Origin of the sequence: Variovorax sp. RCC_210 (genome assembly GCF_041355175.1) — a bacterium.
In the GTDB taxonomy this organism is placed as follows: domain Bacteria; phylum Pseudomonadota; class Gammaproteobacteria; order Burkholderiales; family Burkholderiaceae_C; genus Variovorax.
Map to the genome: position 1 here is coordinate 1 of NZ_JBFUPJ010000012.1, position 55197 is coordinate 55197.

At 70.3% G+C, this 55197-nt stretch carries 54 protein-coding genes and 1 pseudogene (1 of these 55 only partly in view); 26 read left to right on the top strand and 29 right to left on the bottom strand.

Annotated elements, in window-relative coordinates:
- The 9 genes from AB6807_RS27295 to lplT all read left to right on the top strand — a co-directional run.
- A partial coding sequence (locus tag AB6807_RS27295; protein WP_371086992.1) for a SpoIIE family protein phosphatase occupies window positions 1-831 on the top strand: 831 nt, incomplete at its 5' end.
- A gap of 3 nt (window positions 832-834) precedes the next feature.
- Window positions 835-1704 (top strand): sensor histidine kinase, encoded by an 870-nt coding sequence (locus AB6807_RS27300; RefSeq protein ID WP_371086993.1) that lies wholly within the window; start codon window positions 835-837, stop codon window positions 1702-1704.
- Window positions 1701-3782, top strand: a complete 2082-nt coding sequence (locus tag AB6807_RS27305; protein WP_371086994.1) for a response regulator — start codon at window positions 1701-1703, stop codon at window positions 3780-3782. Before AB6807_RS27300 ends, AB6807_RS27305 begins: the two co-directional genes overlap by 4 nt.
- A 173-nt stretch (window positions 3783-3955) precedes the next feature.
- Window positions 3956-6415 carry a catalase gene (locus tag AB6807_RS27310; RefSeq protein ID WP_371086995.1) on the top strand — a complete coding sequence of 820 codons (2460 nt, stop codon included), beginning with the start codon at window positions 3956-3958 and terminating at the stop codon, window positions 6413-6415.
- A gap of 143 nt (window positions 6416-6558) precedes the next feature.
- The gene (locus AB6807_RS27315) at window positions 6559-7524 is read left to right on the top strand and encodes an iron-containing redox enzyme family protein (protein WP_371086996.1); all 966 of its coding nucleotides are present in this window, start codon (window positions 6559-6561) and stop codon (window positions 7522-7524) included.
- A complete protein-coding gene (locus tag AB6807_RS27320) occupies window positions 7518-8471 on the top strand; it encodes a methyltransferase (protein ID WP_371086997.1) in 954 nt (317 codons plus the stop codon). Before AB6807_RS27315 ends, AB6807_RS27320 begins: the two co-directional genes overlap by 7 nt.
- Window positions 8471-9610, top strand: coding sequence for a hypothetical protein (locus tag AB6807_RS27325; protein ID WP_371086998.1), 1140 nt, complete (start codon window positions 8471-8473; stop codon window positions 9608-9610). Before AB6807_RS27320 ends, AB6807_RS27325 begins: the two co-directional genes overlap by 1 nt.
- A 15-nt stretch (window positions 9611-9625) precedes the next feature.
- Window positions 9626-10426 (top strand): GNAT family N-acetyltransferase, encoded by an 801-nt coding sequence (locus AB6807_RS27330; RefSeq protein ID WP_371086999.1) that lies wholly within the window; start codon window positions 9626-9628, stop codon window positions 10424-10426.
- A complete protein-coding gene (lplT, locus tag AB6807_RS27335; protein WP_371087000.1) occupies window positions 10423-11682 on the top strand; it encodes a lysophospholipid transporter LplT in 1260 nt (419 codons plus the stop codon). Before AB6807_RS27330 ends, lplT begins: the two co-directional genes overlap by 4 nt.
- Window positions 11683-11734: 52 nt before the next feature.
- Here lplT and AB6807_RS27340 read toward each other — a convergent pair whose 3' ends face one another.
- Complete coding sequence (locus AB6807_RS27340; RefSeq protein ID WP_371087001.1) at window positions 11735-13123, bottom strand: tryptophanase; 1389 nt, start codon at window positions 13121-13123, stop codon at window positions 11735-11737.
- Window positions 13124-13327: 204 nt separating this feature from the next.
- Here AB6807_RS27340 and AB6807_RS27345 point away from each other — a divergent pair, with 204 nt between their 5' ends.
- The gene (locus AB6807_RS27345; protein WP_116914092.1) at window positions 13328-13801 is read left to right on the top strand and encodes an Lrp/AsnC family transcriptional regulator; all 474 of its coding nucleotides are present in this window, start codon (window positions 13328-13330) and stop codon (window positions 13799-13801) included.
- A gap of 54 nt (window positions 13802-13855) precedes the next feature.
- Here the strand turns inward: AB6807_RS27345 and AB6807_RS27350 are convergent, their stop codons facing one another.
- Window positions 13856-15952, bottom strand: coding sequence for a TonB-dependent receptor (locus tag AB6807_RS27350; protein WP_371087002.1), 2097 nt, complete (start codon window positions 15950-15952; stop codon window positions 13856-13858).
- 86 nt (window positions 15953-16038) lie between these two features.
- Here AB6807_RS27350 and AB6807_RS27355 point away from each other — a divergent pair, with 86 nt between their 5' ends.
- Entirely contained in the window at window positions 16039-16410 is a 372-nt protein-coding gene (locus tag AB6807_RS27355; RefSeq protein WP_371087003.1) for a hypothetical protein, read from the top strand.
- A gap of 10 nt (window positions 16411-16420) precedes the next feature.
- Here the strand turns inward: AB6807_RS27355 and AB6807_RS27360 are convergent, their stop codons facing one another.
- Genes AB6807_RS27360 through AB6807_RS27370 form a run of 3 tightly spaced genes read right to left on the bottom strand, consistent with a single transcriptional unit; the run spans window position 16421 to window position 18623 of the window.
- Window positions 16421-17422, bottom strand: coding sequence for a trans-acting enoyl reductase family protein (locus tag AB6807_RS27360; RefSeq protein ID WP_371087004.1), 1002 nt, complete (start codon window positions 17420-17422; stop codon window positions 16421-16423).
- A complete protein-coding gene (locus AB6807_RS27365; RefSeq protein WP_371087005.1) occupies window positions 17419-17853 on the bottom strand; it encodes a VOC family protein in 435 nt (144 codons plus the stop codon). The genes AB6807_RS27360 and AB6807_RS27365 overlap by 4 nt, the downstream gene beginning before the upstream one ends.
- A gap of 17 nt (window positions 17854-17870) precedes the next feature.
- Window positions 17871-18623: an SDR family NAD(P)-dependent oxidoreductase gene (locus AB6807_RS27370; RefSeq protein ID WP_371087006.1), complete on the bottom strand. Its 753-nt coding sequence runs from the start codon at window positions 18621-18623 to the stop codon at window positions 17871-17873.
- Window positions 18624-18781: 158 nt separating this feature from the next.
- Here AB6807_RS27370 and AB6807_RS27375 point away from each other — a divergent pair, with 158 nt between their 5' ends.
- Entirely contained in the window at window positions 18782-19735 is a 954-nt protein-coding gene (locus tag AB6807_RS27375) for an AraC family transcriptional regulator (RefSeq protein WP_286513820.1), read from the top strand.
- Window positions 19736-19757: 22 nt separating this feature from the next.
- Here the strand turns inward: AB6807_RS27375 and AB6807_RS27380 are convergent, their stop codons facing one another.
- A complete protein-coding gene (locus AB6807_RS27380; protein ID WP_371087007.1) occupies window positions 19758-20651 on the bottom strand; it encodes an AraC family transcriptional regulator N-terminal domain-containing protein in 894 nt (297 codons plus the stop codon).
- 209 nt (window positions 20652-20860) lie between these two features.
- Between AB6807_RS27380 and AB6807_RS27385 the strand changes: the two genes are divergently transcribed.
- The gene (locus tag AB6807_RS27385; RefSeq protein ID WP_371087008.1) at window positions 20861-21373 is read left to right on the top strand and encodes an SDR family NAD(P)-dependent oxidoreductase; all 513 of its coding nucleotides are present in this window, start codon (window positions 20861-20863) and stop codon (window positions 21371-21373) included.
- A gap of 22 nt (window positions 21374-21395) precedes the next feature.
- On the top strand, window positions 21396-23057 hold the full coding sequence (locus tag AB6807_RS27390; RefSeq protein WP_371087009.1) for a GMC family oxidoreductase: 1662 nt from the start codon (window positions 21396-21398) through the stop codon (window positions 23055-23057).
- Window positions 23058-23081: 24 nt separating this feature from the next.
- Here the strand turns inward: AB6807_RS27390 and AB6807_RS27395 are convergent, their stop codons facing one another.
- The 8 genes from AB6807_RS27395 to AB6807_RS27430 all read right to left on the bottom strand — a co-directional run bounded on the left by AB6807_RS27395 (window position 23082) and on the right by AB6807_RS27430 (window position 30039).
- Window positions 23082-24107 (bottom strand): LacI family DNA-binding transcriptional regulator, encoded by a 1026-nt coding sequence (locus AB6807_RS27395; protein WP_371087010.1) that lies wholly within the window; start codon window positions 24105-24107, stop codon window positions 23082-23084.
- 157 nt (window positions 24108-24264) lie between these two features.
- On the bottom strand, window positions 24265-25245 hold the full coding sequence (locus AB6807_RS27400; protein WP_371087011.1) for a 2-hydroxyacid dehydrogenase: 981 nt from the start codon (window positions 25243-25245) through the stop codon (window positions 24265-24267).
- 5 nt (window positions 25246-25250) lie between these two features.
- On the bottom strand, window positions 25251-26204 hold the full coding sequence (locus AB6807_RS27405; RefSeq protein ID WP_371087012.1) for a sugar kinase: 954 nt from the start codon (window positions 26202-26204) through the stop codon (window positions 25251-25253).
- Between the two features lie 24 nt (window positions 26205-26228).
- Window positions 26229-26978, bottom strand: coding sequence for a sugar phosphate isomerase/epimerase family protein (locus tag AB6807_RS27410; RefSeq protein ID WP_371087013.1), 750 nt, complete (start codon window positions 26976-26978; stop codon window positions 26229-26231).
- Window positions 26978-27733 carry an amino acid ABC transporter ATP-binding protein gene (locus AB6807_RS27415; protein WP_371087014.1) on the bottom strand — a complete coding sequence of 252 codons (756 nt, stop codon included), beginning with the start codon at window positions 27731-27733 and terminating at the stop codon, window positions 26978-26980. The genes AB6807_RS27410 and AB6807_RS27415 overlap by 1 nt, the downstream gene beginning before the upstream one ends.
- A gap of 50 nt (window positions 27734-27783) precedes the next feature.
- The gene (locus tag AB6807_RS27420) at window positions 27784-28590 is read right to left on the bottom strand and encodes a transporter substrate-binding domain-containing protein (RefSeq protein ID WP_371087015.1); all 807 of its coding nucleotides are present in this window, start codon (window positions 28588-28590) and stop codon (window positions 27784-27786) included.
- Window positions 28591-28679: 89 nt separating this feature from the next.
- A complete protein-coding gene (locus tag AB6807_RS27425) occupies window positions 28680-29333 on the bottom strand; it encodes an amino acid ABC transporter permease (RefSeq protein WP_371087016.1) in 654 nt (217 codons plus the stop codon).
- Window positions 29334-29367: 34 nt separating this feature from the next.
- Window positions 29368-30039, bottom strand: coding sequence for an amino acid ABC transporter permease (locus tag AB6807_RS27430; protein WP_116909900.1), 672 nt, complete (start codon window positions 30037-30039; stop codon window positions 29368-29370).
- Between the two features lie 179 nt (window positions 30040-30218).
- On the opposite strand from AB6807_RS27430, the gene AB6807_RS27435 reads away from it, so the two are divergent.
- The 5 genes from AB6807_RS27435 (at window position 30219) to AB6807_RS27455 (ending at window position 36876) form a co-directional block, all read left to right on the top strand.
- On the top strand, window positions 30219-31970 hold the full coding sequence (locus AB6807_RS27435; protein WP_371087017.1) for a hypothetical protein: 1752 nt from the start codon (window positions 30219-30221) through the stop codon (window positions 31968-31970).
- A gap of 159 nt (window positions 31971-32129) precedes the next feature.
- The gene (locus AB6807_RS27440) at window positions 32130-32636 is read left to right on the top strand and encodes an RNA polymerase sigma factor (RefSeq protein ID WP_286514327.1); all 507 of its coding nucleotides are present in this window, start codon (window positions 32130-32132) and stop codon (window positions 32634-32636) included.
- A complete protein-coding gene (locus tag AB6807_RS27445; protein ID WP_371087018.1) occupies window positions 32629-33870 on the top strand; it encodes a FecR domain-containing protein in 1242 nt (413 codons plus the stop codon). Before AB6807_RS27440 ends, AB6807_RS27445 begins: the two co-directional genes overlap by 8 nt.
- A 121-nt stretch (window positions 33871-33991) precedes the next feature.
- On the top strand, window positions 33992-36382 hold the full coding sequence (gene fhuE / locus AB6807_RS27450; protein WP_371087019.1) for a ferric-rhodotorulic acid/ferric-coprogen receptor FhuE: 2391 nt from the start codon (window positions 33992-33994) through the stop codon (window positions 36380-36382).
- 146 nt (window positions 36383-36528) lie between these two features.
- Complete coding sequence (locus tag AB6807_RS27455; RefSeq protein ID WP_371087020.1) at window positions 36529-36876, top strand: hypothetical protein; 348 nt, start codon at window positions 36529-36531, stop codon at window positions 36874-36876.
- Window positions 36877-36916: 40 nt separating this feature from the next.
- Here the strand turns inward: AB6807_RS27455 and AB6807_RS27460 are convergent, their stop codons facing one another.
- The 6 genes from AB6807_RS27460 to AB6807_RS27485 all read right to left on the bottom strand — a co-directional run bounded on the left by AB6807_RS27460 (window position 36917) and on the right by AB6807_RS27485 (window position 41250).
- Window positions 36917-37147 carry a hypothetical protein gene (locus AB6807_RS27460; RefSeq protein ID WP_371087021.1) on the bottom strand — a complete coding sequence of 77 codons (231 nt, stop codon included), beginning with the start codon at window positions 37145-37147 and terminating at the stop codon, window positions 36917-36919.
- A gap of 152 nt (window positions 37148-37299) precedes the next feature.
- Window positions 37300-38013: a Crp/Fnr family transcriptional regulator gene (locus tag AB6807_RS27465; protein WP_371087022.1), complete on the bottom strand. Its 714-nt coding sequence runs from the start codon at window positions 38011-38013 to the stop codon at window positions 37300-37302.
- Window positions 38014-38088: 75 nt separating this feature from the next.
- Window positions 38089-38481, bottom strand: a complete 393-nt coding sequence (locus AB6807_RS27470) for a response regulator transcription factor (RefSeq protein WP_371087023.1) — start codon at window positions 38479-38481, stop codon at window positions 38089-38091.
- 160 nt (window positions 38482-38641) lie between these two features.
- Complete coding sequence (locus tag AB6807_RS27475; protein ID WP_371087024.1) at window positions 38642-39424, bottom strand: Crp/Fnr family transcriptional regulator; 783 nt, start codon at window positions 39422-39424, stop codon at window positions 38642-38644.
- A gap of 69 nt (window positions 39425-39493) precedes the next feature.
- Window positions 39494-39766, bottom strand: a complete 273-nt coding sequence (locus AB6807_RS27480) for a hypothetical protein (protein ID WP_371087025.1) — start codon at window positions 39764-39766, stop codon at window positions 39494-39496.
- Window positions 39767-39813: 47 nt separating this feature from the next.
- Window positions 39814-41250: an EAL domain-containing protein gene (locus AB6807_RS27485; RefSeq protein ID WP_371087026.1), complete on the bottom strand. Its 1437-nt coding sequence runs from the start codon at window positions 41248-41250 to the stop codon at window positions 39814-39816.
- A 303-nt stretch (window positions 41251-41553) separates the two neighbouring features.
- On the opposite strand from AB6807_RS27485, the gene AB6807_RS27490 reads away from it, so the two are divergent.
- Window positions 41554-43164, top strand: coding sequence for an MFS transporter (locus AB6807_RS27490; protein WP_286514300.1), 1611 nt, complete (start codon window positions 41554-41556; stop codon window positions 43162-43164).
- A gap of 25 nt (window positions 43165-43189) precedes the next feature.
- On the opposite strand, the gene AB6807_RS27495 is transcribed toward AB6807_RS27490, so the two are convergent.
- Genes AB6807_RS27495 through AB6807_RS27515 form a run of 5 tightly spaced genes read right to left on the bottom strand, consistent with a single transcriptional unit; the run spans window position 43190 to window position 46635 of the window.
- The gene (locus AB6807_RS27495) at window positions 43190-43891 is read right to left on the bottom strand and encodes a nitroreductase (RefSeq protein ID WP_371087027.1); all 702 of its coding nucleotides are present in this window, start codon (window positions 43889-43891) and stop codon (window positions 43190-43192) included.
- Window positions 43888-45216: an NUDIX domain-containing protein gene (locus AB6807_RS27500; RefSeq protein ID WP_371087028.1), complete on the bottom strand. Its 1329-nt coding sequence runs from the start codon at window positions 45214-45216 to the stop codon at window positions 43888-43890. Before AB6807_RS27500 ends, AB6807_RS27495 begins: the two co-directional genes overlap by 4 nt.
- Window positions 45217-45243: 27 nt before the next feature.
- On the bottom strand, window positions 45244-45588 hold the full coding sequence (locus tag AB6807_RS27505; protein ID WP_371087179.1) for a HipA domain-containing protein: 345 nt from the start codon (window positions 45586-45588) through the stop codon (window positions 45244-45246).
- 6 nt (window positions 45589-45594) lie between these two features.
- Window positions 45595-46011 carry a nuclear transport factor 2 family protein gene (locus tag AB6807_RS27510; RefSeq protein WP_371087029.1) on the bottom strand — a complete coding sequence of 139 codons (417 nt, stop codon included), beginning with the start codon at window positions 46009-46011 and terminating at the stop codon, window positions 45595-45597.
- Between the two features lie 18 nt (window positions 46012-46029).
- Window positions 46030-46635, bottom strand: a complete 606-nt coding sequence (locus AB6807_RS27515) for a VOC family protein (RefSeq protein ID WP_371087030.1) — start codon at window positions 46633-46635, stop codon at window positions 46030-46032.
- 120 nt (window positions 46636-46755) lie between these two features.
- Here AB6807_RS27515 and AB6807_RS27520 point away from each other — a divergent pair, with 120 nt between their 5' ends.
- Window positions 46756-47466: a GntR family transcriptional regulator gene (locus AB6807_RS27520; RefSeq protein ID WP_371087031.1), complete on the top strand. Its 711-nt coding sequence runs from the start codon at window positions 46756-46758 to the stop codon at window positions 47464-47466.
- Window positions 47467-47488: 22 nt separating this feature from the next.
- Here the strand turns inward: AB6807_RS27520 and AB6807_RS27525 are convergent, their stop codons facing one another.
- Window positions 47489-48460 carry a LysR family transcriptional regulator gene (locus AB6807_RS27525; RefSeq protein WP_371087032.1) on the bottom strand — a complete coding sequence of 324 codons (972 nt, stop codon included), beginning with the start codon at window positions 48458-48460 and terminating at the stop codon, window positions 47489-47491.
- A gap of 142 nt (window positions 48461-48602) precedes the next feature.
- Here AB6807_RS27525 and paoA point away from each other — a divergent pair, with 142 nt between their 5' ends.
- The 4 genes from paoA to AB6807_RS27545 all read left to right on the top strand — a co-directional run bounded on the left by paoA (window position 48603) and on the right by AB6807_RS27545 (window position 52929).
- The gene (gene paoA / locus AB6807_RS27530) at window positions 48603-49295 is read left to right on the top strand and encodes an aldehyde dehydrogenase iron-sulfur subunit PaoA (RefSeq protein ID WP_371087033.1); all 693 of its coding nucleotides are present in this window, start codon (window positions 48603-48605) and stop codon (window positions 49293-49295) included.
- The gene (locus tag AB6807_RS27535; RefSeq protein WP_371087034.1) at window positions 49292-50287 is read left to right on the top strand and encodes a xanthine dehydrogenase family protein subunit M; all 996 of its coding nucleotides are present in this window, start codon (window positions 49292-49294) and stop codon (window positions 50285-50287) included. The genes paoA and AB6807_RS27535 overlap by 4 nt, the downstream gene beginning before the upstream one ends.
- A gap of 3 nt (window positions 50288-50290) precedes the next feature.
- Complete coding sequence (gene paoC, locus AB6807_RS27540) at window positions 50291-52495, top strand: aldehyde oxidoreductase molybdenum-binding subunit PaoC (RefSeq protein ID WP_371087035.1); 2205 nt, start codon at window positions 50291-50293, stop codon at window positions 52493-52495.
- Between the two features lie 173 nt (window positions 52496-52668).
- Window positions 52669-52929, top strand: a complete 261-nt coding sequence (locus tag AB6807_RS27545) for a DUF1488 family protein (RefSeq protein ID WP_371087036.1) — start codon at window positions 52669-52671, stop codon at window positions 52927-52929.
- Window positions 52930-52956: 27 nt separating this feature from the next.
- Here AB6807_RS27545 and AB6807_RS27550 read toward each other — a convergent pair whose 3' ends face one another.
- The 3 genes and pseudogenes from AB6807_RS27550 to AB6807_RS27560 all read right to left on the bottom strand — a co-directional run.
- Window positions 52957-53646 carry a Crp/Fnr family transcriptional regulator gene (locus tag AB6807_RS27550; RefSeq protein WP_371087037.1) on the bottom strand — a complete coding sequence of 230 codons (690 nt, stop codon included), beginning with the start codon at window positions 53644-53646 and terminating at the stop codon, window positions 52957-52959.
- A gap of 203 nt (window positions 53647-53849) precedes the next feature.
- Window positions 53850-54659, bottom strand: a complete 810-nt coding sequence (locus AB6807_RS27555; RefSeq protein WP_371087180.1) for an SDR family oxidoreductase — start codon at window positions 54657-54659, stop codon at window positions 53850-53852.
- Window positions 54660-54677: 18 nt separating this feature from the next.
- A pseudogene (locus AB6807_RS27560) lies at window positions 54678-55004 on the bottom strand (nuclear transport factor 2 family protein); the annotation flags it as partial.
- 90 nt (window positions 55005-55094) lie between these two features.
- On the opposite strand from AB6807_RS27560, the gene AB6807_RS27565 reads away from it, so the two are divergent.
- Window positions 55095-55197, top strand: partial view of a winged helix-turn-helix transcriptional regulator gene (locus tag AB6807_RS27565; RefSeq protein WP_371087038.1) — the 5' portion only. 287 nt of this gene lie beyond the right edge of the window; 103 of the gene's 390 nt are visible here — the first part of the coding sequence; it begins with the start codon at window positions 55095-55097; its stop codon lies off the right edge, out of view.

The following is a 55197-nucleotide window of genomic DNA, read 5'->3' on the forward strand; positions in this document are numbered from 1 at the left end:
GAAGGCCCCGGCATCCCCGACATCGCACTGGCGATGCGCGACGGCCATTCGTCGGGCAGCACGCCGGGCACCGGCCTGGGCGCGGTGCGCCGGCTGGCGAACGACTTCGACATTCACTCCGCGGTGCCCGAGGGCACCGTGAGCGTGGCGCGGGTGCGGCCCACGCCGGCGGCGGAGACCGTCGACGCGGCGCCGTCGTCGCTGTCGTCACCGTCGGCCCCGCTGCACATCGGCGCCATCTGCCTGCCCGCGCCGCACGAGACGGTCAGCGGCGACGGCTGGGCCGCCGCCATGCATGGCGGACCCGACCCGCATGGCGAGCACGGCGAGCAGCTGCTCACCGTGCTGATGGCCGACGGCCTGGGCCACGGCCCCGAGGCGGCCAAGGCCTCGCAGGCCGCCACGGCCGCTTTTGCCGCGGCGCCCGACGCCGACCTGCGCGACACCGTGCAAAGCGTGCACCGCGCGCTGCAGACCACGCGCGGCGCCGCCGTGTGCGCGCTGCGCGTGGACACGGCGGCCGCCAGCGTCAGCTACAGCGGCGCCGGCAACATCGTGGGCCGGGTGCTTTCGGGGGTGTTCGACAAGTCGCTGGTCACCCAGCACGGCACCGCCGGCATGCACATCCGCAAGCCCGAGACCACCTCGCTCGCGCTCCCGCCGCATGCGCTCGTGGTGCTGCACAGCGACGGCATCGAGACCCGCTGGAGCGTCGACGCCATCCGGCCGCTGCTGCAGAAGGATCCCACGCTGGTGGCGGCCGTTCTTTTGCGCGACCATACCCGGCACCGCGACGACGCCACCGTCGTCGTGATCCGCCAAAAGGAATAACCGATGAACAGCACCGTCGTTGACGACCGTGAAGATGCGCTGGCCCAGAGCCGGCGCGAGGTCGACGAGCTGCGCGCGGAGCTCGAGGAGACCAACCGCGGCGTGGTGGCGCTGTACGCCGAGCTCGACGCCCAGGCCGAACAGCTGAAGAAGGCCACCGAGCTCAAGAGCCGCTTCCTGGCCTACATGAGCCACGAGTTCCGCACGCCCATCAGCGCCATCCGCAGCATTGCCCGCCTGCTGAGCGACCGCGTGGACGGCCCGCTCACGCCCGAGCAGGAAAAGCAGGTCGGCTTCGTCGACACCACCGCCACCGAGCTGGCCGAGATGGTCGACGACCTGCTCGACCTGGCCAAGATCGAGGCGGGCCGGGTCGACATCTCGCCGGCCTGGTTCGAGATGGTCGACCTGTTTTCCGCGCTGCGCGGCATGTTCCGCCCGGTGCTGCACAACCCCGACACCGCGCTGATCTTCGAGGAGCCCGAGGGGCTGCCCCGGCTGTACACCGACGACCGCAAGCTCTCGCAGATCTTGCGCAACTTCATCTCCAACGCGCTCAAGTTCACGCCGCACGGCGAGGTGCGGGTGACCGCGGCGCGCGTGGGCGAGGACACGGTGAAGTTCTCGGTGTCCGACACCGGCATCGGCATCGCGCCCGAGCACCACGCGGCCGTGTTCGACGATTTCTCGCAGGTCGACTCGCCGGTGCAGAAGCGCCTGCGCGGCACCGGCCTGGGCCTGTCATTGAGCCGGCAGCTGGCGGTGCTGCTGGGCGGGCACGTGGAGGTGGCGAGCGAGCTGGGCAAGGGCTCGGTGTTCTCGGTGACGCTGCCGTTGCAGATGCAGGGCCAGGGGCAGGCCGGAGGGCGATGACCATGTCGCTCGAACCCCTCATCAACACCTCGATCGACCGCTCTCGCCACACCGTGCTGGTGGTGGACGACAACCCCACCACGCGCTACGCCACCACGCGCGTGATTCGCGCCGCGGGCTTCGAGACGCGCGAGGCCGGCACCGGCGGCGAGGCGCTGGTGCTCGCGTCGCAGCACATCTCGGCCGTGGTGCTCGACGTGCACCTGCCGGACTTAAGCGGCTTCGAGGTGTGCCGCGAGCTGCGCATCAAGCCTTCGACCGCCACGCTGCCCGTGGTGCACCTGTCGGCCACCTTCGTGCGCAACGAGGACAAGGTGGCCGGCCTGAACGCCGGCGCCGACGCCTACCTGGTGCACCCGGTGGAGCCGCCGGTGCTCATCGCCACGCTGCAGGCGCTGATTCGCGCGCGCATGGCCGAGGAAAAGCAGCGCAACAGCGAAGCGCGCTTTCGCGCCATCTACGACCAGGCGCCCACCGGCATGGCGCTGATCGACGCCGAGGGCCGTTTCGCCGACGTGAACCCCGCCATGGTCGCCATGCTGGGCCAGTCGCGCGACGCGCTCATCGGCCAGCCGGTGAGCGCCTTCGCGCCCGAGGAGTGGATGGCCTTCGTGAAGGCGCACACGGCGGGCGACCTGGGCACCGGCACGTCTGCTTCGGGCGTGGCGGGAACGGCTGGTACACCGGTCACGCTCGGCCACGCCGTCCCCCCGAGCGCGCCCTGGAAGGGCGAGTTCCCGCTGCTGCGCCAGGACGGCTCGTGGATCCGGCTCGAATGGACCATGTCCGCGCAGATCGAGCCGGGCCTGCGCGTGGGCATCGCGCTGGACGTGTCCGAGCGCTTCGAGCTCGAGGGGCGCCGCCGCGAAGTGCTCGAGCGCGAGCAGGCCGCGCGCGCCGCCGCCGAGCGCCTGAGCCGCACCAAGGACGACTTTGTCGCCGTGCTCTCGCACGAACTGCGCAACCCGCTCAACGCCATCGGCGGCTGGGTGCATGTGCTGAAGGTGGGCAACCGCACGCCCGAGCAGATGGAAAAGGGCCTGAGCGCCATCGACCGCAGCGTGAAGGCGCAGACGCGGCTCATCGCCGACATCCTGGACGTGTCGCGCATCAGCTCCGGCAAGCTGCGCCTGCACCAGGAATGGATAGAGCCGCGCGGGCTGGTCAGCTCGGCCATCGAGGCGCTGGCCGCGCCGGCCACCGCCAAGCAGCTGACCATCGTGTTCGACCAGGCACCGGCCGACCCGCCGGGCTGGCTGGACGCCACGCGCTTCCAGCAGATCGTGTGGAACCTGCTGTCGAACGCCATCAAGTTTTCCGACGTGGGCGGGCGCATCGTCATCGAGCTGCAGCGCGAGGGCGACCTGCTGCACCTGTCGGTGCGCGACTTCGGCCGCGGCATCAGCCCCGACTTTCTGCAGCACCTGTTCGACCGCTTCTCGCAGAGCGATTCGCCGGACAACCGCTTCCACGGCGGCCTGGGGCTGGGGCTGTCGATTGTGAAGAACCTGGCCGAGCTGCACGGCGGCAGCGTGTCGGCGCACAGCGAGGGCGAAGGCCAGGGCGCCGTGCTGCAGGTGGTGCTGAGCGTGGTGCCCTCGGGCGACGCGCCCATCCTGCTGCTCGACACGCCCAGCCTCGACACCCGGCCGACCGGCTCCCCGGCGCCCACCGACCGCGTGCTCGCCGGCCTGGACGTGCTGGTGGTGGAAGACAACGCCGATGCGAGCGAGATCATGACCGTGGTGCTGGCCGACGCCGGCGCCACCGTGCGCCTGGGCGTGGACTTCGACAGCGCGCTGCAGCTGTTCGAGCAGAAGTGGCCCGACGTGCTCATCAGCGACATCGGCCTGCCGGGCCGCGACGGCTACGACCTGATCCGCGAGGTGCGCCAGCGCGAGCGCGCCCTGGGCAAGCCGCGGCTGTTCTCGGTGGCGCACACCGCCTTCACCCGGCCGCAGGACCATGCCAAGGCGACCGAGGCGGGCTTCGACGCCCACCTGGGCAAGCCGCTGCAGCCGCATGCGCTGCTGGCGCTGATCTGCGGGCGGCCGGCGGGGCCGCTGCAGCAGGCTTAAGAAAGCCTATCGGCCTTTCAGCTTCTCTCGCTTCGCCCCACGCCCCGGCGAAGCAACGGCCCACCCGCTTCGGGTTTCGGCCTTCGCGCGGCCCGGTCCTACAGCCGGGGCCCTTGCGTGCTCCCACTGTTCGCATCCCTTCTACGCGATACACCCGACCGGAGCACCCCCCCATGGCCACACGCACGGACAAGACCAAGATCAAGCCCCAGCCCAGGGACAAGGACAAGACCCCCCAGCCATCCGACATCGCCACCCAGGCCGCTGCCCGCAACACCGACAGCGCGCCCGCCCACCCCGGCCCCGCCGTGCCGGGCGACGGCCCCTCGCAACGCGCCGCCGACACGCAGGCCCTTGCAGCCGCCATGCCGGCCAACACCAACAAGCCGCTGGAGCACGGCATGGACAACGCGCTGTCGCCGCCGCAAGGGCTCGGCGTCACGCCCGCGTCGCGCCTGCCCGGGGGCAGCTCGCTCAGCGAAAGCAGCAGCTCCGACAAGGTCGGCGGCGTCGCGGCCGAGGGCGTGAACGCGACCATCGGCCCGCTGGACCGCGTGCGCGTGGACGCCACCGGCCAGGTGCTCACCACCAACCAGGGCGTGCCCATTGCCGACAACCAGAACTCGCTGAAGGCCGGCCTGCGCGGGCCGGTGCTGCTGGAGGACTTCATCCTGCGCGAGAAGATCACGCACTTCGACCACGAGCGCATTCCCGAGCGCATCGTGCATGCACGCGGCTCGGGCGCGCACGGCTTCTTCGAGTGCTACGAGCCGCTCACGCAGCACACCATGGCCGCGCCGTTCCAGGAGGCCGGCAAGGTGACGCCGGTGTTCGTGCGCTTTTCGACCGTGGCCGGCGAGCGCGGCTCCAAGGACACCGCGCGCGACGTGCGCGGCTTTGCCGTGAAGTTCTATACCGACCAGGGCAACTGGGACCTCGTGGGCAACAACATGCCGGTGTTCTTCATCCAGGACGCCATCAAGTTCCCCGACCTCGTGCACGCGGTGAAGCCCGAGCCCCACCACCAGATGCCGCAGGCCGCCTCGGCGCACGACACCTTCTGGGACTTCGTGGGGCTGATGCCCGAGTCGACCCACATGCTGATGTGGCAGATGAGCGACCGCGCCATTCCGCGCAGCTACCGGATGATGCAGGGCTTCGGCGTGCACACCTTCCGGCTGGTGAACGACGCGGGCGAGTCGGTGTTCGTCAAGTTCCACTGGCAGCCCAGGCTGGGTACGCACTCGCTGGTGTGGGACGAGGCGGTGAAGATCTCGGGCGCCGACCCCGACTTTCACCGCCGCGACCTGTGGGAGGCCATCGACGCGGGCGAGTACCCCGAGTGGGAGCTGGGCCTGCAGATCTTCACCGAGGAGCAGGCCGCGGGCTTCAGCTTCGACGTGCTCGACGCCACCAAGCTGGTGCCCGAGGAACTGGTGCCGGTGCAGCTGGTGGGCCGCATGGTGCTCAACCGCAACCCCGACAACTTCTTCGCCGAAACCGAGCAGGTGGCCTTCTGCACCGCGCATGTGGTGCCGGGCATCGACTTCACCAACGACCCGCTGCTGGCCGGGCGCATCCACTCGTACGTCGACACGCAGATCTCGCGCCTCGGCGGCCCGAACTTTCACGAGCTGCCGATCAATGCGCCGCTGGCGCAGGTGCACAACAACCAGCGCGACGGCATGCACCGCCAGGCCGTGCACCGCGGCCGCGTGGCCTACGAGCCCAACTCGCTGGCCGGGGGCTGCCCGTTCCAGGCCGGCGCGGCGCAGGGCTTCCAGAGCGTGGCGCGGCGCATCGACGTACAGGCGTCCAGCGACAAGGTGCGCGGCAAGCCCGAGAAGTTTGCCGACCACTACACGCAGGCTGCGTTGTTCTTCGAGAGCCAGACGCCCGCCGAGCAGGCGCACATCGCGGCCGCGTTCCGCTTCGAGCTGTCGAAGGTGACGGTGCCGGCGGTGCGCGAGCGCATCGTGGCGAGCCTGGTCAACGCATCGCCTGACCTGGCCGCGAAGGTGGCCGCCGGGCTGGGCATGAAGAGCGTGCCCGCGGCGCTGCCGCGCGCGCTGCAGACGCCAGCGGCGCCCGAGGTGTCGGCCTCGCCCGCGCTGTCGCTCATGGCACGGCCCGGCGATGGCGGCATCCGCTCGCGCAAGATCGCGCTGCTGGTGGCCGACGGCGTGGACGGCGCCGCCGTTGCCACGCTGCAGGCGGCGCTGTTCGCCGCGGGCGCGGTGCCGCGCCTGGTGGCGGCCCGGCTCGGCCCCGTGACCACTGCCGGCGGCGACACGCTGGAGCCCGACGCCACGATGGAGAACAGCCCGGGCTTCCTGTTCGACGCGCTGGTGCTGCCCGACGGCGCCGCCGCGGCCGAAGCGCTGGCGGCGGACGGCCACACGATGGAGTTCATCAAGGACCAGTACCGCCATTGCAAGACCATCCTGGCGCTGGGCGCGTCGCAGGCGCTGCTGGGCGACGCCGGCATTCCGCTGCAGCTGCCCGACGGCTCGCAGGACCCCGGCCTGCTGCTGTCGGACGCCTCGCAGGCGCAGGCGGTGGCGGCGGAGTTCATCGCCGCGGTCGGCCTGCACCGGCACCCGTCTCGCGACAGCGATCCGCCGCGGGTGTGAGGGGCGGCCACCCGCGGGGTCGAGGCGCGGAGAACAGGCCGGGGAACGGGCGGGGGAAGGATTTGTAGCCGCTGTCTGACGGACAGCGGCGGCGCAAAAGCGCACGCTGCCCCTTTTCATCCCACGGACGAGGAGGACCGAGCATGTCCGCACACGACATCAAGGACCCCGGCCTGCATTTGGCGAAGGTGGTGCAAGCGGTGCAAGCGGCACAGGCACGGGCGCCGTTGCCGCCGCCGCACAAGCTCCACCGCCGCCTGGCCCGCTTCAACGCCACGCGGCTGGCGCCCGCGCAGCCTTCGCTGAACTGGCAGGACGACCTCGCGCGCGAGCACGCGCACCGCCTGCTGGAAGGCCGCTTCCTCGAAGACATGCGCGCCGGCGTGCGGGCCGCGGCCTGCGTCTCGGCCGGCAACGCGGGGCACTTCGTGCACTGGTTCGAAGCGCTCGCGCACGACGGCCCCGGCCAGCGCCACGCGCTGTTCGACTGGCTCGCGCAGGAGGCCACGCTGGCGCAGATGCGCTGGTTCCTCACGCAGGAGGCCGCGAGCGAGGCCGGCTTCGAAGACCTGCTGGCCTACACCCAGGTCAAGCTGCCGCCGCAGCCCAAGCTGGAGTGCGCGCGCAACTTCTGGGACGAGATGGGCCACGGCAAGCAAAGCGCCATGCACGGCGAAATGCTGGCGCACATGGTGCGCGAGCTCGACCTGCGCCCGAACATCGAGACCACCGTGTGGGAATCGCTCGCGCTGTCGAACACCATGGTCGGGCTGGCAACCACGCGCCGCTATGCGTACCACGCCATCGGCGCGCTGGGCGTCATCGAGCTCACGGCCCCGGGGCGCGTGAAGCAGGTGGCCGCCGGCATGCGCCGCCTGGGGCTCAGCGGGCGCGCGCGGGCCTACTTCGACCTGCACGGCGCGCTCGACGTGTCGCATGCGCGCGCCTGGCTGCGCGAGGTGATCCACCCGCTGGTCGACGAGGACCCGGCCTGCGGCCAGTTCATCGCCGAGGGCGCGCTGATGCGCCTCGAATGCGGCGCGCGCTGCTTCGAGCGCTACACCGAGGAACTGCACGCCCTGCACACCCTGGAGCCTGCCGCATGCTGACCCACGCCGCCACCGTGCTGCGCCAGGTGGCCGCCAGCGGCTACCGCTTCACCACCGTGACGCCGCTCACGCACCAGCGCGTGCTCGCGCGGCGCGGGCGCGAGCCGGGGGCCACGCTGCGCGACGTGTTCGGCTGGAACCTGTCGTTCGAGGCCGGCGCGCTGCCGCCCGCGCTGCTGGCCGACATGGAGCACGCGGGCCTGGTGCGGCGCACCGGCACGCTGCTGCGCAGCAACGTGCGCATCGCCAGCCTGGGCGACGACCTGTTCTTTCACTCGGCATTTCCGACGGTGGAAGAAAACGCCGTGTTCTTCGGGCCCGACACCAGCCGCTTCGCGCGCTTCGTGCTGCATGCGCTCACGCAGCGCCGGGCGCAGGCGCGTGCCCGCGTGCTGGACGTGGGCTGCGGCAGCGGCGCGGGCGGCATCGCGGTGGCGCGCGCGCTGGCCGCCACGGGCACGCCGGCGAGCGTGGTCATGAACGACATCAACCCGCTGGCGCTGCAGTACGCGGCGGTCAACGCCGAAGTGGCGGGCGTGCCGGTGACGCTGGCGCAGGGCGACGCGCTGTCGGCGGTGGAGGGCGAGTTCGACCTCATCGTGTCCAACCCGCCCTACCTCGACGATGCCGCGCAGCGCGCCTACCGCCACGGCGGCACGCGCCTGGGCCGGGCGCTGAGCGCGCGCATCGCGGCCGAGTCGCTCAAGCGGCTGGCGCCGGGCGGGCAGCTGCTGCTGTACACCGGCGTGGCGATGGTCGACGGCGAAGACCCGTTCCTGGCCGAGCTGCGCCCGGTGCTCGAAGCCTCGGGCTGCGAGTGGTCGTATGCGGAGATCGACCCCGACGTGTTCGGCGAAGAGCTGGAGCGGCCGGTGTATGCGCACATCGACCGCATCGCGGCGGTGGGGCTGGTGGCGACGCGCACCCAGACGCGGGAGCCGGGCTGATGGCCGCCAGGCTGGACCTCGACCTGGCCCCGGACCCTGGCCTGGACCTGGGCAGCGGCACAGACACCGAAAAGTTCGCCGAGGCACGCGCCTGCAGCGTGCTGGAGCGCATGCCCAAGTGGCTCATCTGCGTGCCGCTGGTGGTGCAGTGGCTGTGGTTGTCCGCGCGCTACGGCGGCCCCACGGTGCCCTCGGCCGCCAACCCGCACCTGACCGCGGGCGGGCTGGTGGGCGAAGGCAAGCTGGAGTACTTCCGCGGCATGGGGCCGCTGGCGCGGTCGCTCACCGCGGACCACTGCGCGGTGGTCAACGACGGCCCGCCCGGCGAAGCCTCGCTGGCCCGCGCGACGCAGGCGATGGCGCAGGCCGGCCTCGCGTTTCCCGTGGTCGCCAAGCCCGACCTGGGCCTGTGCGGCTACGGCGTGCGCCTGCTGCACGACACGGCCGCGCTGCAGGCCTACCTGGCCGCCTTTCCGCGCGGCGAGACCGTGGTGCTGCAGCGCTACCTGCCGCAAGAGGGCGAGGCCGGCATCTTCTATGCGCGCGACCCGGTCACCGGCGAAGGCCGCGTCATCGGCCTGGCGCTGCGCTACTTTCCGCGCGTGACGGGCGACGGCCGCAGCACCGTGGCGCAGCTGGTGGCCGCCGACGTGCGGGCGCGGCGCATCGCGCGCTCGCCGCGCCACCAGTGCAGCGTGCCGCCCGACAGCGTGCCCGCGGCCGGGCAGCAGGTGCGCCTGGCCACCATCGGCTCCACGCGCGTGGGCGGCCTGTACCGCGACGGCGCGGCGCTCATCACGCCGGAGCTGGTGCGCGCGGTCGACGCGGTGGCGCGCGACATGCCCGACTTTCGCTTCGGCCGCTTCGACGTGCGCTTCGACAGTCTGCGCGCGCTGGGCGCGGGGCGCGGCTTCACCATCATGGAAGTGAACGGCGCGGGCTCCGAGGCCATCGAGGCCTGGGACCCCGACACCGGCGTGCTGCAGGGCTTTCGCATGGTGTTCGCCAAGCAGCGGCTGCTGTTTCGCATCGGCGCTGCGCAGCGCAAGGCCGGCGTGCGGCCCATCGGCCTGCTCGCACTCGCGCGGCTCAACCGGCGGCAGAACCGCCTGGTCGACCGCTACCCGCCCTCCAACTGAGCCGACCACGACCGCATGCACAACGACAGACCCGCTCCCCTGCTCGAAACCCGCTGGGCCGATTGCGAAGAAGACGTGCGCGATGCGCAGCGCCTGCGCTACCGCGTGTTCGCCGAAGAAATGGGCGCGCGCCTGGCGCCGCCCGACGGCACGCCGCCGGGGCTGGACGCGGACCGCTTCGACCCCTTCTGCGACCACCTGCTGGTGCGCGCGGTGGACCCCGCGGACGCGGCGAAGGCCCCCGGCCCGCTCATCGGCACCTACCGCGTGCTGACGCCGGAGGCGGCCGCGCGCGCGGGCGGCTACTACACCGACACCGAGTTCGACCTGGCACCGCTGGCGCCGCTGCGCGGCCGCGCGCTGGAGCTGGGGCGCTCGTGCGTGGACGCGCAGTGGCGCTCGGGCAGCGTCATCATGGCGCTGTGGTCCGCGCTGGGGCAGTACATGGTCGAGCACCGGCTGGACACCATGATCGGTTGCGCCAGCATCGGCCTGGGCGACCAGGGCCTGGAGGCCGCGCGGCTGTGGCACCGGCTGTGCCGCACCCACCTGGTGGAGCAGCGCTGGCGCGTGGCCCCGCGCGTGGCCTTGCCGCTGGACGCGCACAACGCAAGCGATGCCGATGGCGACGCCGACAGCGACATGGCCCCGCCCGCGCCGCCGCCCCTCATCAAGGGCTACCTGCGCTGCGGCGCGCGGCTGCTGGGCCCGCCCGCGCTCGACGTCGCCTTCAACACCGCCGACCTGCCCATGATGCTGCGCGTGGACGACGTGTCGCCGCGCTACCGGCAGCACTTCTTCGGCGTGGACGCATGACGGTGCCGGTGCAGGTGGGGGTGTCGCCGGCGGTGGCTCCCGTGGTGGCCGGCGCCCGTTCCCGCCGCGCGCTGCGCTCGGTGGTGGCGGCGCAGTTCTTCAGCTCGCTGGGCGACAACGCCTTGCTGATCGTGGCCATCGGCCTGCTCATGCAGCGCCATGCGCCGGGCTGGATGACGCCGGCGCTGCGGCTGTTCTTCTACCTCTCGTACGTGCTGCTGGCCGCCTTCGCGGGCGCGGTGGCCGACGCCGCGCCCAAGGGCCGCGTGCTGATGGCCTCCAACCTCGTGAAGCTGGGCGGCTGCGCGCTGCTGGTGTGGCATGTGCAGCCGCTGGTGGCGTATGCGCTGGTCGGGCTCGGTGCGGCCGCCTATTCGCCGGCCAAGTACGGCATCCTGCCGGAGCTGCTGCCGCAGGACGAACTGGTCAAGGCCAACGGCTGGGTCGAGGCGAGCACGGTGGTGTCCATCCTGTTCGGCGTGGCGCTGGGCGGCGCGCTGGTGAACAAGGGCCATGCGCTGCCGGCCATCGGCGCGGTGTACCTGCTGGCGGCCCTGTGCACGCTCGGCATTCCGCACAGCCCGGCGCGCAACCGCAAGGCGCTGGCGCATCCGGGCGAGTTGCTGCGCGATTTCCGGCACTCGCTGGGGCTGCTGTGGGCCGATGCCGACGCGCGCATTTCGCTGGCCGTGACCAGCCTCTTCTGGGCGGCGTCGGCCACGCTGCAGTTCCTGGTGCTGCGCTGGGGCGCCGAGCAGCTCGGGCTCACGCTGGCGCAGGGCGCGCTGCTGCAGATCGCGGTGGCCGTCGGCATGGTGATGGGCGCCATGGGCGCGGCGCGCTGGTTTCCGCTGGAGCGCGCCAAGCGCGCGCTGCCGCTGGGCGTGGCGCTGGGCGCGGTGGTGATGGGCATGACGCTGGTCACGCAGACCGCGGTGGCAGTCGCGATGCTGGTGGGCATCGGCGCGCTGGCCGGGCTGCTGCTGGTGCCGATGAACGCGCTGCTGCAAAGCCGCGGGCTGCTGCGCATGCACCCGGGCCAGTCGATCGCGGTGCAGAACGCCAACGAAAGCACGGCCTCGCTGGCCATGCTCGGCGTGTACGGCGCGCTGCTGTGGCTCGACGCGCCGCTGCTGCCCACGCTGGCGGGCTTCGGCGGCTTCCTGGTACTGGCGATGGGCGCGATCTTTCTGTGGTCGCGCCGGCTCGGCGCGGCGCGCGACACGAGGGCGGCGCGGAAGGTGCAGGCGCCTTGAGGCGCCACCGCACGCGCCACTCCGCTACTCCGCTCCGCTACTCAGCTCTCAGCTACTCCGCCCAGCGGAACCGCGCCGTGAAGTTGCGCAGCAGCGCGGGCTCGTAGGTGAAGTCCAGCCCCCGGATCGCCTGCGCGCGTCGGGCCACCGCGGCGAGCCCGTCCGCCACATAGTCCATGTGGTCGTTGGTGTAGACCCGCCGTGGAATCGTCAGCCGCATCGACTCGAGCGGGGCCTTTTCCTGCACGCCGGTGAGCGGGTCGCGCCCCAGCAGCAGCGAGCCGATCTCCACGGCCCGCACGCCCGACTCGATGTACAGCTCGCACGCCAGTGCATGCGCGGGAAACTGCTCGCAGGGAATGTGCGGCAGCAGGGCCGCGGCGTCCACGAACACCGCGTGCCCGCCGGTGGGGTACTGAATGGGAATGCCCTCGGCGCGTAGCCGCTCGCCCAGGTAGGCGACCTGCCCGATGCGGTAGTTCAAGTAGTCGGGGTCCATCGCTTCCTCGAGGCCGACGGCCAGCGCCTCCAGGTCGCGGCCCGCCAGGCCGCCGTAGGTGATGAAGCCTTCGCTCACCACGCACCGCTCCTGCACCGCGCGGAACAGGTCTTCGTCGTCGCGAAAGGCGCAGAAGCCGCCGATGTTGACCAGCCCGTCTTTCTTCGACGACATGACCGCGATGTCGCCGCAGGACATCATCTCGCGCACGATCTCCGGAATGCTGTGCTGCGCGTACGCCGGTTCACGTTCGCGGATGAACCAGGCGTTTTCCGCGAAGCGGGTCGCGTCGATCACCACCGGAATGCCGGCGCGGCGCGCCATGTCGGAGGCCGCCCGCAGGTTGCCCAGCGCGACCGGCTGGCCGCCGGTGGTGTTGCAGGTGACGGTGGCGACGATGGCCACGATATTGGACGCGCCCTCGGTCTCGATGAGCCGCGCAAGCTCGGCCAGGTCGAAGTTGCCCTTCCAGTCGTGGTACTGGCGGGTGTCGAGCGCCTCCTTGTTGAGCGCGTTGAGGGCGCGCGCGCCGGCCAGCTCGATGTGCACCTTGGTCGTGTCGAAGTGAAAGTTCGACAGGAACACCGGCTGCTTCGCGCCGCGCCGCCTGACGAGCTCGGGGTAGAGCATCTGCTCCGCGCCGCGCCCCTGGTGCGCAGGCACGAGGTGCGGGTAGCCGAACACCTTGTCGATGGTCGCGACGAGCCGGTAGTAGCTCCGGCTGCCGGCATAGGCCTCGTCGGCGGCCATCATGGCGCTCCACTGCCGGTCGCTCATGGCGCCGCTGCCGCTGTCGGTCAGCAGGTCGATGTACACGTCGTCGCTGCGCAGCAGGAAGGGGTTGAGCCCCGCCTGCTGCAGCGCCTGCTCGCGGTGCTCGCGCGTCGTCATCGCGATGCGCTCGATGGTCTTGATGCGGAACGGCTCCGGTATGCGTTTCATGAGGTTTCCATGGCCGGGGGTGCGGCCGTGCAGCAGGCAGGTTGAAAAGGAAGGAAATTGCGTCGTTCGGCTGAACGACGTTCTTTCGTTGCGAAGGACAACCTGATTGTTCGATCTGCTGCTGGAAATGAGCTTCCATTTCTCTCGCTTGCGCATTGAAAAAGGAGAAACTCTTGTACGATCCGCGCTTTTCAAGAGAACATATTGCACATGCTCAAGCTCGACCGGATCGACGTGCGCATTCTTGGCCTGCTGCAGGAGAACGGGCGAATGTCGAATCTCGAGCTGGCCGAGGCCATCGGCCTGTCGCCGGCGCAGTGCAGCCGGCGCCACCACCGCCTGGAAGAAGGCGGCGTCATCGCCCGGTACGAGGCGCGCCTTCGGCCCGCCGCGGTGGGCCTGCACGTGACGGCCTTCGTGCACATCGGCATGGAGCGGGGCCACATGCGCGACCTCAAGCTGTTTCGCCAGACGCTGGCCGGGATGCCCGACGTGCTCGAGTGCCATTCGGTGACGGGGGATTTCGACTACGTGCTCAAGGTGATCGCGCGCGACCTCGAGGGGCTCAACGTGTTCCTCACCGAACGGCTGGTGGCGCTGCCGGGCGTCAACTTCGTCAGGTCGAGCGTGTGCCTGGAAGAAATCAAGCCGCGCTCGGGGCTGCCGCTGCCGGCGTAGCACGCCGGAACGGCTCGCCGGAAAGCGGCTTGCGCTCACGTGAGTTCGCGCGCCCTAGAACGTGTAGCGCGCGCTGACCCGCACGGTGCGCGGCTCCATCGGGTGCACATGGCGGTCGTTCACGCCGCCGTTGCAGCTGCCGCCCGCCACCTCGCCGGCGGTGCACGAGGCGTAGTAGTACTCGATGTCGTTGCCCTTGCGCCCCGCCAGGTTGAACACGTCCAGCCCCAGCGTGAGCTGGCGGTTGACCGCGTAGCGCGCGCCGAAGTTCAGCAGCGTGGTGGCGCGCGAGCGCACGGTGTTCAGCGTGTCGAGCGCGCGCGGCCCCATGTAGCGCAACCGCAGCGACGCGGTCAGCGGCCCTTCGATGTAGGTGATGCCGGCCGCCAGCACGCGCTCGATGGCGTTGTCCACGTAGTTGCCCTCGCCTTCGGGCGCCGCGCCCTTGAAGCGCGCGCGCGACAGCGCGGCGTCGACCTCCAGGCGCCAGGCGCGATCGAACTTCCAGCGCAGCGTGGCCTCCAGCCCGCGCCGCGAACTCGCACGCCCGGGCTCGGTGGTGCCCGCGTCGCCCACGTACACCAGCTCGGACGCGAGGTTGAGCTTCCACAGCGCCACCGTGGCCGTGAGGTCTTCGTTCGGCTGAAAGCGCCAGCCGATTTCCGCGCCGCGGCCCTTCACCAGCGCCGGCACGCGCTCGGCCGCCTCGCCCGTCTTCGGGTCGGCGGTGATGGCGGCGCCACGCACGTCGTTGCTGTGAAACCCCACGCCCGCGTTGAAATAGAACTCGTGCGCCGGCGTGGGCGCGAAGGCCAGGCCGAACTTGGGGCTGACCTGCGCGTCGTGCCCCTTGCCGCTGTTGAGCGGGCCGTACACCGGCTCGCGGCCCTGCACGTTGTAGCGCAGCGCATCGCCGCGCACGCCCACGTAGCCGCGCCAGCGCTCGCTGAAGTTCACCAGCTGCTGGCCGTACACCGAGAACAGGTCCTGCGAGACCTTGTCGTTGCGCACCGTGGCCAGGCGCTGGCGCGCCTCGGTGTCGTACAGGCCGACCTCGCCGATGCGGTCGCCGCGCCACTGCGCGCCGAAGCTCAAGAGGCCGTCGAGCCCCGCGATCTTGTTGCCCATCGAATGCGAGCCCTGCGCGCCGAACACGCGGCGCCGGTCGGTCTGCTCGAACTGGTCGCCGTTGACCGGGTTGTTCAGGAAATAGGTGAAGTCGGAGAACAGGTCGAAGCGGTAGTCGATGGCGTAGGCGCTGAACTCGGTGTCGCCGTTCGGGCCCTTGTCGAACCACTTGCCCGACAGGCTGATGCGCTGCGTCTTGCCGCCGTCGGTCGGGTTCAGGCTGCCGAAGCGCGGCAGCGCGCCGCTGTCGATGAGCCGCTCGGGCACCTGGTCGGTCGAGGTCCAGCTGCTCTTGTAGGCCATGCCGGTGATGCTGAAGCCGCGCGAGGGCGAGCCCTGCGAGTAGCGCAGCACCGCGTTGGCCTTCTTCAGGTTCTCGGGCACGTTCCACGGGCCGTTGTTGCCTTCGAGCTCGATGGCGCCCAGCCAGGTCTGGTCGGCCACGGTGCGCGAGCCCGCGGCCAGCAGGCGCTTGAAGTCGTGCGACCCCACCGTCACCTCGGCAAAGGGCGCCTCCAGCGCGCTGAAGTAGTCGAGCGAGGCGCTGCCGGCCAGCGAGAAGTCGCCGCTCTGCGCAAAGTACGGCCCCTTGCGGTAGCGCACGCCCGACACCAGCTCGGGCATCAGGAAGTTCAGGTCGGCATAGCCCTGCCCGTGGCCGTGCGTGGGCATGTTCACCGGCATGCCGTCCACCGTCACCGCGAAGTCGGTGCCGTGGTCGAGGTTGAAGCCGCGCAGGAAATACTGGTTGGCCTTGCCGTCGCCCGAGTGCTGCGTGGCCACCACGCCCGGCACCGCCTCCACGATGTCGCCCGGGCGCAGCTTGGGCCGCGACTGGTACGACTCGCGCTCCACCGCGCCTTCGCTCGCGCTGTCGGCCGTGCCGATGGCCGTATCGCGCGGGCCGACGATCTGGATCTCGGGCAGGTGGTTCTGCTGGTTGGGCTGGGCACAGGCAGCGGCGCTGCCGAACAGCGCCCCCAGCAGCCAGGGCCGCGAGGCCGTGCGGGACGGAAGTTTCATGGGGCGGTTGTCTCCAGCGGATTGTTCTGATGATGCACGGGCAGGTACATCGGTTACGCACGGAAACGCCCACCGGATGCGGGCGGGTGCCAGCAGCCGATAAGCTGGCCCGCATGGACACGCTGGCCGGCTTGCTGGTTTTCTTCCTGATCGGTCTGGCGGTGGTTCCCTTGCTGCTGCTGGGGCTCTACGTGCTGGCGAGCTGGTTCGGGCTGGGCATGGCCGACCGCGTGCTGGCCGCGGCGGTCGGCATGCTGCGGCTGCAGTGGTTCGGCGCCAGCGTGCTGAACATCGTGGGCGGCCTCGCGCTCGCCGCGCTGGGCGTGTGGATGGGGCTGAGGCCGGACCCGGCGGCCTACCGGATGCTGGGGGCGCTGCTGGTGCCGTTCGGGCTGTGGCGAACGTTCAGGGGCGTTGCGCTGTCAGGCGCGTTCGCCAGGGACCGGGACGCGCCGTGATTCGAGTGCCCTAGGCGATGTGGGTGACCACCGTGCCCGCGATGCCCTGCGCAAAGTCGTCGCCGAACACGCGCGCCGGTGTCTCGAAGCCCGCCAGGTGCGCACCGCCGAGCACGCGCCGCGCCGCTTCCACGGCCGCCAGCGGCGTGTACGAATAGCCGTTCACCGTCTCGATGACGGCGCGAGCGACCTCGCCGCCCGCGCCGGTCACTTCGACCACCGCGCGGGCGCGCTGCGCATCGCGCTCTTCCTGGCTCGGCCCGTCGTGCAGTTCAGACAATTCGCCCGACGGAAAGGCCGTGCCCGTCACATTTACGAACATGGCGATGTCCGGAATGCCCGTCGAATGCCAGGCCGTGACGAGGTCGCCGAACGACAGCGGCGCGCACACGACTTCGCCGTCGCCATTGCCGAAGTCGAACAGCGCGGGCTCGGCCTCCGGCGTAGGCACGAGGGCTCCGTTCACGCGCGCCATCAGCCCCGCGCCCACGATTTCGCCGGCGCTCACGGCCGACCCGCGCGACATGGACCCGGCCACCTGCAGCGCGATGCGCAGCAACACGGGTTGCGCGACGCGCCGCGAGAGCTGCAGCGCCAGGCAGTCGGTGGGCACCACGTCCCAGCCGACGCCGGGCAGCAGCATCACGCCCGAGCGGGCGGCGTCCGGGCCGAGGCGCTCGGCCAGGCGGTACACGTTGATCTCGGCGGTGATGTCCAGGTAGTGCGCACCGGCCTCGATGCAGGCGCGCATCAGCGGCTCCGCGGTCCTGGCGAACGGGCCGGCGCAGTTCAGCACCGTGTGGAAGCCGGCCAGCGACGCGGCCAGGCTGGCCGCATCGAGTGGGAATGCGCTGGAAGGCAGGTCCAGCTCACGGGCCAGCGCGGCGAGCTTGCCCGCATCGCGCGCGGCAATGACGACATCGAGCCCCGCCGCCTTGGCCTGCAAGGCCACCATGCGGCCGGTGTAGCCGGTGGCGCCGTAGATGAGCACGCGACCGAGAACGCTGCTCATGGCTGCGCCGCCGCTGCATGCTGCCAGCTCTTGTAGACGAACTCCAGGCTGTAGCCGTCGGGGTCGAACACGTTGGCGGCGTAGTAGCGCGGGTCGTAGTGCAGCCGCGCCCCGGGTGCGCCGTTGTCCCTGGCGCCCGCGGCCATGGCGGCGCGGTAGGCGGCATCGACCGCGGCGGTGCCGTTCGCGACAAAGCCCACATGCATCGCCTGCACGGGCTGCCCCTGCCCCTGGCCATTCGCCAACCCGTCGCGCAGCCAGAAGAACACGCGCCCGTTCGCGCCGAAGCCCTTCAGGTCGGGATGGCCGGGCGGGCCGTCCTTGCCTGCGTAGTCGTGCCTGCGCGCGATGCCCAGCGGCGCCAGCGCCGCCGTGTAGAACGCCACCGAGCGCTCGACATCGCTCACCGGCAGGAAGATGTGGTCCAGCATGGAATGGCTCCTTGAAATCAGATGTTGTAGCCGCCGGCCACTTCGATGTTCTGCGCGTTGACCCAAGCGCTGTCGGCGGAGAGCAGGCCGGCAATGACGCGGCCCACGTCGTCCGGCGCGCCGATGCGGCCCAGCGCGGTCTGCCCGGCGAGCAGGGTCTCGAACTCGGGCATCTGGTCGAAGGCGCCGCTGGTCATGTCGGTGCGGATGGCGCCCGGAGAAATCGAGTTCGCGCGAATGCCGCGCGGGCCGAACTCCTTGGCCATGTAGCGCGTGAGCACTTCCAGCCCGCCCTTGAACGCCGCATAAGGCGCCGCGCCCGGCGTGGCCACGCGCGTGGTGGCGCTCGTCAGGTTCACGATGTGGCCGCCGTCGGCCATCAGCGGCAGCAGCGCCTGGGTCAGAAAGAACGGGCCCTTGAGGTGCACGTTCAGCAGCCCGTCGAATTCCGCCTCGGTCACCGATTCGATGGCGTTGAACGCGCCGTAGCCCGCGTTGTTCACCAGCGCGTCGAAGCGGTCGCGGCCCCAGGTGGCGGCCAGCGCGGCGGCCACGCTGTCGCGGAAGCCGGCGAACGAGGCCACCCGGCCCACGTCGAGCGCCAGCGCCACGGCCTTGCCGCCCCCGGCTTCTATCTGGCGGACCACGTCCTGCGCGCCTGCGGCGTGGCTGTTGTAGGTCACGATGACGCCCATGCCGCGCTGCGCGGCGTGAATGGCGGTGCTGGCCCCAAGGCCTCGGCTTGCGCCGGTGATGATGACTATGCTCATGTGTGTGCTCGGTTGAAAAGGGATGCCTGAACGATAGGTTCGGCATCGCATGGGGGGTTGCCCGTTCCTGCCTCAAGACTGCCTATTCCTGCCGATGGCCTGTCTTTGGAGCGCTTCAACGGTTGCGCCGCCGCGCGCATTGCGGTCTGATGGCCGGCATGGAAGAACAACTCGTTGAACTGCGCCGCCTCGCAGCCAAGGCCAGGAACCGGATGACCGAAACCGGCATTCCCCGCGTGGCGATGGTGCAGGGCAAGATCCCCGAGCACGAGCTGAGCGCGGTCTACGACCCCATGGTCAACCTGATCCTGCAGGGCAGCAAGTCGATGACCGTGGGCGACCGCACGCTGCACTACTGCCCGGCCAACTACTTCGTGATGTCCGTCGACCTGCCGGCCGTGGGCACGGTGTGGCCGGCCGCCACCGGCGAGCCCTACCTTGCCGTGGCGCTGACGCTGCAGCCCACGGTGGTCGCCGCGCTGATTGCCGACTTGCCCAAACCCGCTCGCAGCGAGAAAGCCGAAACCGGCTTCTCGGTCGCGGCGGTGACCCCCGACCTGATGGACGCATGGGTGCGCATGCTGCGCCTGATGGAGCGCCCGGACGACATCCCCGCCCTGGCGCCCGTCTACGAGCGAGAGATTCTTTACCGCGTGCTGCAGGGGCCGCAGGGCGCCATGCTGCGCGACATCGCGACGCCCGACAGCGCCATCGGGCGCATCGGCCTGGCGATCCAGTGGATACGCCGCGACTTCGCCGAACCGCTGCGGGTCGAGGACCTTGCGCAAAAGGCGGCCATGAGCATGTCGGCGTTCCACCGCCACTTCAAGGCCGTGACGGCCCTGAGCCCGGTGCAGTACCAGAAGCGCATCCGCCTGCTGCAGGCGCGCACGCTGATGGTGGTGGGCGGGCGCAGCGTGACCCGCGCCGCCTTCGAGGTCGGCTACGAAAGCGCGACCCAGTTCAGCCGCGAGTACGCCCGCGCCTTCGGGCTGCCGCCGGGGCGCGATGCGCAGCAGATTCAGGCGACGTATGCGCCGCACCGCGACAGCGGCGTTCGCACCGGCACCGGCAAGGGCGCTTCGCGCGGGGCGCGGGCGGCAACCCACTGAGCTCTCCGGCCGGCGCGCACATTCAAATCACGTCGGCCACCGTCGCGCGTTGCGCGGGCGACTTGAAGCGGGCCACGTCCCGCCCGGGTGGCAAGCCGAACAGGCGCGCGTATTCGCGGTTGAACTGCGACGCGCTTTCGTAGCCCACGGAATAGGCGATGGACGCCGCGTCGCGTGGCTCGAACAACAGCAGCCAGCGCGCCCGCAGCAGGCGCAGGCGCTTCTGGTACTGGATGGGCGTCATGGCCGTGATCGACTTGAAGTGGCGGTAGAAGGCCGCCACGCTCATGTCCGCCATCGCGGCGATGTGCTCCACGCGAAAGGCCTCGGTGTAGTGCTCGCGAATCCAGTGGATCGCGCGGCGAACCTGCGGCAGCCGCCCGTCGGGGCGCGCCATGTCGCGCAGCGTGCCGCCGAGCGGCCCCTGCAGCGCGCGAAACAAGATTTCGCGTTCGATCATCGGCGCCAGCACCGCCGCTTCCGACGGCCGGTCCATCAGCCGCATCATGCGCAGCCAGGCGTCGAGCATTTCGTCGGTCGCCGCCACGCCCTGGAAGCCAGGCGCCTGGGTCGGCGCACCGTCTTCGGCTTCGCCGTGCAGCAGGCCGGCGATGACCTGGGGGTCGAGCGTGAGGCTGATCGCGAGGTAGGGGCGGCCCGGGCCGCCCTGGCGAATCTGGCCGGTGGCGGGCACGTCCACCGGCACCAGGAAGTACGTGGCCGATTCGTACCTCGACAGCTTGTCGCCGATGGACAGCGTTTTCGCGCCCTGCAGCACCAGGTGCAGCATCGGCTGGTAGACCTGGTCCGCGCAAACCTCGGCACGCACCATCGCCACGCGCGGCAGCCCGGTGGCGGTCCACTTGTTTTCCGCGCGCATCACGATGCTGCGCAGTTCGTCCATTGCATTCGTCATCTGCCGATCATGTTGCCGCCCCGGCGGCGGCACAAGACTCGTGAGAAGAAAAGGCAATGACCCGAGAGGAACCGGCAGCCGCGCGGCGTCGGCCAGACGAACACTTGAACGCACAGGACAACGCGTCCGCGCATCCGGGATGCGGACACGTCAGCCCGTGCAACCAGTCAGCCAAACAACCCCTCAACCCATTCATTCAAAGGTCCATCATGAAACTGGAAAGAAAAGTCGCCATCGTCACAGGCGCATCGAGCGGCATCGGCGCGGGCATCGCCAAGGCGCTGGCCGCCGAAGGCGCGAGCGTGATCGTGAACTACGCCAGCAGCAAGCAGGGCGCCGACGCCGTGGTCGCAGGCATCGAGGCGGCGGGCGGAAAGGCGCTCGCGGTGCAGGCCGACATGAGCAAGTCACAGGACGTGGCCCGCCTCTTCGACACGGTGCAGGCCACGCACGGCAGGCTCGACGTGCTGGTGAACAACGCCGGCGTCGCGGTGTTCGAGATGGTCGCCGACCTGACCGAAGACGCCTTCCACAAGCAATTCGACATCAACGTGCTGGGCTACTTCCTGGCCATTCGCGAAGCGGTGAAGCACTTCGGCGACGACGGCGGCAGCATCGTCAACATCAGTTCGATCCTGAGCACCGACCCCTACCTGGCCTCCAGCGTGTACGCGGCCACCAAAGCACCGCCAATACCGGCTGAAATCGTGAGCGCGAAATGACAACAACAAGGACAGACGCGCCATGGAATTCGACTACGTCATCGTCGGCGGCGGCTCCGGCGGCGCCACGCTGGCTTCGCGGCTGAGCGAAGACCCGGGCGTGCAGGTGTGCCTGCTCGAAGCAGGGGGCGACGGGCGCGGCATCCTGGTGCGCGCGCCGGCCGCCACGGTGGCGATGCTGCCGGGCCGCCCGCGCATCAACAACTACGCCTACCAGACCGTGCCGCAGCCGGGTCTCGGCGGCCGCCGTGGCTACCAGCCCCGCGGGCGCTGCCTGGGCGGCTCCAGCGCGATCAACGCGATGCTCTACGTGCGCGGCCACCGCGAGGACTACGACGACTGGGCCCGCGCGGGCTGCGCCGGCTGGTCTTTCGACGAGGTGCTGCCCTACTTCATTCGCGCCGAGGGCAACCAGCGCGGCGCGAGCGCGCTGCACGGTGCCGACGGGCCGCTGCAGGTGGCCGAGCAGCAGAGCCCGCGCGCCATCACCGAAGACTTCGTGCGCGCCGCGCAGGCCTGCGGCATTCCGCGCAACGACGACTTCAACGGCCCCGAGCAGGAAGGCACGGGCCTGTACCAGGTCACGCAGTTCCACGGCGGCGCGAAGAACGGCGAGCGCTGCTCGGTGGCCGCGGCCTACCTGCATCCGGCGATGAAGCGCGCGAACCTCACGGTGCTGACCGGCGCGCAGGCGCTGCGCGTGGTGCTCGAAGGGCGGCGCGCGGTGGGCGTCGAGGTGCGGCGCGGCGGCACCGCCGAAACCATTTCCGCGCGGCGCGAGGTGGTGCTGTGCGGCGGCGCGTTCAACTCGCCGCAGCTGCTGATGCTGTCGGGCATCGGAGACCCCGCGGAGCTGGCAAGGCACGGCATCGCGCTGCGGCATGCGCTGCCGGGCGTGGGGCAGAACCTGCAGGACCACACGGACTTCATCCTCTCGTACACCTCGAAGGACACGGAGCTCTTCGGCATCGGCGCGGTGGCCGGGTTGAAGCTGCTGAAGGCCATTTTCGAATGGCGCAAGCGCGGCACCGGGCTGGTGGCCACGCCGTTCGCCGAGGGTGGCGCCTTCGTCAAGTCGTCGCCCGAGCTGCGCCGGCCCGATCTGCAGCTGCATTTCGTGATCGCCATCACCGACGACCATGCGCGCAAGCTGCACATGGGCTTCGGCTTCTCGTGCCATGTGTGCGTGCTGCGGCCCAAGGGCCGCGGCGAGGTGCGGCTGAACGACGCCGACCCGCTCTCGGCGCCGCGCATCGACCCGCGCTTCCTGTCGGAGCCGAAAGACATGGCGCTGCTGCTGCAGGGCGTGAAGAAGACACGCGAGATCCTGCGCGCGCCGGCGCTCGCCAAGTACCGGCACCGCGAGCTCTACACGGCCGACGCACACACCGACGAAGAACTGGAGCGCCACATTCGCGCGCGCGCCGACACCATCTACCACCCGGTGGGCACCTGCAGGATGGGCACGGACGCGATGTCGGTGGTCGATGCGCAGCTGCGCGTGCACGGCGTCGAGAACCTGCGCGTGGTCGATGCCTCGGTCATGCCGACGCTGATCGGCGGCAACACCAACGCACCCACCGTGATGATCGCCGAGCGCGCGGCCGACTGGATGCGCGGACCGATCACCTTCGACCGCGCGGTGCAGGACGCCAGGGCGCCTGAACCCGCTGCAGGACGCTAGCGCGCCTGGATTCGATGCAGGCGCCTAGCGCGCCTGGGACGATCCCCTGACCACCAGCTCGCCCGGCAGCAGCAACTGGCGCGGCGGCACGTCGAGGCCGCGCAGCCGTTCGATCAGGCAGTTGGCGGCCGTGCGGCCGATGGCGTCGGTGGGCTGCGCCACGGTGCTCAGGCCGGGGCCGATGAGCGAGGCCCATTCGGGATCGTCGAAGCCGACAAAACCCAGGTCGTCGCCGAACTGCCAGCGCAGCCGCGCCATGGCCTGCGCCACGCGCAGCGTGACCACCGCGTTGCCCGCGACCACCGCCGCGCGCCGGCCGCGCTTGGCGCGCTGGCGCAGCGCGCGCAGGGCATCGTCGAGCGCCTCGTGCCCGCCCTCGACGCATTCGAAGATCTCGCCGGCCACGCGCGGCTCGTGCGCCGACACGCAGGAGCCGAAGGCGGCCGTGCGCTCGCGCCGCGAGCTCACGCCCTTCTGCGGCTCGGTCACGTACAGCAGCTCGCGGTAGCCGCCTTCGACCAGGTGCCCGCAGGTGGCCGTCATGGCGGCGTGGTTGTCCAGCGAGACGAAGTCGGTGTGCATGCCGGTGTGGCGCCGGTCGACCAGCACTGCCGGCTTGCCGTGCAGCGTGACCGCGTCGACCACGTTGCTGCCGCGGCCCAGCGTGTTGAGGATGAAGCCGTCGACCTGGTAGCCCGCCAGCGCGTCGATGGCCTCGCGCTCGCGTTCGCTCTCGTTGCCGAGGTTGAACAGCATCACGAGGTAGCCGGCGTCCTGGCAGGCCTTTTCGGCGCCGCGCAGCACGGCCACGGAATAGGGGTTGGTGATGTCGGCCACGATGAGGCCGATGAGGCGCGAGCGGCCGTGGCTCAGCGCCTGGGCCATCGGGCTGGGCGAGTACTGCAGCGCGGCGATGGCGACCTCGACGCGGGCGGCGATGTCGGGGCTGAGCAGGCGTTCGCGGTGGTTGAGGAAGCGCGAGACGGTGGCTTTGGAAACGCCGGCTGCTTCAGCCACGTCGGCGATGGTGGCGCGGCCGCTGGGTTTCATGGTCGGCACCCATTCCCGTTCCCGCTCTCGCTCCCTCTCCCCTTGGGGAGAGGGCTGGGGTGAGGGTCGGCGGCGATGGCACGGGCAGCGTCTGCGCTAAGGCCCCTGCCCTCACCCCAACCCTCTCCCCAAGGGGAGAGGGGGCAAGACAAGTCCCTCATGCGCTCGCCGTGTCGTACGGCGCCGTCGGCTTCTCTCCGGCCAGCACCTGCAGCAGGTTCGTCGTCGCCAGTTCCGCCATCGCATGGCGCGTCTCGTGCGTGGCCGAGCCGATGTGCGGCAGCGGCGTCACGCGCGGGTGCGTGCGCAGCGGCGACGCCGCGGGCAGCGGCTCCTTCGCGAACACGTCGAGCCCGGCCGCGCGCAGCGTGCCGTGGTCCAGCGCCTGCAGCAGCGCCTCTTCGTTCACCGTGGCACCGCGGCCCCCGTTGATGAACGAGGCGCCGGGCTTCATGCGCGCGAAAAAGCCTGCGTCGATCATCCCGCGCGTCGCGTCCGTCAGCGGCAGCATCGCGAGCACGATGTCCGCGCGCGCGAGCAGGTCGTCCAGCGGCGTGTGCGTGGCGCGGCCTTGCAGCTCGGGCGCCTGCGTGGCGAGGTCGACCGGGCGGCGCGAGTGGTACAGCACCGGCATGCCGAAGCCCAGCGCGGCACGGCGCGCCACGGCCTGGCCGATGCGGCCGAAACCGAGGATGCCCAGCGTCTTGCCGTGCACGTCGGTGCCGAACAGCTCCTCGCCGATGTTCTTCGTCCAGCGGCCTTCGCGCACCAGGTTCGACAGCTCCACCACGCGCCGTTGCGTGGCCATCAATATCGCGAACACGGTGTCGGCCACCGTCTCGGTGAGCACGTCGGGCGTGTGGCACAGCACGATGCCGCGCTTGTGCAGTTCGGCCAGCGCGTAGTTGTCCACACCGACCGACACGCTCGAAATCACCTCGAGCTGCGGCGCCTGGTCGAGCAGCGCGGCGTCGACGTTGTAGCTCGAGCCGATGAGCCCGTTCGCGGTGCGCAGCGCCGCGGCAAAGGCCTCGGGCTCCTTGCGCGGATCGGCCTGGGTGACGTGGTGCGCGGCCTGCAGGCGCGCCAGCTGGTCGTCGGGCAGCGCCCGGAACACGAGCACGTTCTTTTTCGACATGGTCTTCAAAGCCCCGCTTCTTCGAGTTGCGCCCGCGTCGGCAGGCCTTCGGTATCGCCCAGCACCTGCACGGCGCGCGCGCCGATCCAGGCGCCGCGGCGCACGGCGTCGGGCACGCTGCGGCCTTCGAGCAGCGCGCTCACCACGCCGGCGGCAAAGCCGTCGCCCGCGCCCACGGTGTCGATCACTTCCTTCACCGGAAAGCCGTCGACATGGCCGGTGCCGGCCACGTCGCTGTCGTAGTAGGCGCCCGCGGCGCCCAGCTTCACGACCACCAGCTTCGCGCCGCGCTCGCGGTAGAAGCGGGCCACGTCCTCGGGCTTGTCATGGCCCGTGAGCAGCAGGCCTTCCTCGATGCCGGGCAGCACCCAGTCGGCGCGCGAGGCGAGCTCGTTGACCCAGTGGCGCATGGTGTCGGTGGACGACCAGAGCGTGGGGCGCAGGTTGGTGTCGAAGGAGATGGTGCGGCCGGCGGCGCGCATCACGTCCATGGTCTTCAGCGCGGCCTGCAGGCTGGTCTCGGAAATGGCGGCGAACACGCCTGTGGCGTGCAGGTGGCGCGCCGAGCGCAGCCACGCCTCGTCCACGTCGGCCGGGCCCATCTGGCTCGCGGCCGAACCCTTGCGGTGGTATTCGATGGGCGGGTCGCTGCCGTCGGTGACGCGGCCCTTGAACTGGAAGCCGGTGCGCTGCGTGGCGTCGGTGATCACGTGCGAGCAGTCGATGCCTTCGGCGCGCATGGCGGCCAGCAGCGCGCGCCCCATGGAGTCGGTGCCCAGGCGGCTGGCCCAGCCCACCTTCAGGCCCAGGCGCGACAGGCCGATGGCCACGTTGGTCTCGGCGCCGGCGGTGCGCTTGAAGAACGACTCGGCGTTCTCCAGCGGACCGGGGCGGTCCGCCACCAGCAGGAGCATGGCCTCGCCGAACAGGGCGACGTCGAAGGCGGTGGGTTCTGTCATGTCGTTGTCGGTTTTCTTCAGGGTCTACGACTGCGCGCGCGCGGCGCGGATGAAGTCGATCTGCGCGCGGGTCACGGCCAGCAGGTCGTCGCCCACGAGCGGGTATTCGATGGCGTGCGGCACGTCGGCCGGCAGCGCGCGCAGCACGGCGCGCCACGGCGCGACCGAGTCGCCCAGCGGCACCGCCACCCATTTGTTCGGCAGGCGCTGCGCGCCCTTGCAATGCACGTAGCGCACGCGCTTGCCCAGCGCCTGCGCGGCCTGCAGCGGGCACTCGCCCACCCAGTGCCAGTTGCCCATGTCGAAGGTCATGCCCAGCGACACGCCGGCGCGGTCGGCCGCGTCGAAGAAGGCCTGCAGCGCGGCCAGGGTGCCGGCGCGCACGGTCTGGTCGTTCTCGATGACGAGCTCGACGCGCGTCTCGGCCAGCTCCACCTTCAGGCCCCACAGCGAGCCGTGCGACGACGCCTGGAAGTCGCCGATGGACATCTTCAGCCGCCTGGCGCCCACGCGCGTAGCGGCGGCGATGCCGCGCTTGAGCGCGGCGCTGTCGAGCCAGCCGCCTTCGGCCCAGAGGCCTTCAGGGCTGGAGTAGACGGAAGCGAGCCCGTTCAGCGCGGGCAGCTCGGCATCGGGCTCGCGCAGCATCTCGCCGCGCACTTCGACCGAATCGGCACCGGCCGCGCGGGCCAGTTGCGAGCACCACAGCTGGCCGTGACGGCCCACCTCGGCCGCGCCGAAGGACGACAGAGAAATCAGGACCTCGAAGGACATCAGTGGCCTTGGTGCGAACTCAGGATCTGGCCGAGGAACTGGCGCGTGCGCTCGTCCTTCGGGTTGCCGAAGAATTCCTCGGGCGGCGCCTGCTCCACGATCCTGCCCTCGGCCATGAAGATCACGCGGTCGGCCACGCTGCGGGCAAAGCCCATTTCGTGGGTCACGCACAGCATGGTCATGCCGTCTTCGGCCAGGCCGATCATGGTGTCGAGCACTTCCTTGACCATCTCGGGGTCGAGCGCGGACGTGGGCTCGTCGAACAGCATGATCTTGGGCGTCATGCACAGCGCGCGCGCGATGGCCACGCGCTGCTGCTGGCCGCCCGAGAGCTGGCTCGGGTACTTGCCGGCCTGCTCGGGAATGCGCACGCGCGTGAGGTACTTCATGGCAATTTCCTCGGCCTGCGCCTTGGTCATGCCGCGCGAGCGCATCGGCGCCAGCGTGCAGTTCTCCAGGATGGTCAGGTGCGGGAACAGGTTGAACTGCTGAAACACCATGCCCACTTCGGCGCGCACCGCGTCCACGTTCTTGCCGCCGGCCGTGAGGTCGATGCCGTCGACCACGATGCGGCCCTTCTGCACCGTTTCGAGCCGGTTGATGCAGCGGATGAGCGTGGACTTGCCGGAGCCCGAAGGCCCGCAGATCACGATGCGCTCGCCCTGGCGCACCGACAGGTCGATGCCGGTCAACACCTGGAATTCACCGTACCACTTGTTGACCGCTTCCATGCGGATGATCGATTCCGTCGTCATGCCAAGGTTTCCTTGCTGCTGCTTGCTTTGCTTGCTTGCCGGTGCGGCGCTTACTGCATCTTGGGCAGGTCGGCCTGCAGCCACTTCTGGTAGAGCTTGTTCAGCTCGCCGTTGGCGGTGTTCTTCTGCACGAACTCGTTCACGGCCTTGGTCAGCTCTTCCTGGCCGGGGCGCATCGCGATGCCCATCGATTGCTGCACCAGCGTGAACTTGTTTTCGAAGCTGTTGGCGGGCACGCGCTTGGCGATCTGCGCGGCCACGGTCACCGAGCAGCCGATGGCATCGACCTGGCCCGAGATGAGCGCCTGCATGGCCGATGCGTCGTCGTCGAAACGGCGGATCTCGGTGCCTTCGGGCGCGGCCTTGGTCACGGCCACGTCTTGCGTCGACGCGCGGGCCACGCCCACGCGCAGGCCCTTCAGGTCGCCGGCCGCCTTGATGGGGGTCTTGGTGGCGCCGTACAGCACGATGGTGGCGGCGGCGTAAGGGGTGGAGAACTGCACCTGCTTCGAACGCTCGGGCGTGATGGCCAGCGAAGCGACCAGCAGGTCGACCTTGTTGGTCAGCAGGAAGGGAATGCGGTTCGGGCCGGTGACCGGCACGATGTTGGCCTTGACGCCCCAGTCCTTGGCCAGCAGCTTGGCCACGTCGGCGTCGTAGCCGTCGGGCTGGTTCTTGGCGTCGGTGGTGCCGTAGGGCGGAAAGTCGACCAGCATGCCGATGGTGATCTCGCCCTTCTTCTTGATGTCGGCCACCGACTGCGCCGAGGCGAAGGGGGCGAACACGGTCAGGGCGGCGCCAAGACCCAGGGTTGCGAGGGCTGCCATTGCGGTGCGGCGGGTGGTGGTACGGGTCATTGGTGTGTCTCCTGAATGAAAGAAAGGAAGGACGAGAAAGAAAAAACGAAAACCTGGAACGGGGACTTCAGCGGGCGATCAGCGAACGATCAACGCGCCAGTGCACGTGCGCGCTTGCGCTCCATGCGCGCCGCAAGCAGCGACAGCGGCCAGCAGATCACGAAGTAGATGGCCGCCACCACCGAGAACACGATGAGCGGCTGGAAGGTGGCGTTGTTGACGATCTGCCCGGCGCGCGTGACCTCCACGAAGCCGATGATGGCCGCCAGCGAGGTGCCCTTGATGATCTGCACCACATAGCCCACCGTGGGCGCCAGCGCGATCTTGAAGGCCTGCGGCAGCACCACGTCGCGCATGCGGGCGCTGTACTTGAGGCTGAGCGCCTCGGCCGCTTCCCACTGGCCGCGCGGAATGGCCTCGATGCAGCCGCGCCAGATCTCGCCCAGGAAGGCGGCGCTGTTCAGGATGAGCGCGACACCCGCGGCCACCCAGGGGTTGATGTCCAGCCCCAGCACCGGCGCGCCGAAGAACACCAGGAACAGCTGCAGCAGCAGCGGCGTGCCCTGGAAGATCTGGATGAAGGTGGTCGACACGCCGCGCGCCCACGGCGACTCCGACGTCCGCATGAGCGCGATGGCGAGCCCCAGGATGGCGCCGCCCACGAAGGCGATGGCCGACAGCGCCAGCGTCCACTTGGCCGCTTCGAGGATGAAAAGGAATTCGGGAAAGCCGAAGGTACGCATGATTTTTCTTGCTCCGTTGCGGGCCTGGGGCCTGTTACCGGCGGTCCGGGTAGTTGAGCGTGCGCTTGTAGATCAGCTTGAACATCGCCGAGAAAGCGAGCGCCAGCGCCAGGTAGATGCCTGCGACCACGATGTAGATCTCGAAGCTGCGGAAGGTCTGCGACTGCAGGTTGGCGGCCACCGAGGTCAGGTCGTCAGCCGAGATGACCGACACCACGGCCGAGCTCAGCATGAGCAGGATGAACTGGCTGGTGAGCGCCGGGTAGATGGCCTTCAGCGCGGGCTTGATGATGACGAAGCGAAAGATTTCCCACGGCTTGAGGTTGAGCGCGCGGCCCGCCTCGATCTGCCCCTTGGGGATCGACTCGATGCCCGCGCGGATGATTTCCGTGGCGTAGGCGCCCAGGTTCACCACCATGGCCACCAGCGCGGCCGTTTGCGGCGACCAGCGCAGCCCGATGGCCGGCAGCGCGAAGAAAAAGAAGAACAGCTGCACCAGGAACGGCGTGTTGCGGATCACCTCGATGTACGCGTTGACCAGGAAGCGCAGCCAGCCCGGCCCCGAGGTCTTGCCCCAGGCGCAGAAGATGGCCACCACCAGGCCCAGCACCGTGGCAATGAGCGAGAGCTGCACCGTGATCCACGTGCCCTTGAGCAGCAGCGGCCAGGCGGCAAAGACGGCGTCGAATTGAAACTGGTAGTTCATGTGGGCGAGCCCGTGAAGGTGCGCGGGAGGTGCACAGGAAAACGCGTGGGCGCGATGCGCCGGTTGCGCGCATGCATGCACCGAAAGCAATGCTTGCAGCTTATATGAAACCGGTTTCAGGCTAACCTAGGGATTCCCCTAGGTGGTCTTTTTGTCCTACCCCCTGCCTACACTTCGCCATGCTGAACCCACCCGCGGCCACCATGCCCACAGAGGCAGATTCGCCCCCCATGGGCGCCCCCACCGTGCAGCATTTCAGGCAGGCGCTGCTCTGGCCGCTGCGGCTGATGCCGGCCGACGCAAAGCCCAGGCCCGGCGTGGCGCCGAAGCCGCATGCGCACCACGGCCCCTGGCAGGTGCTGCGCGACATGGGCGATGCCTCGCCCTGGCGCGAGGAGGTCGACGAATACACCGGCGACAGCAGCCGCTTCCACGAGCGGCACTACAACGAGTTCGTGAGCTTCCTGCCGTACGTGCAGCGCTTTCTGTACGGCGAAGGCCGCGCGCGCGGCGGCACCGAGGGCGACGACAGCCACGGTGACGGCAGCGGCAATAGCAACGGCAACGGCGACTCGCCGATGCGCATCTTTCGCCGCCACGACATCGCCGCGGTGCGCGTGGTGGCGCAGCCGGGCGACGTGCCGGTCACGCTGCAGGTCATTCATTGCGACCTGTACTTCTTCTTCGACATCGACGTGGTGCTGCTCAACCTCGAGGTGGGCGCGGACCACCTGGGCCTCGCGCAGGCGCAGGAAATCCTCTACCGCTTCGGCCGCGCCTACCCCGCCGGCTGGGAGCCCGACGGCACCGCCCTGCACTGCATGGCCAGCGTCGAATGGCTGGGCGCCGACGGCAACGTGCTCGCGCGCTCCGACGCGCAGCAGCGCGACGCCTTCCTGCAGCACGTGGCCCAGTACCGCGCGCCGCGCATCTCGTCGCACTGGGCCTTCTTGATGCAGCCGCTGGTGACCGACTACTCCGACGAGCCCGGCGCGCTGCGCTACCGGCAGATCGAGTACTACCGCATGCCCGTCATGGCCTACCTGTCGCTGGACGACCCGCGCCGCCTCACGCGCGACGACTTCGTGCGGCTCGCGCTGGTCACCGGGGCGGGCGCCGCCGACGCGCACCTGCCCTATGCCGACCACCACCTGGCCGACTTCGAGCACAAGTACTGCTACGACCGCTTCTGGGTGAACGCGGGCGCCGCGCCCAACACCCGCTACCTGTGCAACGGCCACGCGCTCGTGGTGGTGGGCGACGCGCGGTCGGAGTTCTTCTGCTGCCGCGACCGCGGCGTGCTCGCGCAGTTTCGCCACCAGCACTTCCTGCTATTTCTCATCGCGCACTTCCAGAAGGCGTCGCTGCTGATGTTTTCCGACCAGCTGGTGGAGGCGCTGAAAAGGCTGGACATCCGCAGCACGCCGAGCGTGAAGCAGTTCAAGCGCGCCATTCGCGCGAGCTTCGAGCGGTTCTTGCGTTTCACGCACCGCTACTGGTTCCACGAGATTTCCGAGCAGGCGCAGGTGCGCGCGCTGTCGCACATGTGCGCCACGCACCTGGGGCTGGACGCGCTGTACGACGAGGTCAAGTCGCGCATCGCCGACATGAACACCTACCTGGACGCCGACAGCCTGCGCCGCCAGGCCAGCACGGTGGTGCGGCTCACGGTGGTGACGCTGTTCGGCCTCATCGGCACCATCACCACCGGCTTCCTGGGCATGAACCTGCTGGCCGAGGCCGACGCGCCGCTGTGGCGCAAGGCGCTGTGGTTCGGCGTGGTGTTCGTGGCCACGACCTGGCTCACGATCTACACCATGGTCAAGTCGCAGCGGCTGTCGGACTTCATCGACGCGCTGTCGAACGACCGGCTGGGCTTGCGCGGAAAGATGGCGGCGCTGGCGCGGGTGTGGCGCTCGGGCGGCGACTAGCGTCGGCGGGCAACAACAGCCCGCATCCGTGGATGAGAGCCTTTCTCATTCGTCAATTTACAATCGTGGATTGCCCGTCACGCACCGCGCTACAGATCCAGCCGCCGCCACATCTCAGCCACCTCGACGGGCGAGGCTTATCTACCGGCTGGGGCAAACGTGGTCGCACGCTATTACGAGGATCTGCTGCGCTTTTGCAGCCACACCACCCGAAACACCGACGCGGCACGCGACGTGGTGCAGGAGACCTACGCGCGTTTCCTGGCCTCGCAGCGCACGCGCGACGGCGAGGTGCTGCAGCCCGGCGCGCTGCTGCGCCAGATTGCGCGCCGCCTGCTGGTGGACCGCCACCGCCGCGCCGTGGTGCGCGCGCACGACAACATCGACGAGCTGCACGAGTTCGACCAGCCCGCGGCGCCCGCGCACCTGCAGCCCGAGGAGATGCTGGCGTCGATGCAGATCGTGCGGGCCTACGTAGCCACCATCGAGGCGCTGCCGCCGCGCTGCCGCGAGGCCTTCGTGCTGCACGTGTTCGACGAGATGCCGCACGCGCAAATTGCGCAGCACATGGGCGTGTCCTACAGCATGGTCGAGAAGCACATCGTGCGCGGCATGGTGGCCTGCAAGCTGTGCGAGCGGCGGCTGTCGGGGGTGTCCGGTGCTTGAGGCTTCCGCCCGGGACAGGGTTCGGTCCGAGGCACAGGCCAAGGTACAGGCCGAGGCGGAAGCCGAGGACGCGCGCGCGTACGAGGAGTTCGCCGACGGGCAGGACCCGCTGGACATCGATGCCGCCACCTGGGTCGCGCGCGGGCGCAACGGCCTCGACGCGCATGGCGAGGCGGAACTGCGCGACTGGCTGGACGCCGACCCGCGCCACCGCGCCGCCTACGACGACATGGACGGCACCTTCGGCCGGCTGCGCGACATGCCGGCCGCGGAGGTGCAGGCGCTGAAGAGCGGGCTGCGCGCGCACGAAGCGCCGGGCGTCTCGGCGCCGACACCTCGGCCCACGCAGCCCATACAGCCTGCACAGCCCGTGCAGCCCGCGCGCCCTGCAAAGGCACCCGCCTCGACCACGCGCCCCGCCTCCCCCGGGCGCCGCGCGTGGATGCGCGACATCGGCCGCTTCTTTCCGCAGGCCGCCACCGCCGCGGTGGCCGTCAGCGTGGTGGGCGGCGGCTGGTTCGGCTGGGACCGCTGGCGGCACCAGCCAACCTTCGAGAAGCACTACGCCACCGCGCGCGGCCAGCAGCTGCGCGCCGAATTGCCCGACGGCAGCGGCATCGCGTTCGACACCGCGACCCAGGCCGATGCGCGCCTGTACCGCGACCGGCGCGAGGTGCACCTGCACGAAGGCCAGGCCATGTTCAGCGTGCACGCCGACCCGGCGCAGCCCTTCCACGTGTTCGCTGGCGGGCTGCGCGTGACGGTGGTCGGCACGCGCTTCTCGGTGCGCCACACCCGCAGCGGCCTGGGCGAAGGCGAGACGCGCGTGGTGGTCGAAGAGGGCCGCGTGCGCGTGGCGCGCCATGCGACGCCGGGCCCGCACGAGCTTGCCGGCGACGCTGGCGATGCCGTCGAGCTCACGGCCGGCAAGAGCGTGGTCGCCGACAGCGACGGCCGCCTGGGCAGCGTGAGCGACGTGCCGCCCGGCAGCGCCGCGCCCTGGCGCGAGGGCCGTGTCAACTTCGACAACACGCCGCTTTCGCAGGCCCTCGCGGAGTTCGAGCGCTACGGCCCCACGGGCTTCGTGGTGCGCGACGCGGCCGTGGCGCGGCTGCGCGTGGGCGGCAGTTTTCAGCTGCAGCACTTCGAGGCGTTCGCGCAGTCGCTGCCCAGGCAGTTGCCGGTGCGCCTGCAACGCCGCGGCAGCATCACGGAGGTGGTGGACGCGCGTTGAAAGAGACACAAGAGAAACACGAAAAAGTTTTCGTGAAGCACGTGAGGACAGCGACAGGGTGGTGCGTCTAGGTAGGTAAGGACCCGATTCTTTACCCGCTGTTTTCTGGAGATTGCACCCCATGCGCAAGCCGCATTTCACCCTCACACCCCTGGCCCTGGCGGGCCTGCTGATCGTCGGCATGCACGGCGCCGCGCACGCGCAGACGGCACCCGTGGTCAGCGTGTCGATCACCGCGCAGCCGCTGGGCCAGGCGCTCAATGAACTGGCGCGCCAGGCCAACCTGCAGCTGAGCTTTCCGGCCGCGCTGGTGGCGGGCCGCGCCGCGCCCGCGGTGTCGGGCCGGCTCTCGGCGCGCCAGGCGCTCGGCCGCCTGCTGGCCGGCAGCGGCCTGGTGGCGCACATCGAGGGCGCCACGGTCACGGTGCAGCCGGCACCCTCTTCCTCCGTTGCCGACGGCGCCACGCTGGCCGCGGTCACGGTGAGCGCCGACGCCGACCGCAGCGGCACCACCGAAGGCACGGGCTCGTACACCACGCGCAACACCTCGGCGGCCACGGGGCTGTCGCTGTCTTTGAAGGAAACGCCGCAGTCCGTCACCGTGGTCACGCAGCAGCGCATCGAAGACCAGCGCATGCAGAACCTGAGCGAGGTGCTGGCGAACACCACCGGCATTTCGTCGAGCCTGAACGACGGCAGCCGCATGACGTATTTTTCGCGCGGCTTCTCGATCACCAACTTCCAGTACGACGGCATTCCCACCGCCGCCACCTCGAACTGGTACGCCGGCGAGACCGAGCTCGACGCCGCCTTGTACGACCGCGTGGAGGTGGTGCGCGGCGCCACCGGCCTGCTCACGGGCGCGGGCAATCCGTCGGCGTCCATCAACCTGGTGCGCAAGCACGCCGACAGCAAGGTGTTCACCGGCGAGGTGTCGCTGGGCGCGGGCTCGTGGGACAACTACCGCGGCTCGGTCGACCTGTCCACGCCCATCACCGCCGACGGCCGCGTGCGCGGGCGCGTGGTGGCGGCCTACCAGGACAAGGCCTCCTACGTGAGCCTGAGCAACGTGAAGAAGCAGGTGTTCTACGCAGTGGTCGACGCCGACCTCACGCCCGCGACCAGGCTGAGCGTCGGCGTCGACTACCAGGACAACGACCCCAAGGGCACGCCGTGGGGCGGCTTTCCGCTGTGGTTCAGCGACGGCAGCCGCACGAACTGGAACCGCTCGGCCACGCCGGGCGCCGACTGGTCGTACTGGGCCAGCCGCACCGAGACCGCCTTCGCCACGCTGGAGCACCGCTTCGACAACGAGTGGAAGGCCAACCTGGGCCTCACCCACAGCAAGCAGTCGCTGGACACCAAACTGCTGTTCCTCATCGGCTGGCCCGACCAGGTCACGGGCCTGGGCATGCGGGCGATCGGCAGCGTCTACCAGGGCTACCGCGAGCAGGACAGCGTGAGCGCGCAACTGAGCGGGCCGCTCGAGCTGCTGGGCCGCAAGCACGAGCTGACCTTCGGCCTGCTGGGCAGCGAGCAGAAGTACAAGTACGACTACCGCCAAGCGCAAGACCTTGCGCCGGTGGTGTTCCTGAACGGCGGCATCGGCGCGTACCCCGAGCCCAGCTGGGGCACGCCGCGCACGCTCGACGAAGGCACCATCAAGCAGCAGGGCCTGTACGGCGCGGGACGTTTTTCGCTGGGCGACGCCACGCACCTGATCGTCGGCGGGCGCTACAGCAACTGGAACAACACCACGCCCGACACCCAGCGCAAGCACAGCAAGTTCACGCCGTACGCGGGCCTCACCCACGACCTGGGCAAGGACACCACGCTGTACGCCAGCTACACCAGCATCTTCAACCCGCAGGACTACCGCGACCGCGGCGGCCGCTACCTCGACCCGGTGGAAGGCAAGAGCTACGAGGTGGGCGTGAAGAACAGCCTGTACGGCGGCAAGGTCAACACGTCGCTCTCGGCGTTCCGCATCCAGCAGGACAACCTCGCGCAGATGGACGGCGACAACCTGGTGCCCGACACGCTCGACCAGGCCTACTACGGCGCCCAGGGCGTGCGCAGCACCGGCTTCGAGATCGATGTGTCGGGTGAACTGGCGCCGGGCTGGAACGTGTTCGGCGGCTTCACGCACTACACCGCCAAGGACGCCTCGCGCGCCGCGGTGGAAACCAACCAGCCGCGCACGCTGCTGCGCCTGTTCAGCACCTACCGCCTCACGGGCGGCTGGAGCAATCTGACGCTGGGCGGCGGCGTCAACTGGCAGAGCAGCAACTTCACCATTGCCAACGGCCCGAACGGCAAGGAGCGCGTGCAGCAGGGCGCGTACGCGCTGGTGAGCCTGATGGCGCGCTACCAGTTCAACCCGCGCCTGTCGCTGCAGGTGAACATCAACAACGCCTTCGACAAGAAGTACTACAGCCAGATCGGCTACTACGGCGCCGGTGCATGGGGCGCGCCGCGCAACGTGATGGCGACGATGAACTACAAGTTCTGAAGCACGAAAACGCGAAGGCGTTTTTCACGCCGCGGTCACGCGCGGTGCGCCTTCGCTGACAGCGAGCGTCGGAACAGCCCCACCCGGTCGCCGTGGCCGAGCCCCTCTATTGAAGTCTTCAACCACTTCAGACAGAGGCCTTGGCCATGAACCGAATCACGACGACATTTCTTGCAAGCTGCATCGCGCTGGGCGCTGCTTCCGCCATGGCGCAAGCAGGCGGGGGCGGCGGCCCGGGCCTGAACAGTCCCGACAGCGCCGCCATGCAGCAGAAGCCCTCGGCCGGCGGAACCGGGCCGACCAACCCGAACGGCATGGCTACCGCGCCCAGCGCGACCCAGGCCAACCCGAACGCGGGCGGCAACCTGTCGGGCAGCACCAAGGCGCAAGGCGGCGCGATGAGTTCGGGCCGCAAGTCGGACGGCAGCGCGAAGAAGGGCATGACCAACAACACACAGGGCACGGGCCAGGCGCAAACGCCAAGCCCGCAATAAGCACGGTGCGCCGCAGGCCTCGCAGGCGCACTTCAGGCGCTCATCCGACCGGCGGCGACCGCGATGCCTGGCGGCCGCGCGCCGCATCGCTCGCCTCGCTCGTTTCCAGCGAGCGCGCAATGTCCACCGCGCGTTCGTTGCGAAGCTGTCGCCTTCCACAGCTCTCGCAGCGATACAGACGCAGCCAGGGCAGCAGGCGCATCCACACGCTGCGATGAATGCGGGTGATGTGCATCGCGCCGCATGAACAAGCCTGGAACAGGTGGGACATGAGTGGCCTGTGTGGATGGGTGGGACAACGAAAGGAGCCGCCTGCTGCATGCAGATGACCATGGATGACCGTGGGGACCATGGCTGACCATGCGTCGCTCATCAGCATCGATTCTTCAGCCCGCCCCCTCCGAATGCACTCCCCGGTTCACGCTATTCGTGGCCCTGTTCATCCACGGATGGCGGCGCGCCGAAGTCCGTGCCCGCGAACTCCTGCGGCACGTGCACGCCCTGCGCGTCGCGCAGCAACACACCGCGCCGCTCCATCTCGCGCATCGTGCGGTTGACGACCTCGCGGGACAGCCCGGCGTAGGAAGCGATGACGCCCTGCGTGACGCGCTTGTCGTACACCTCGTGCCCGGCAGGGGCGATCTGCGTCATCTTGTGCAGCACGCGCCCGACCATTTCCTCGGACGACAGCGACGACACGCGCCGTATCTGCCGGCGCAGCACGTTCATGCGCGAGGCCACGCCTTCGAGCAGGTTCAACGCGATGTCGTGGTGGCGCTCGCACAGCGCCCGCATCGCGACCACGGGCACGAGGTAGAGGGTGCAGGGGAGCACGGCGATCAGGCGGTGCACCGCCTGGTACTGCGGCTCGCTCAGCGAGCCGCCCAGGTAGAAGTCGTGCCGCCGGATGAAGTCGGTGGTAACGCCCGCTTCTTCCTGCGCGCTGTCGCGGCCCTGGACCACCACGCGCACCAGGCCGCTTTCCACGCAATAGAACGAACGCGTCCAGTCGTTCGGTGCCAGGATCGTCTCGTTGCGGGCATAGGAACGCCGCTCGCAAACCCGCCCGATGGCCGAGCGTTCCGCCTGCGACAGGCGGGCAAACAGTGGATGCAGATACACGCCGCGATGGTGCAAGCACGGGCTTCGGAATGCAATCACCCGAATCCGGGATTTCCGGCGCCAGCAACTGGCGCGCCGCCGCCGTCAGGTCTACTCGCAGGCCTCCAGGTCGATCAGCCCCTTCTGCATCGCCTCGCGCACCGCCCGCGCGCGCGACTTGACCGCCAGCTTGCGGTAGATGTTCTTCACGTGCGCATCCACGGTGTGCAGCGAGCGGTGGGTCGCCTCGGCGATCTGGCGGTTGCTGAGGCCCTGCGAAATCATGCGCAGCACATCGAGTTCGCGCCGCGAGAGCGAGTAGCCCGCGGCGCCATCGCTCGTCGGCGCCGCCACGCGCGCCGCGGGCAGGCGCTGGGGCGCGAGCACCGTGCGCCCGCGTTCGACCATGCACCAGGCCACCCGCGTTGCCGCCGCCGAGTCGCCCTCGGCAATCAAGCGCATCAGGTGCACGAGTTCGTGCTGGGCCGTTTCGATGAACAGCACGGCGGCACTTGCACCACTTGCACCGCTTGCACCACCTGCAGGGTTCGGAAGCAATGGCGCAACGCCGGGTGTGGGCCGCGCGGCAACGGGCTTGCTGGGTTCTATGGACATCGGTGCCTTCGGTAGCTGGAATGGAATTCGGGGAACGCGTGACGCGCGGTCAATCGGCTTCGGGCTTTCGCCCCCATGGATCGGCCGGCGCGTGCGAAAAGCCCTGCAGGAAAACCGGGTCGACCTGGTTCGGCTCGACGCTCGCCAGGTTCTTCTCGACGGGCAGGAGGCGGCCGAAGTCGGTGGACGCGAAGTCGGCGGGCACGTGCACGCCTTGGTCGTCGCGCCGCACCAGCCCGCGCTGCTCCATGTCGCGCATGGTCTTGTTGACCACTTCGCGCGACAGCCCCGAATACGAGGCGATCACCGACTGGGAGATGCGCTTGTCGAAGGCCCCCGTGCTCGCCGGCGCGAGCACGGTCAGCTGGTGCAGCACGCGGCTCACCACGTCTTCAGTGGACAACGCCGACATGCGCCGCAACTGGTTGCGCATGACGGCCATTCGCGCGATCGCGAGTTCGAGCAGGCCGATGGCCACTTCGGGGTAGGCGCTGCACAGCGTGCGCAACGCCACGACAGGAATCAGGTGCACCGACGAGGGCAGGGCCGCCACGAGCGTGTGCCTGGCCTGGAAGGCATCCTCGGCGAGGGACGGGCCGATGAAGAACTCGTCCTGCCGGATGAAGTCGGTCGTGACGTCGATGGGCTGGGGCCGCCCGCTGCCGTGCTCGACCACGCGCAGCAGCCCGCTGGCCACGCAGTAGACGCGGTCGCTCCAGCTGCCGGCGGCCAGCACCACTTCGTTGCGCCGGTAGGAGCGCAGCTCGCTGCTGCGAACCAGCGCGACGCGCTCGGCCTGCGACACGTTGGCGAAAAGAGGATTCAGGTACATGGCTGGAGAACCTGCCGGGCCATCGCTCGGGTCGCCACCCGGCTCACGGCACGAGAACGCGCACGCGGCTCATGTGCGCAAGGCCCTCGGCCTGGACGGTGCGCGCGCGGAGCGCGTGCGGACGTCGCCGGCGCCGTCGCCGTCGCCCTCATCGCCCCCGTCACCTTCGCCCTCCCTTTCGCCGGTCTCGTGCAACTGCGACAGCGTCGCCTCCGAGGTGCGCAGCGCGGCTTCGAGCACCGCGTACTGCACCGATTCGGCGGGGTTGCGCCTGCGCCCGTCCACCCGTGGCCGGTCGAAGGTGCCCAGCAGTTCCTGCACCGAGCGTTGCAACTGCGTCAAGTCCCTGCTCAGCCGTGCGAGGCGCAGTTCGAAGTCGGGCGCAAGTCTCACAGGCACCCCGCCAGGGGATGCGCGGCAACAGGCGCCGCCAACGCAACCGTCGCCATGTCGGCGCCGCGCACGCCATAGCCTTGCAGCCACCGCGCGCCCACGTGCGAGGCGATGTGCATGTCTTCCTCGCGCTCGATGCCGTCGACCACGACCTGCGCCGCGACATGCGCGCACAGCGACAGCATGCCGCGCAGGCACTCCACGCCGAAGGCGCCGTCGCGCGCGCGCCGCAGCAGCGATGCGTCCAGCTTCACGATGTCGGGCCCGCAGGACTGCAGCGCGGCCAGGTTGTCGTTGCCGCCGCCGATGTCGCGCACGGCGATGCGGCAACCGCGCAGCTGCATCTGCACGCAGAAGTCGCGCGCGGCCTCCAGGTCGTCCAGCATGGCGCTGCCGGTGATCTCTATCACCAGCCGCGAGGCCAGCTCGGGCTCCTCGTCGAGCGCCGCGCACAGCGACGCCCACCAATGGTCGAGCTTGACGCTCTGCGCACAGATGGCCACGCCGACCGCCCCACGGGCCTGCGCCTCAGGCTGCCGCCGCAGCTCCGCCAGGGCCTGGCGCATCGCGATGCGATCGAACGCGCGGGCCAAGCCCAGGCGCTGCAGGCAGGGCAGGAACACCTCCTGCGCGAGCAGCGCCGGCTCGCTGCGGCTCGGCGCGAGGCGCACGCGGCCCGCGTGATAGAGCGTGCCCGGGCTGCCGCCCGCGTTGCTGCCCGCGCTGGCGCCCGTGTGCATCACCGGCTGCCACGCGAAGGACAGCGCCTCGGTGCGCAACGCCTCGCTCACGCGCACGGCAACGTCCATGTCGGCGCGGTAGCGCTGGCACCAGCCGTCGGCCCGGTTCTCGCGCGAGTCCGGGAACGGCTGCGCCGTCCACAGCGCCAGCTCGATCTCCGAGGTGCCGAGCTGCCCGGGCGCGCGCACCTCGATCCAGTCGGCATGCAGCTGCACCATCGCGACCATGCCCTTCGCGCGCACCGGCTCGGCGCCGAGCACGGCGAGCAGCGTCTCGATGGGGCGGCTCATGCTGCGCACGTCGTGCGGCAGCTCGCGGATGTCGCGCGCGCCGCACACGAAGGCGTCGTTGGCCCACAGCAGGAAGCAGTCGTCGCGCAGGCGGGCCATGTCGGTGGCGGCGGTGCGCAGAAAGTGGGTGCACAGCCGGCGCTGCACCTCAAGGCTGGCGGCCGACGCGAAGTCTTGCCCGTAGGCCTGCGCGAGGTGCGGAAGGTTCGAGATGAAGACGTAGGCACAGGCCCTCGGGGGCAGGGTGTGTGGCATGGCGTGCGGCACGGTGCGCAACGCGCTCGCGATGCCGGGCGCAACGGGCTGCGCGGCGCGCGGGCTTCGCTCGGCGTGCTCGCCCTGCGCGCGGCTTCCCGCTGCGGCGCGCAAGGCCCACGGCGTGTGTGGTGAGAGGGCGACCATCCGATGCTCCTTCAATGAATCTCGTCGATGAACTCCTGCAAGGAGTGGTACGTCGTTTCACTCCCGCGCCGGTGAAGCCGGGGGAAACCATGAGGCGTTCCGGATGCTACGGATTGCACTGGTCGTTGGCAGCCACTTTCGCGGGCTAACTGTGTGCGGCATCACACTTGCGATGCACTGCGGGTGAACGTGGCGGCGGAGGTGACGGTGAACATGGCGACAAATGCAACGCCCTCGCCCGCCGCGAGCACGAATGGGGCTGCGCCGATATGATTTGGTCGCCCCGCCGACGGACCCCCGCGCTTGAACCACAACACCCCCGCAGCCACAGCCCACGCCCCTTCTCTCTGGGCGCCGCTCGCGCACCGGCCGTTTCGCGGCCTGTGGACCGCCGGCAGCCTGTTCTTCGTGGGCAACGCCATGCAGAACATGGCGGCCTCGTGGCTGATGATCGAGCTCACGGCCTCGTCCTTTCTCGCGGCGCTGGTGCAGACGGCCTCCTTCCTGCCGATGTTCCTGCTGTCGCTGCCCGCCGGCGTGCTGGCCGACACCACCGACCGCCGCAAGCTGATGCTGCGCATCCAGGGCGTGTACGCGCTGGCGGCGCTGGTGCTCACGGGGCTGGCGCTGGCCGGCTGGGTGGGGCCGGGCACGCTGCTGTTCTTCACCTTTCTCCTGGGCGTGTGCACCGCGCTGCAGTCGCCCTCGTGGAACTCGGCCGTCAGCGACACGGTGGAACGCACGCAGCTGCCCTTGGCCATCACGCTGGTGTCGATGGCCTTCAACGGCGCGCGCGCGGTGGGGCCGGCGCTGGCCGGGCTGGTGTTCGCGTTGACCGGCGCGAGCGCGGTGTTCGCGATGGCCGTGCTCTCGGCCATCGGCATGAGCTACGCCACGCACCGCTGGCCGCCGCGCCCGCCCCTTGCCACCAAGTTGCCGGCCGAGCGGCTGTGGGGCGGCATGCTGAGTGCGCTGCGCTACGCGCGGCATTCGCCGGCCATCTTCGCGCAGCTGGTGCGCACCGCGGGCTTCAGCGGGCTGGGCTCGGCGCTGTGGGCGCTGCTGCCGGTCATCGCGTCGCAGCGGCTGGACCTGGGCGCCGCGGGCTACGGGTTGCTGATGGCCTGCCTGGGCACGGGCGCGGTGTCGGCCGGCTTCTTCGTCGGGCGCATCCGCTCGCGCTTCGGGCTCGACACGCTGGCGGCGTCCTGCTGCCTCATCTTCGCCAGCGCCATGCTGGTGGGTGCGCTGTCGACCTGGCGCCCGCTGGTGTACCTGAGCTTCGTGCTCGGCGGCGCGGCGTGGATGACGATGATGTCGACCTTCAACGCCGCCACGCAGACCAGCGCCCCGCCATGGGTGCGGGCGCGCGCCGCCTCGCTGCACACGCTGTGTTCGCTGGGCGCCTTCGCGCTGGGCTCGGCGCTGTGGGGCGCGGTGGCCAGCCTGCTCGGCCTGCCCGCGGCGCTGTGCCTGTCGGCGGCGTTCATGGTGGCCAGCGTGGGGCTGGCGCGGCCGTACCCCTTGCGCATGGGCGCCGACGACGAGGTGACGCTGGCCGCGCACAGCGACGAGCTGCTGCTGGCGACCGAGCCCGAGTTCGAGGCCGGCCCCGTGGCGGTCGAGGTGGTCTATTGCATCCGCGAGGCCGATGCGCGCCGCTTCCTGGACACGGTGCAGCAGCTGGCCGTGCCGCGCCGGCGCGACGGCGCCACCTTCTGGCGCGTGTACCGCGACCTGGGCGACCCGAGCCGCTATGTGGAGCGCTTCATCGTCACTTCATGGGCCGACTACCTGCGCCAGCGCTCGCGCGCCACGGTGGCGAGCAACGAGCTGGAAGCGCATGTGCGCACCTTCCAGGAGCCCGGCGTGGCCGTGGTCACGCGGCACTACCTGGCGGAACGCAGCCCCTGAACGACCGCTGGCGTGGTCGACCGGTTCAGTCGACCCAGCGGCTCGCCTCGCCAAGGGTGGCGCGCATGGTGCGGAACCTGTTCGCGGGATGCGCCGGGTCTTCGTAGCCGAAGGAAATGCCGCACACCACCTGGCGGTCTTCGGGAACATCGAACCAGCGATGCAAGAACTTCGCGCGCGAAGCGACCGCGGCCTGCGCGATGCTCGCGACGCCTCGCGCCCGCGCGGCCAGCATGAAGTTGCTGACGTAAGCGCCGCAGTCGAGCACGCCGTAGGTGCCCAGCACCGCCTCGGTGGTGACCAGCGCCATGTGCGGCGCGCCGAAGAAGCTGAAGTTCAGCTCTGCCTGCCGCGCCGAGGCCTCGCGGTCGCCGTGCGCGATGCCCACGCTGTCGTACAGCTGAAAGCCGCATTCGCGGCGGCGCTCGCGGTACACGCCGCGGTACTCGGCGGGTGGCGCGATGTCGAAGGACGCGTCGGCCGATGCCTCGGGCGCGGCCATGGCCTGGCGCAGGCGCTCGGTGGCGGCCGCGCTGGTCACCGCGATCTGCCACGGCTGCGAGTTGCACCACGACGCGGTGCGCTGCGCGGCCCGCAGGATGGCGTCGATCACCTCGCGCGGCACGGGCTCGGCAAGGTAGCCGCGGCAGCTGTAGCGGGCGTCGAGCACGGCGTCGAAAGCCGTGGCTTGCGAAGCGTCAGCGTTGTCTTGGGTGTTGGCGTTCATGCGGTCTTCAGCAGGGGTTGCATGGGTTCGGCGAGCGTGCGCAGGAAGCCCTGCGCGGGTGCGATCCAGTCGATGGGCTGCTGCAGACGGGCGATGTCCGTTTGCGCGGCGTTGCCGCTGAACAGCGTGCGCTCTTCTTCGAGCAAGAAGCAGCGCTCGCCAGCGACGTCCACCGGCTGCAATGAAAGGCCGCCGAGGTCGATCGCCTCGCTCGTGGCTTGCGCAGAAGCGGCCGGGCCGGTGGCCAGCGTCCAGCGGATTTCACCGGGCGCCGCTGCGCGCACGGCGGCCGAAGCGGCAGCGTCGGCCGGCGGATCGATCAGCGCCCATTCGTTGCGCTCGCCGCCGCCCACCAGGTAGCTGTTGCGCCCGGCCTGCGCGCCGGTGTTCACGCGCACCACATGCGCAGACAGCCGCACCACCAGCCCGTCTTCGAGCGTGTGGTGCCCCTGGCCGTGCCCCTCGGGGTCGAGCCGGCCGATTTCCTCATAGGCCGCTTCCCACGGGTTGACCGGCTGGCGGCCGGTGGGGCCGTTCGCCACGCGCGGCATGATCATCGGCACCGCGCGCAGCGCCTGCGCATGATCGATGCAGGCCTGCGCCGTGGCGAAGCACTGCAGCTGCTCGAGGATGCGGCGCGTCACGTTCATGAGCTTGAGCGCGCGCTGCGCGCTCAGTGCCTCGGCGGGCGTGAGCCACAGGCATTCGACCGTCTCGCGCGTGTCGGCGCTGGGCGTCTGCGCCGGGGGCGCGAGCGCCACGAAAAAGCGCGTGTCGAAACGCCGCGGCATGCCGGGCGGCGTGAGCCAGTGGCTGAAGTAGCGCAGCCGGTCGACCGCCAGCCGCCAGCCCCGGTCGTGGCACATGTGCAGCAGCGCGTCGGAGCCCAGCTCGGCGGCATGGCGCATGGCGGCGCGCTCGTCGTGCGGCAGTGCATCGAGCCCCACCAGCCGGCCTGCGTCGTCGCAGGCGAACAGCAGCCCGGCCTCCTCGAAGCATTCGCGCACCGCGGCCACGTAGTAGTCGAGCCCGTTCGCGGGCACCGCCAGCCGCAGGCTCGCGGCCGCGTCGTCGAGGCCGCTGCAGGCCGCGTGCATGGCGGGGTCGTGCGCGTCGACCGTGCCGCCGGGGAACACGCTGGCGCCGCTGTTCTGGTCGGCTTCCTTCTCGGCGCGGCGCAGCATCAGCACCTCGAGCCCGGCCGCACCGTCGCGCAGCACGATGAGCGAGGCGGCCGTGCGGATCGGCCGTGTACCTGATGCGCTGGGTGCGGCGGGTGCGCCTTTTGCCGCGGGCGCCGCGGACGCGTTCGTGCCTGGGTTCATCGGGACATTCATCTGTGGTGGATTCGTTCAAAGGTTAGCGGGTCGCTTGCCGGACGGCGTCCCGGGCGGGACACCCCCGGCCGGGCCTCGTTCTCCGCGCGCACCACGCACCGAACTCGGGGCGCGCGCGCCCGAAGGCGGCCAGCGCGGCCGAGGCAGCCTCCAGCCCTGCCGCGATGCGCTGCGGTCGGGCGCGTAGACCTTGGTCGTGACCATGTCGAACATGGGCGCAAGCCGCACGTCGGACAGCTCCGCGTAGACCAGCCCGAAGTTCTTCAGGTGCGCGTCGGTGTTGCCGGCCGCCATGGAGAACAGGTGCGCGGCAATAACTTTTGCCGAGCTGAATTTATTGAATTCGATAAATATTTGCAGCCTTCTTCAGCCGCGAATCGCCATCCGTATCCGCCGGGAAAGAATCTTCCACCCGCCCGCCGTGCGCAGGAACCGATCGTGGTACTCCACCACCGACGGCGGCCCCGACAGCTGCGCACCCCCCGCGGCATCGCCCGTGCCCTGGAAGAACAGCACGTAGCAGACCCCGCTCGCCTGGTCTGGCGCATCGAAGCTCACGCGAATGTTCGAGCACACATGCCGCGTGGTGACGTTCTCCGGCCGCGCCGCCAGAAAGCGCGCGATCTCCTCGCGGCCGGCCGACACGGTGCCCATGCGGTCCAGCGCCGCGTCTTCGGTGAACAGGTCCAGCACCTGCGCGTAGCGCCGCGCGTCGAGGTGGTTGGCAAAGTCGACGCACAGGCGCGCGCACGCGGCCTCGTCTTCGAGCAGGGTTGCCGTCATTGCTCCGCCTGACATCGGTCAGCCCGCCATCGAGCCGCGCACATCGGCCACCGGCAGGTGCGTGGTGCGCAGCAGCAGCGCGGCCTCGCTCTCTCCGGCGTCCAGCCGGGCGCGCATCTCGTCGGGGTCGAACTCCACACCGATGGGGTTGGCCTCGAAGTTCGGGCCGTACATGAAGGCGTTGGCCTCTTCGTTGGAGGTGTAGCTGTCGGTCTGGAACTCCATCTGGTTGCCGTCGGGGTCGGCGTAGTACATCGACACGGTGATGCCGTGGTGCACGCACCAGTAGGGCAGCACGCCCTTGGCCTTGAGCTCGGCGTGCTTGCCGAGCAGCTCGCGCAGCGAGCCGAAACCGTAGGCCACGTGGTCCACGCCCGGCTGGCCGCGCGGGGCGGCGGCGTCCGACGGGCCCTTGAGCAGCCCCAGGTTGAGCAGCGCCACGCGGTGGTGCTCGTCGTCGTAGGTGACGAAGGCGATCACCGGGTTCTGGTACTGCACCTTGCCGCAGAACACCGACAGGTACCACGCCAGCATCTGCTCGAAGCGGTAGGTGCGGTAGACGATGTGCGCGAACGTGGTGGGGCGGATGCCAGTGCCGGTATCGGTGCCAGTGACGATGCTCATGGGAAATACCTCTTTATCGATAAAAGTCGATTTGTTCGCCTGAATCTTCTTTTTATCGATAATATTTGGCGACTCCGCCACGCTTGCTCGGTACAAACCCGCCCGAACCGCACATTGCCCATGAGCCTGAACCCGCCGCCGCCCACCGACGACCTGCAGGGCGCGACGCGCGCGAGCATGGTGTTCGAGCGATTGCGCGAAGACATCCTCGAAGGCCGACTGGCGCCGGGCGAAAAGCTGCGCATCGAAGCGCTGGAAACCCGCTACGAGGTGGGCGCGAGCCCCATCCGCGAGGCGCTCAACCGGCTCATTTCGGTGCGGCTGGTCGAGCAGTTCGAGCGCCGCGGCTTCCGGGTGGCGGCGCTGTCGCGCGACGACCTGCTCGACCTGGTGCGCGCGCGCCGGCTGCTCAACGAGGTGGTGGTGCGCGAGTCGCTGGTGCATGGCGACCAGGCCTGGGAAGACGAGCTGGTGCTCAGCTACCACCGCATGTGGCGCTGCCCCATGACGCTGGCCGAAGGCCAGACGAACCGCGAATGGGAGGTGCTGCACCGCCGCTTTCATGCGGCGCTGATCGCGGCGTGCCCGTCGAAATGGCTCACCGACTTTCATGAGCTGCTGTTCGACGCCTCCGACCGCTACCGCCGCCTGAACGTGCGCGAGCGCGACCTGGCGCACACGCGCACGGAGCACCGCGAGATCATGGAAGCCGCCGTGAGCCGCGACGCGCCGCTGGCCGTGCAGCGGCTGAACGACTCCATCGACACGCTGCTGTCGCACGCGGACAGCTTCGCGCCGCTCTCGCCCCTGAACTCAGTCTCTTCGCCCTGACGTCGCCTGGCGCCCCCGCCGCTCAGCCCCGCGCGTGCGCCGCGCGGCCCTCGGCCTCGGCCGAAGCCAGTTCCTGCGCGGTGAGCCGGTAGGCCGGGTTGTCGGTCAGCCGCTCGATCGCCAGGTCGATGAAGGCCCGGGCGCGCGCGGGCTGCGCGGCGCGGCTCCCGTAATAGATGAACACGCCCGAGCGGTCGGCCACGTGCGCCGTGAGCAGCGGCACCAGCCGGCCCGTGCGGATGTGCGCCGCCGCAATCACGCTGGTCAGCGAGCCGATGGCCTGGCCCGCGAGCACCGCCTCGGTTTCCAGCGACTCGTCGTTCAGGCACAGCGCGGGCACGATCGGCTGCTCGACCACCTCGTCGCCCACCTTCACGTACCAGGGCAGCAGCTTGCCCGTGGCCGGATGGCGAAAGGCGCTGCAGCGGTGCGAGGCCAGCGCATCGAGGCTGTGCGGCGCGCCGTGGCGCAGCAGGTACGAAGGCGCCGCGCACAGCACCAGCTGCAGCCCGAACAGCCGGCGCGCGATGACGCCCTCGGCCGGCGAAGGCCCCACGCGAAAACCTACGTCGACGCGGTCTTCCACCCAGTTGCCGATGCGGTCGTCCAGCTGCACGTCGGGCTGCACCTCGGGGTAGAGGCGGCAGAACTCGTCGAGCAGCGGCCCCAGCAGGGGCGCGAAGGTGGAGCGCGGGCCCACGATGCGCAGCGGCCCGGCAATGCCGTCGGTGGCGCGGCGCGCCATGTGCAGCGCGCGCTGCAGGCCCACCAGCGCCGGCTGCGCGGCCTCCAGAAACTGCCGCCCCTCGTCGGTGAGCGACAGGCTGCGCGTGGTGCGGTGGAACAGGCGCACGCCCAGGTGGTGCTCCAGCTGCGCCAGCGCCTGGCTGGCGGCCTGCGGCGTCATGCCCTGCGCGGCGGCCGCCTGCCGCAGGCTGCCGAGCTCGGCGGTCTTGGCGAAGGTGGCGATGGAACGCAGTTCATTGATGGGCATGCGGCCTCCAGTGTGACGGCCGATTATCAAGAGCAGCTTTCGAGTGCTTCAAGGGTATGGCGTCTATCTTTGCCTGGCGATGCCGGCCTACAGTGGCCGCAAGGCCCAAGGGCTACACACGGCAGCAAGGAGCGATACGCCAATGGACCCCCACGATGAACTGACCCTGTCCCTTTCCCGGCGCGAGCTGCTGCTGGCGGGCGCCGCAGGCGCTGCGGCCACCGCCGCCACCAGCCAGGCCGCGAGCGCCGCGCAGTCGCCGGCAGCGGCAGCGGCTGCGACAACAGCTTCCGCGCCCATGAAGACCACGCTGCAGGTCAACGGCAAGGCTTACACCCTGTCGCTGGACACGCGCACCACCCTGCTCGACGCGCTGCGCGAGCACCTGCACCTCACCGGCACCAAGAAGGGCTGCGACCATGGCCAGTGCGGCGCCTGCACGGTGGTGCTCGACGGCCGCCGCATCAACTCGTGCCTCACCCTGGCCGTGATGCACGACGGTGCGAAGGTGACCACCATCGAGGGCCTGGGCACGCCGCGCGCGCTGCACCCGATGCAGGCCGCCTTCGTCAAGCACGACGGCTACCAGTGCGGCTACTGCACGCCGGGGCAGATCTGTTCGGCCGTGTCGGTGCTCGACGAGATCCGCGAGGGCATTCCCAGCCACGCCAGCGCCGACCTCATGGCCCGGCCGCTGCTGACGGCCGAGGAACTGCGCGAGCGCATGAGCGGCAACATCTGTCGATGCGGGGCGTACAGCAACATCGTCGACGCCATCACCGAGGTGGCGACGGCCACGCCGACGCCGCCTTCCGCGGCAGGGAGGCAGGCATGAAATCGTTCACCTACGAGCGGGCGTCTTCGCCCGCGCACGCCGTGCTGCAGGCCACCAAGGTGCCGGGCGCGCGCTTCATCGCCGGCGGCACCAACCTGCTGGACCTGATGAAGCTGGAAATCGAAACGCCCGCCCACCTCATCGACGTGAACGGCCTGGGCTTCGACAAGATCGAGCCCACGCCCGAAGGCGGCCTGCGCATCGGCGCGCTGGTGCGCAACACCGACCTGGCCGCCGACATGCGCGTGCGGCGCGACTACGGGCTGCTGTCGCGTGCGCTGCTGGCCGGCGCCTCGGGCCAGCTGCGCAACAAGGCGACCACCGCGGGCAACCTGCTGCAGCGCACGCGCTGCCCCTATTTCTACGACCCCCAGCAGGCCTGCAACAAGCGCCAGCCCGGCAGCGGCTGCGCGGCCATCGGCGGCTACACGCGCATGCATGCCGTGGTGGGCAGCAGCGACGCCTGCATTGCCACGCACCCCAGCGACATGGCCGTGGCCATGCGCGCGCTCGACGCCACGGTGGAAACCGTGCGGGCCAACGGCGCGCGGCGCACCATTGCCATCGCCGACTTCCATCGCCTGCCGGGCAACACGCCGCAGGTGGAAACGGCGCTGGCGCCCGGCGAGCTGATCACCGCGGTGCGCCTGCCCGCGCCGGTGGGCGGCACGCACATCTACCAGAAGGTGCGCGACCGCGCCTCCTACGCTTTCGCGCTGGTGTCGGTCGGCGCCATCGTGCAGCGCGACGGCAGCGCACGCGTGGCGGTGGGCGGCGTGGCGCACAGGCCGTGGCGCGTGGAGGCCGCCGAGGCCGAGATGCCGCGCGGCGCCAAGGCCGTGGCCGCCGCGCTGTTCGCGGGCGCCACGCCCACGCCGCAGAACGCCTTCAAGATCCCGCTGGTCGAGCGCACGCTGGACGCCGTGCTCATGCAGGCCCGCCAGGCCGGGCAGGCCAACCCCACCGGCCCCAACAGCCCCACCAGGAGTTGAGCGATGAAGTTCGACACCCCCGCCATCACCAACCCCATCGACCAGCTGAAGATCGTCGGCCACCCGGTCGACCGCATCGACGGCCCGCTGAAAACGACCGGCACCGCGCCCTACGCCTACGAGCGCCACGACGTGGCGGCGAACCAGGCCTACGGCTACATCGTGGGCGCGGGCATCTCCAAGGGCCGCATTCTTTCGTTCGACCTGGGCCGCGCGCAGGCCGCGCCGGGCGTGCTGGCCATCGTCACGCACGAGAACGCCGGCAAGCTCGGCAAGGGCAAGCTCAACGCCGCAAAGCTGCTGGGCGGCCCCACGGTCGACCATTACCACCAGGCCGTGGCGCTGGTGGTGGCCGAGACTTTCGAGCAGGCGCGCGCCGCCGCGCAGCTGGTGCAGGTGAACTACGCGCGCACCGACGGCGCCTTCGACCTCGCGCAGGCCAGGGAATCGACCGAGCGGCGCACCGCCAACCGCGACAACACCGTGGGCGACTTCGCCGGCGCCTTCGCCAAGGCCGAGGTGCGGCTGGACCAGACCTACACCACGCCCGACCACTCGCATTCGATGATGGAGCCGCACGCCACCATCGCCGCGTGGAACGGCGACCGGCTCAGCGTATGGACGTCGAACCAGATGATCGACTGGACCACCGGCGACCTGGCCACCACGCTCGGCATGCCCAAGGACAAGGTGCACCTGATGTCGCCCTACATCGGCGGCGGCTTCGGCGGCAAGCTGTTCCTGCGCGCCGACACGCTGCTGGCCGCGCTGGGCGCGCGCGCCGCGCGCCGGCCGGTGAAGGTGGCCATGCAGCGCCCGCTGATCGCCAACAACACCACGCACCGGCCCGCGACCATCCAGCGCATTCGCATCGGCGCCACGGCGCAGGGAAAGATCACCGCCATCGGCCACGAGAGCTGGTCGGGCAACCTGCCCGACGGCAAGCCCGAGAACGCCGTGCAGCAGACGCGCCTGCTCTACGCCGGCGAGCACCGCCTGACCGGCACGCGCCTCGCGCACCTCGACCTGCCCGAAGGCAACGCCATGCGCGCGCCGGGCGAGGCGCCGGGGCTCATGGCGCTGGAAGTGGCCATGGACGAACTCGCGGAGCGCGTGGGGCTGGACCCCATCGCGCTGCGCGTGCTGAACGACACGCAGGTCGACCCGGCCAACGCGGCGCGGCCCTTCTCGCAGCGCCGGCTGGTCGAGTGCATGCGCACCGGCGCCGAGCGCTTCGGCTGGAGCCAGCGCAGCGCGCGGCCCGGGCTGGTGCGCGACGGGCGCTGGCTGGTGGGCATGGGCATGGCGGCGGCGTTTCGCAACAACCAGGTCACGAAGTCGGGCGCGCGCGTGGCGCTCGACCGGCGCGGCGTGGTCACGGTGGAAACCGACATGACCGACATCGGCACCGGCAGCTACACCATCATTGCGCAGACCGCCGCCGAGATGATGGGCCTGCCGCTGGAGCGCGTGGTGGTGCGGCTGGGCGACTCGCAGTTTCCGGCGTCGTCCGGCTCGGGTGGGCAATGGGGCGCCAACTGCTCCACGGCCGGCGTGTACGCGGCCTGCATCAAGCTGCGCGAGGCCATCGCGCAGCGCGCGGGGCTGGACGCGGCGAGCGCTGAATTCTCGGACGGCATGGTGCGCGCGGGCGGGCGCAGCGTTCCCCTGGCGGGGCTGCCCGGGCTGGCCGGTCAGGAGCGCATCGTGGCCGAGGACGCCATCGAGTTCGGCGACCTCGACAAGCGCTACCAGCAGTCGACCTTCGGCGCGCACTTCGTCGAAGTGGGCGTGGACGCGTACACCGCCGAGATCCGCGTGCGGCGCATGCTGGCCGTGTGCGCCTCGGGGCGCATCCTGAACCCGAAGTCGGCGCGCAGCCAGGTGATCGGCGCGATGACCATGGGCGTGGGCGCCGCGCTGATGGAAGAGCTGGCGGTGGACGCGCGCCTGGGCTTCTTCGTGAACCACGACCTGGCCGGCTACGAGGTGCCGGTGCATGCCGACATTCCGCACCAGGAGGTGATCTTCATGGACGAGACCGACCCCATCTCCTCGCCCATGAAGGCCAAGGGCGTGGGCGAGCTGGGCATCTGCGGCGTGGGCGCGGCGGTGGCCAATGCGATCTACAACGCCACGGGCGTGCGGGTGCGCGACTACCCGGTCACGCTGGACAAGCTCATCACGCGGATGCCGGACGCGGCCTGAACTGGCGGGTGGCGCCTTGGAGCGCTACCGCACAGACGCGGGGGCGCGCACCTGCCACAGTGGGCGGCGGCGCGGAGCGTGCGGAACACGCCAAACGCGCAGAAAACACGGTTCCGCCGGCCTGTTGCCGACGCCCGCACGCCACACCCGCCCCCCCCAGAAAGATGCCCACCATGCCCGACGCCCCCTACTTTCACGACGCTTCCGGCACGGTCCGCTTCTGGGTGCCGGTCGAGGACGGCAACGCGGTGAGCGCGAGCATCGGCAGGGAGGCGCTGCGCTACCACTTCCGCACCGCGGAAGGCGCCGATTCGCTGGCCACCTTCGGCCTGCACGTGCAGGAGATCGAGGCCGCCGTGCGGCGCCGGCTGGCGCAGGGCGCGGCCGAGCCGGTGATGCTGCGCGAGCACGACATGCGCGGCGCGGCGGGCTGAACCGGCCCTGCGCACAGGCTGGCCTGGCTAGCCTTGGCCGATCAGGTCCGAATAGCTGCGCCGGTTGGCCCGGTAGCAGTCGCAGGCCGCGTTCTCCAGCCCCTGGCGGTCGGTGATGGTGATGACGCCGCGGCGGTAGTCGATGAGGCTGCGCGTGTGCAGCGCCATCGCCGCGTGGGTGATGCCGACCCGGCGCACGCCCAGCATGCGGCCCAGCGCCTCGTGCGTGAGCGCCAGTTGCGCCGAATGCGCGCAGTCTTGCGTGGTGAGCAGCCAGCGCGCCAGGCGCTGCTCGATCTGGTGGAAGCGATGGCACAGGCCCGAGCGCGCGAACTCGGCCAGCAGCACGCACACGTAGCGGTGCAGCACGCGCCGCAATGCGGCGCTCTCCGCCAGCTCCTGTTCGAACGACTGCGCCGACAGCCGCCACGCCAGGCCCGCGCCCTGCACCAGCGTGCGCAGCGGCGCGTGCTGCGCGTTCAGCGACAGCTCGTAGCCCAGCGCCCCTTCGTTGCCCACCATGCCGGCCTGCAGGCCGTCGTGCCCGTCCGCGGTGGACACCAGCGACACGAAGGCGGTGGTCGGGAAGTGAACGTGCGCGATGACGTCGCCGGGCTCGTACAGCACCTGCGCGGCCGCGAGCGGCACCCGTTCGCAGCGCGCGAGCAGGCGCGCGCGGTCTTCGGGCGGCAGGGCCTCGAGCAGGTGGTTGGGCACGGAGGCGGCCTGCTGCGAGGCAGGGAGAGATCGCGAAGCCGAAGGTGAAGGCGGGGGCGGGGGCGATGCCATGGCGGAAAACGGCCTTCCAGAGTTGGCCCGATTCTGCGGTGCATCGCGCGCGCCGGGGTGCCGGTGCGCCAACACCCTCTTGCGGCTCTCTCGCAAGCTCTGACGGCGCTTCGGGCGGGCGCTGCACCCGTTCACGCAGTGGGCACGGTGCCACCGTCGATCACGTACTCCGTGCCCGTGATGCCCCCGGCCCGCGCCGACACCAGGAAGCCGACCAGATCAGCCACCTCGCGCGGCAGCGCCGGGCGCCCCAGCGGAATGCCGCCCAGCGAGTCCATCAGCAGCCGCTGCGCGCCGTCGTGGTCGGTGCCCTTGGCCTGCGCCAGCCGGTCGACCAGCGCCACCGCCGCCTGCGTTTCCACCCAGCCCGGCGACACGCGCACCACGCGCACGCCCCGGGGGCTCACTTCTTTCGACAGGCTCTTGCTGTAGGTCGACAGCGCCGCCTTGGCCGCGGCGTAGGCCGTGGTCGCGTCGGGCAGCGGCAGTTGCCGCTGGATGGAGGTGATGTGCACGACCACGCCGCAGCCCTGGGCCAGCATGCCCGGCAACAGGGCGCGGTCGAGGCGCACCGCCGGGTACAGGTTCAGGTCGAACGCCCGCTGCCACTCCCCGTCGTCCAGCACCGCGAAGCCGCCGGACGGCGCGGACGAGCCCCCCGCCACGTGCACCACGATGTCGACGCCGCCGAGCGTGTCTTGCACGGCCTGCGCCACCGCCGCGCAGCCGGCGGGGGTGGCGATGTCGGCGGCAACGAAGGCGGCACCGAAGGCGGTATGGGTGGGTCGGTCGGGCATGTCCGCGTGCTCGGGGCGGTGGCGCGCCGTGGCCAGCACAGTGGCGCCCGCGGCGGCCAGTTGCGCGACCACGGCCTCGCCGATGCCCTTGGTGCCGCCCGTCACCAGCGCGCGCCGGCCTTCGAGCTCGACGGGGCTGCGGATCTCCAGCGAGGCGATGAGCCCCTGCCTGAGCGTGAAGACGTGCATCAGGTCGGCCTGCTTGCCCGGGAAATTGCCTTCGACATGGGCGAGCAGGCGGTAGGTGTCGGCGCCGTCGTGCAGCAGCCCCAGCGGCGTGAGGCGGTACTGGTACCGGGCCTCGGCCGCGGTGCGCCACGCCTTGATGGCCTGCCGGCCGACGTGCGTGCGGCCTTCGTCCGTCACGCTGGCGTCCTCGTGGAAAGAAGCCGCCAGCAGGTCGGTGTCGTGGCGCACGTGCGAGGCGAGGTAGCGCGCGATGGCGTCGGGATGGGTGTGCGGGATGGTCTTGGTCATGGTCGGGTTCATGGTCGTTGTCGTGTCGTTGTCGGGCCCGCGGAACTTCGGGAATCGGGCGCTCGGGTTGCAATGCGCCCATGCTCGACATAGGCTCGTTCCATGACAAGTACGTACCAGGAAGTTAGTGCCCCGCCGGCACCGGCGATCCCACCCCGCAAGACCTACACCCCGCTGAGCGCCGCCATCGACGTGGAGGCCTGCC

What these genes read in the sequence shown, in the direction of transcription:
- AB6807_RS27495 (WP_371087027.1), bottom strand. Translation starts at nt 43,891, where the DNA reads ATGAACGCCAACACCCAAGACAACGCTGACGCTTCGCAAGCCACGGCT.
- AB6807_RS27410 (WP_371087013.1), bottom strand. Translation starts at nt 26,978, where the DNA reads ATGTCCTTCGAGGTCCTGATTTCTCTGTCGTCCTTCGGCGCGGCCGAG.
- AB6807_RS27380 (WP_371087007.1), bottom strand. Translation starts at nt 20,651, where the DNA reads ATGACGAATGCAATGGACGAACTGCGCAGCATCGTGATGCGCGCGGAA.
- AB6807_RS27300 (WP_371086993.1), top strand. Translation starts at nt 835, where the DNA reads ATGAACAGCACCGTCGTTGACGACCGTGAAGATGCGCTGGCCCAGAGC.
- AB6807_RS27420 (WP_371087015.1), bottom strand. Translation starts at nt 28,590, where the DNA reads ATGACCCGTACCACCACCCGCCGCACCGCAATGGCAGCCCTCGCAACC.
- AB6807_RS27455 (WP_371087020.1), top strand. Translation starts at nt 36,529, where the DNA reads ATGAACCGAATCACGACGACATTTCTTGCAAGCTGCATCGCGCTGGGC.
- AB6807_RS27425 (WP_371087016.1), bottom strand. Translation starts at nt 29,333, where the DNA reads ATGCGTACCTTCGGCTTTCCCGAATTCCTTTTCATCCTCGAAGCGGCC.
- AB6807_RS27385 (WP_371087008.1), top strand. Translation starts at nt 20,861, where the DNA reads ATGAAACTGGAAAGAAAAGTCGCCATCGTCACAGGCGCATCGAGCGGC.
- AB6807_RS27305 (WP_371086994.1), top strand. Translation starts at nt 1,701, where the DNA reads ATGACCATGTCGCTCGAACCCCTCATCAACACCTCGATCGACCGCTCT.
- AB6807_RS27545 (WP_371087036.1), top strand. Translation starts at nt 52,669, where the DNA reads ATGCCCGACGCCCCCTACTTTCACGACGCTTCCGGCACGGTCCGCTTC.
- AB6807_RS27395 (WP_371087010.1), bottom strand. Translation starts at nt 24,107, where the DNA reads ATGAAACCCAGCGGCCGCGCCACCATCGCCGACGTGGCTGAAGCAGCC.
- AB6807_RS27375 (WP_286513820.1), top strand. Translation starts at nt 18,782, where the DNA reads ATGGAAGAACAACTCGTTGAACTGCGCCGCCTCGCAGCCAAGGCCAGG.
- AB6807_RS27350 (WP_371087002.1), bottom strand. Translation starts at nt 15,952, where the DNA reads ATGAAACTTCCGTCCCGCACGGCCTCGCGGCCCTGGCTGCTGGGGGCG.
- AB6807_RS27525 (WP_371087032.1), bottom strand. Translation starts at nt 48,460, where the DNA reads ATGCCCATCAATGAACTGCGTTCCATCGCCACCTTCGCCAAGACCGCC.
- fhuE (WP_371087019.1), top strand. Translation starts at nt 33,992, where the DNA reads ATGCGCAAGCCGCATTTCACCCTCACACCCCTGGCCCTGGCGGGCCTG.
- paoC (WP_371087035.1), top strand. Translation starts at nt 50,291, where the DNA reads ATGAAGTTCGACACCCCCGCCATCACCAACCCCATCGACCAGCTGAAG.
- AB6807_RS27340 (WP_371087001.1), bottom strand. Translation starts at nt 13,123, where the DNA reads ATGAAACGCATACCGGAGCCGTTCCGCATCAAGACCATCGAGCGCATC.
- AB6807_RS27360 (WP_371087004.1), bottom strand. Translation starts at nt 17,422, where the DNA reads ATGAGCAGCGTTCTCGGTCGCGTGCTCATCTACGGCGCCACCGGCTAC.
- AB6807_RS27500 (WP_371087028.1), bottom strand. Translation starts at nt 45,216, where the DNA reads ATGAACCCAGGCACGAACGCGTCCGCGGCGCCCGCGGCAAAAGGCGCA.
- AB6807_RS27370 (WP_371087006.1), bottom strand. Translation starts at nt 18,623, where the DNA reads ATGAGCATAGTCATCATCACCGGCGCAAGCCGAGGCCTTGGGGCCAGC.
- AB6807_RS27535 (WP_371087034.1), top strand. Translation starts at nt 49,292, where the DNA reads ATGAAATCGTTCACCTACGAGCGGGCGTCTTCGCCCGCGCACGCCGTG.
- AB6807_RS27320 (WP_371086997.1), top strand. Translation starts at nt 7,518, where the DNA reads ATGCTGACCCACGCCGCCACCGTGCTGCGCCAGGTGGCCGCCAGCGGC.
- AB6807_RS27330 (WP_371086999.1), top strand. Translation starts at nt 9,626, where the DNA reads ATGCACAACGACAGACCCGCTCCCCTGCTCGAAACCCGCTGGGCCGAT.
- AB6807_RS27405 (WP_371087012.1), bottom strand. Translation starts at nt 26,204, where the DNA reads ATGACAGAACCCACCGCCTTCGACGTCGCCCTGTTCGGCGAGGCCATG.
- AB6807_RS27415 (WP_371087014.1), bottom strand. Translation starts at nt 27,733, where the DNA reads ATGACGACGGAATCGATCATCCGCATGGAAGCGGTCAACAAGTGGTAC.
- AB6807_RS27430 (WP_116909900.1), bottom strand. Translation starts at nt 30,039, where the DNA reads ATGAACTACCAGTTTCAATTCGACGCCGTCTTTGCCGCCTGGCCGCTG.
- paoA (WP_371087033.1), top strand. Translation starts at nt 48,603, where the DNA reads ATGGACCCCCACGATGAACTGACCCTGTCCCTTTCCCGGCGCGAGCTG.
- AB6807_RS27365 (WP_371087005.1), bottom strand. Translation starts at nt 17,853, where the DNA reads ATGCTGGACCACATCTTCCTGCCGGTGAGCGATGTCGAGCGCTCGGTG.
- AB6807_RS27485 (WP_371087026.1), bottom strand. Translation starts at nt 41,250, where the DNA reads ATGGTCGCCCTCTCACCACACACGCCGTGGGCCTTGCGCGCCGCAGCG.
- AB6807_RS27325 (WP_371086998.1), top strand. Translation starts at nt 8,471, where the DNA reads ATGGCCGCCAGGCTGGACCTCGACCTGGCCCCGGACCCTGGCCTGGAC.
- AB6807_RS27520 (WP_371087031.1), top strand. Translation starts at nt 46,756, where the DNA reads ATGAGCCTGAACCCGCCGCCGCCCACCGACGACCTGCAGGGCGCGACG.
- AB6807_RS27510 (WP_371087029.1), bottom strand. Translation starts at nt 46,011, where the DNA reads ATGACGGCAACCCTGCTCGAAGACGAGGCCGCGTGCGCGCGCCTGTGC.
- AB6807_RS27315 (WP_371086996.1), top strand. Translation starts at nt 6,559, where the DNA reads ATGTCCGCACACGACATCAAGGACCCCGGCCTGCATTTGGCGAAGGTG.
- AB6807_RS27475 (WP_371087024.1), bottom strand. Translation starts at nt 39,424, where the DNA reads ATGTACCTGAATCCTCTTTTCGCCAACGTGTCGCAGGCCGAGCGCGTC.
- AB6807_RS27310 (WP_371086995.1), top strand. Translation starts at nt 3,956, where the DNA reads ATGGCCACACGCACGGACAAGACCAAGATCAAGCCCCAGCCCAGGGAC.
- AB6807_RS27460 (WP_371087021.1), bottom strand. Translation starts at nt 37,147, where the DNA reads ATGTCCCACCTGTTCCAGGCTTGTTCATGCGGCGCGATGCACATCACC.
- AB6807_RS27400 (WP_371087011.1), bottom strand. Translation starts at nt 25,245, where the DNA reads ATGTCGAAAAAGAACGTGCTCGTGTTCCGGGCGCTGCCCGACGACCAG.
- AB6807_RS27515 (WP_371087030.1), bottom strand. Translation starts at nt 46,635, where the DNA reads ATGAGCATCGTCACTGGCACCGATACCGGCACTGGCATCCGCCCCACC.
- AB6807_RS27435 (WP_371087017.1), top strand. Translation starts at nt 30,219, where the DNA reads ATGCTGAACCCACCCGCGGCCACCATGCCCACAGAGGCAGATTCGCCC.
- lplT (WP_371087000.1), top strand. Translation starts at nt 10,423, where the DNA reads ATGACGGTGCCGGTGCAGGTGGGGGTGTCGCCGGCGGTGGCTCCCGTG.
- AB6807_RS27390 (WP_371087009.1), top strand. Translation starts at nt 21,396, where the DNA reads ATGGAATTCGACTACGTCATCGTCGGCGGCGGCTCCGGCGGCGCCACG.